This window comes from Pseudomonas sp. NPDC086581, from assembly GCF_044746165.1.
GTDB lineage: Bacteria > Pseudomonadota > Gammaproteobacteria > Pseudomonadales > Pseudomonadaceae > Pseudomonas.
This window is the reverse complement of the sequence record NZ_JBIVBR010000004.1, coordinates 110,988-166,492: the sequence shown is the minus strand read 5'-3', so window position 1 is coordinate 166,492 and position 55,505 is coordinate 110,988. Positions and strand designations below refer to the sequence as shown.

53 protein-coding genes and 1 pseudogene are annotated in these 55,505 nt (G+C 65.4%); 8 read left to right on the top strand and 46 right to left on the bottom strand.

The window, feature by feature from the left end:
- Positions 1-170: 170 nt before the first annotated feature.
- From ACIPK7_RS10510 to ACIPK7_RS10475, 8 genes are all read right to left on the bottom strand, one after another.
- Positions 171-1,607 (bottom strand): NAD(P)(+) transhydrogenase (Re/Si-specific) subunit beta, encoded by a 1,437-nt coding sequence (locus tag ACIPK7_RS10510; RefSeq protein WP_192432465.1) that lies wholly within the window; start codon positions 1,605-1,607, stop codon positions 171-173.
- Position 1,608: 1 nt separating this feature from the next.
- On the bottom strand, positions 1,609-1,923 hold the full coding sequence (locus tag ACIPK7_RS10505; protein ID WP_015474896.1) for an NAD(P) transhydrogenase subunit alpha: 315 nt from the start codon (positions 1,921-1,923) through the stop codon (positions 1,609-1,611).
- 62 nt (positions 1,924-1,985) lie between these two features.
- The gene (locus ACIPK7_RS10500; protein WP_401087565.1) at positions 1,986-3,104 is read right to left on the bottom strand and encodes a Re/Si-specific NAD(P)(+) transhydrogenase subunit alpha; all 1,119 of its coding nucleotides are present in this window, start codon (positions 3,102-3,104) and stop codon (positions 1,986-1,988) included.
- 614 nt (positions 3,105-3,718) lie between these two features.
- Positions 3,719-4,354 carry an SCO family protein gene (locus ACIPK7_RS10495; protein ID WP_401087563.1) on the bottom strand — a complete coding sequence of 212 codons (636 nt, stop codon included), beginning with the start codon at positions 4,352-4,354 and terminating at the stop codon, positions 3,719-3,721.
- An 80-nt stretch (positions 4,355-4,434) separates the two neighbouring features.
- A complete protein-coding gene (gene cyoE / locus ACIPK7_RS10490; RefSeq protein WP_081518896.1) occupies positions 4,435-5,337 on the bottom strand; it encodes a heme o synthase in 903 nt (300 codons plus the stop codon).
- 81 nt (positions 5,338-5,418) lie between these two features.
- Positions 5,419-6,492, bottom strand: a complete 1,074-nt coding sequence (locus tag ACIPK7_RS10485; RefSeq protein ID WP_192432462.1) for a heme A synthase — start codon at positions 6,490-6,492, stop codon at positions 5,419-5,421.
- Between the two features lie 42 nt (positions 6,493-6,534).
- Positions 6,535-7,098, bottom strand: a complete 564-nt coding sequence (locus tag ACIPK7_RS10480) for a hypothetical protein (protein WP_401087561.1) — start codon at positions 7,096-7,098, stop codon at positions 6,535-6,537.
- Complete coding sequence (locus tag ACIPK7_RS10475) at positions 7,076-7,855, bottom strand: SURF1 family protein (protein WP_192432460.1); 780 nt, start codon at positions 7,853-7,855, stop codon at positions 7,076-7,078. The genes ACIPK7_RS10480 and ACIPK7_RS10475 overlap by 23 nt, the downstream gene beginning before the upstream one ends.
- A 44-nt stretch (positions 7,856-7,899) precedes the next feature.
- Between ACIPK7_RS10475 and ACIPK7_RS10470 the strand changes: the two genes are divergently transcribed.
- Positions 7,900-8,109 (top strand): twin transmembrane helix small protein, encoded by a 210-nt coding sequence (locus ACIPK7_RS10470; RefSeq protein WP_015474903.1) that lies wholly within the window; start codon positions 7,900-7,902, stop codon positions 8,107-8,109.
- A 40-nt stretch (positions 8,110-8,149) separates the two neighbouring features.
- On the opposite strand, the gene ACIPK7_RS10465 is transcribed toward ACIPK7_RS10470, so the two are convergent.
- The 4 genes from ACIPK7_RS10465 to coxB form a co-directional block, all read right to left on the bottom strand.
- Positions 8,150-9,037 carry a cytochrome c oxidase subunit 3 gene (locus ACIPK7_RS10465; RefSeq protein WP_138213360.1) on the bottom strand — a complete coding sequence of 296 codons (888 nt, stop codon included), beginning with the start codon at positions 9,035-9,037 and terminating at the stop codon, positions 8,150-8,152.
- Between the two features lie 22 nt (positions 9,038-9,059).
- Positions 9,060-9,617 (bottom strand): cytochrome c oxidase assembly protein, encoded by a 558-nt coding sequence (locus ACIPK7_RS10460; protein ID WP_081518891.1) that lies wholly within the window; start codon positions 9,615-9,617, stop codon positions 9,060-9,062.
- A 104-nt stretch (positions 9,618-9,721) separates the two neighbouring features.
- Positions 9,722-11,317, bottom strand: a complete 1,596-nt coding sequence (gene ctaD / locus ACIPK7_RS10455) for a cytochrome c oxidase subunit I (RefSeq protein ID WP_081518890.1) — start codon at positions 11,315-11,317, stop codon at positions 9,722-9,724.
- A 10-nt stretch (positions 11,318-11,327) separates the two neighbouring features.
- Positions 11,328-12,452 (bottom strand): cytochrome c oxidase subunit II, encoded by a 1,125-nt coding sequence (coxB, locus tag ACIPK7_RS10450; RefSeq protein ID WP_192432458.1) that lies wholly within the window; start codon positions 12,450-12,452, stop codon positions 11,328-11,330.
- 417 nt (positions 12,453-12,869) lie between these two features.
- Here coxB and ACIPK7_RS10445 point away from each other — a divergent pair, with 417 nt between their 5' ends.
- Positions 12,870-13,514, top strand: a complete 645-nt coding sequence (locus ACIPK7_RS10445) for a hypothetical protein (RefSeq protein WP_192432457.1) — start codon at positions 12,870-12,872, stop codon at positions 13,512-13,514.
- A 3-nt stretch (positions 13,515-13,517) separates the two neighbouring features.
- Here ACIPK7_RS10445 and ACIPK7_RS10440 read toward each other — a convergent pair whose 3' ends face one another.
- The 8 genes and pseudogenes from ACIPK7_RS10440 to prlC form a co-directional block, all read right to left on the bottom strand.
- Positions 13,518-15,053 (bottom strand): SulP family inorganic anion transporter, encoded by a 1,536-nt coding sequence (locus tag ACIPK7_RS10440; RefSeq protein ID WP_192432456.1) that lies wholly within the window; start codon positions 15,051-15,053, stop codon positions 13,518-13,520.
- 194 nt (positions 15,054-15,247) lie between these two features.
- Positions 15,248-15,964 (bottom strand): carbonic anhydrase, encoded by a 717-nt coding sequence (locus ACIPK7_RS10435; RefSeq protein WP_088420494.1) that lies wholly within the window; start codon positions 15,962-15,964, stop codon positions 15,248-15,250.
- A gap of 279 nt (positions 15,965-16,243) precedes the next feature.
- Positions 16,244-17,302 carry a PA0069 family radical SAM protein gene (locus ACIPK7_RS10430; protein WP_401087557.1) on the bottom strand — a complete coding sequence of 353 codons (1,059 nt, stop codon included), beginning with the start codon at positions 17,300-17,302 and terminating at the stop codon, positions 16,244-16,246.
- A 270-nt stretch (positions 17,303-17,572) separates the two neighbouring features.
- On the bottom strand, positions 17,573-19,177 hold the full coding sequence (locus ACIPK7_RS10425; RefSeq protein ID WP_401087815.1) for an inorganic phosphate transporter: 1,605 nt from the start codon (positions 19,175-19,177) through the stop codon (positions 17,573-17,575).
- 221 nt (positions 19,178-19,398) lie between these two features.
- Positions 19,399-19,677, bottom strand: a pseudogene (locus ACIPK7_RS10420) (type II toxin-antitoxin system RelE/ParE family toxin); the annotation flags it as partial.
- Positions 19,667-19,912, bottom strand: a complete 246-nt coding sequence (locus ACIPK7_RS10415; protein WP_192432453.1) for a type II toxin-antitoxin system Phd/YefM family antitoxin — start codon at positions 19,910-19,912, stop codon at positions 19,667-19,669. The gene ACIPK7_RS10415 and the pseudogene ACIPK7_RS10420, both read right to left, overlap by 11 nt.
- 119 nt (positions 19,913-20,031) lie before the next feature.
- The gene (locus ACIPK7_RS10410) at positions 20,032-20,301 is read right to left on the bottom strand and encodes a YheV family putative zinc ribbon protein (protein ID WP_088420490.1); all 270 of its coding nucleotides are present in this window, start codon (positions 20,299-20,301) and stop codon (positions 20,032-20,034) included.
- Complete coding sequence (prlC, locus tag ACIPK7_RS10405) at positions 20,301-22,346, bottom strand: oligopeptidase A (protein ID WP_192432452.1); 2,046 nt, start codon at positions 22,344-22,346, stop codon at positions 20,301-20,303. The genes ACIPK7_RS10410 and prlC overlap by 1 nt, the downstream gene beginning before the upstream one ends.
- Positions 22,347-22,422: 76 nt before the next feature.
- Here prlC and ACIPK7_RS10400 point away from each other — a divergent pair, with 76 nt between their 5' ends.
- The 3 genes from ACIPK7_RS10400 to ACIPK7_RS10390 all read left to right on the top strand — a co-directional run bounded on the left by ACIPK7_RS10400 (position 22,423) and on the right by ACIPK7_RS10390 (position 25,082).
- Positions 22,423-22,965, top strand: a complete 543-nt coding sequence (locus ACIPK7_RS10400; protein ID WP_401087554.1) for a gamma carbonic anhydrase family protein — start codon at positions 22,423-22,425, stop codon at positions 22,963-22,965.
- Positions 22,966-23,197: 232 nt separating this feature from the next.
- The gene (locus ACIPK7_RS10395; protein WP_401087552.1) at positions 23,198-24,352 is read left to right on the top strand and encodes a hypothetical protein; all 1,155 of its coding nucleotides are present in this window, start codon (positions 23,198-23,200) and stop codon (positions 24,350-24,352) included.
- Between the two features lie 85 nt (positions 24,353-24,437).
- Positions 24,438-25,082: an HAD family hydrolase gene (locus tag ACIPK7_RS10390; RefSeq protein ID WP_192432450.1), complete on the top strand. Its 645-nt coding sequence runs from the start codon at positions 24,438-24,440 to the stop codon at positions 25,080-25,082.
- 281 nt (positions 25,083-25,363) lie between these two features.
- Here the strand turns inward: ACIPK7_RS10390 and argE are convergent, their stop codons facing one another.
- The 5 genes from argE to ACIPK7_RS10365 form a co-directional block, all read right to left on the bottom strand.
- Positions 25,364-26,515, bottom strand: coding sequence for an acetylornithine deacetylase (gene argE / locus ACIPK7_RS10385; protein ID WP_192432449.1), 1,152 nt, complete (start codon positions 26,513-26,515; stop codon positions 25,364-25,366).
- Between the two features lie 103 nt (positions 26,516-26,618).
- Entirely contained in the window at positions 26,619-27,293 is a 675-nt protein-coding gene (locus ACIPK7_RS10380) for a DUF1028 domain-containing protein (protein WP_138519939.1), read from the bottom strand.
- Between the two features lie 192 nt (positions 27,294-27,485).
- Positions 27,486-27,896, bottom strand: a complete 411-nt coding sequence (locus ACIPK7_RS10375; RefSeq protein WP_015474916.1) for a RidA family protein — start codon at positions 27,894-27,896, stop codon at positions 27,486-27,488.
- 3 nt (positions 27,897-27,899) lie between these two features.
- Entirely contained in the window at positions 27,900-29,228 is a 1,329-nt protein-coding gene (locus tag ACIPK7_RS10370) for a flavin-containing monooxygenase (RefSeq protein ID WP_401087550.1), read from the bottom strand.
- A gap of 249 nt (positions 29,229-29,477) precedes the next feature.
- Complete coding sequence (locus ACIPK7_RS10365; protein ID WP_401087548.1) at positions 29,478-30,398, bottom strand: LysR family transcriptional regulator; 921 nt, start codon at positions 30,396-30,398, stop codon at positions 29,478-29,480.
- A 137-nt stretch (positions 30,399-30,535) separates the two neighbouring features.
- On the opposite strand from ACIPK7_RS10365, the gene ACIPK7_RS10360 reads away from it, so the two are divergent.
- From ACIPK7_RS10360 to ACIPK7_RS10350, 3 genes are all read left to right on the top strand, one after another.
- On the top strand, positions 30,536-31,882 hold the full coding sequence (locus ACIPK7_RS10360; protein ID WP_401087546.1) for an aspartate aminotransferase family protein: 1,347 nt from the start codon (positions 30,536-30,538) through the stop codon (positions 31,880-31,882).
- Entirely contained in the window at positions 31,883-32,194 is a 312-nt protein-coding gene (locus ACIPK7_RS10355; RefSeq protein ID WP_401087545.1) for a cupin domain-containing protein, read from the top strand.
- 176 nt (positions 32,195-32,370) lie between these two features.
- Complete coding sequence (locus tag ACIPK7_RS10350; RefSeq protein WP_024766243.1) at positions 32,371-33,867, top strand: CoA-acylating methylmalonate-semialdehyde dehydrogenase; 1,497 nt, start codon at positions 32,371-32,373, stop codon at positions 33,865-33,867.
- 107 nt (positions 33,868-33,974) lie between these two features.
- Here ACIPK7_RS10350 and ACIPK7_RS10345 read toward each other — a convergent pair whose 3' ends face one another.
- The 21 genes from ACIPK7_RS10345 to ACIPK7_RS10245 all read right to left on the bottom strand — a co-directional run bounded on the left by ACIPK7_RS10345 (position 33,975) and on the right by ACIPK7_RS10245 (position 55,445).
- Positions 33,975-34,400, bottom strand: a complete 426-nt coding sequence (locus ACIPK7_RS10345) for a GNAT family N-acetyltransferase (RefSeq protein WP_192432444.1) — start codon at positions 34,398-34,400, stop codon at positions 33,975-33,977.
- A 105-nt stretch (positions 34,401-34,505) separates the two neighbouring features.
- Positions 34,506-34,820, bottom strand: a complete 315-nt coding sequence (locus ACIPK7_RS10340) for a DUF2845 domain-containing protein (RefSeq protein WP_192432443.1) — start codon at positions 34,818-34,820, stop codon at positions 34,506-34,508.
- A gap of 72 nt (positions 34,821-34,892) precedes the next feature.
- Positions 34,893-35,699 carry an NYN domain-containing protein gene (locus ACIPK7_RS10335; protein WP_192432442.1) on the bottom strand — a complete coding sequence of 269 codons (807 nt, stop codon included), beginning with the start codon at positions 35,697-35,699 and terminating at the stop codon, positions 34,893-34,895.
- 89 nt (positions 35,700-35,788) lie between these two features.
- Positions 35,789-36,577 (bottom strand): biofilm regulation diguanylate cyclase SiaD, encoded by a 789-nt coding sequence (siaD, locus tag ACIPK7_RS10330; RefSeq protein ID WP_225614844.1) that lies wholly within the window; start codon positions 36,575-36,577, stop codon positions 35,789-35,791.
- Between the two features lie 5 nt (positions 36,578-36,582).
- Positions 36,583-36,963, bottom strand: coding sequence for a biofilm regulation phosphoprotein SiaC (gene siaC / locus ACIPK7_RS10325; protein WP_192432441.1), 381 nt, complete (start codon positions 36,961-36,963; stop codon positions 36,583-36,585).
- A gap of 25 nt (positions 36,964-36,988) precedes the next feature.
- Entirely contained in the window at positions 36,989-37,531 is a 543-nt protein-coding gene (gene siaB / locus ACIPK7_RS10320) for a biofilm regulation protein kinase SiaB (protein ID WP_401087541.1), read from the bottom strand.
- 10 nt (positions 37,532-37,541) lie between these two features.
- Complete coding sequence (gene siaA, locus ACIPK7_RS10315) at positions 37,542-39,530, bottom strand: biofilm regulation protein phosphatase SiaA (protein ID WP_192432439.1); 1,989 nt, start codon at positions 39,528-39,530, stop codon at positions 37,542-37,544.
- Between the two features lie 189 nt (positions 39,531-39,719).
- Positions 39,720-40,775, bottom strand: coding sequence for a chemotaxis response regulator protein-glutamate methylesterase (locus tag ACIPK7_RS10310; RefSeq protein ID WP_192432438.1), 1,056 nt, complete (start codon positions 40,773-40,775; stop codon positions 39,720-39,722).
- A gap of 15 nt (positions 40,776-40,790) precedes the next feature.
- Positions 40,791-41,384 carry a chemoreceptor glutamine deamidase CheD gene (cheD, locus tag ACIPK7_RS10305; RefSeq protein WP_192432437.1) on the bottom strand — a complete coding sequence of 198 codons (594 nt, stop codon included), beginning with the start codon at positions 41,382-41,384 and terminating at the stop codon, positions 40,791-40,793.
- On the bottom strand, positions 41,384-42,226 hold the full coding sequence (locus tag ACIPK7_RS10300) for a CheR family methyltransferase (protein ID WP_192432436.1): 843 nt from the start codon (positions 42,224-42,226) through the stop codon (positions 41,384-41,386). Before ACIPK7_RS10300 ends, cheD begins: the two co-directional genes overlap by 1 nt.
- A gap of 350 nt (positions 42,227-42,576) precedes the next feature.
- Entirely contained in the window at positions 42,577-44,601 is a 2,025-nt protein-coding gene (locus ACIPK7_RS10295) for a methyl-accepting chemotaxis protein (protein ID WP_401087538.1), read from the bottom strand.
- A gap of 21 nt (positions 44,602-44,622) precedes the next feature.
- Positions 44,623-45,108 carry a chemotaxis protein CheW gene (locus ACIPK7_RS10290; RefSeq protein ID WP_401087536.1) on the bottom strand — a complete coding sequence of 162 codons (486 nt, stop codon included), beginning with the start codon at positions 45,106-45,108 and terminating at the stop codon, positions 44,623-44,625.
- A complete protein-coding gene (locus ACIPK7_RS10285) occupies positions 45,095-46,990 on the bottom strand; it encodes a chemotaxis protein CheA (protein WP_401087534.1) in 1,896 nt (631 codons plus the stop codon). Before ACIPK7_RS10285 ends, ACIPK7_RS10290 begins: the two co-directional genes overlap by 14 nt.
- Before the next feature lie 11 nt (positions 46,991-47,001).
- Positions 47,002-47,367 (bottom strand): response regulator, encoded by a 366-nt coding sequence (locus tag ACIPK7_RS10280; RefSeq protein ID WP_192432432.1) that lies wholly within the window; start codon positions 47,365-47,367, stop codon positions 47,002-47,004.
- 170 nt (positions 47,368-47,537) lie between these two features.
- Complete coding sequence (locus tag ACIPK7_RS10275) at positions 47,538-48,290, bottom strand: methyl-accepting chemotaxis protein (RefSeq protein WP_401087813.1); 753 nt, start codon at positions 48,288-48,290, stop codon at positions 47,538-47,540.
- A gap of 855 nt (positions 48,291-49,145) precedes the next feature.
- On the bottom strand, positions 49,146-50,504 hold the full coding sequence (locus ACIPK7_RS10270) for an 8-oxoguanine deaminase (protein WP_192432430.1): 1,359 nt from the start codon (positions 50,502-50,504) through the stop codon (positions 49,146-49,148).
- 152 nt (positions 50,505-50,656) lie between these two features.
- The gene (locus tag ACIPK7_RS10265; protein WP_192432429.1) at positions 50,657-51,340 is read right to left on the bottom strand and encodes an SDR family oxidoreductase; all 684 of its coding nucleotides are present in this window, start codon (positions 51,338-51,340) and stop codon (positions 50,657-50,659) included.
- 41 nt (positions 51,341-51,381) lie between these two features.
- Complete coding sequence (locus ACIPK7_RS10260) at positions 51,382-52,182, bottom strand: ABC transporter permease (protein ID WP_192432428.1); 801 nt, start codon at positions 52,180-52,182, stop codon at positions 51,382-51,384.
- Positions 52,179-52,796 carry an ATP-binding cassette domain-containing protein gene (locus ACIPK7_RS10255; RefSeq protein WP_401087531.1) on the bottom strand — a complete coding sequence of 206 codons (618 nt, stop codon included), beginning with the start codon at positions 52,794-52,796 and terminating at the stop codon, positions 52,179-52,181. Before ACIPK7_RS10255 ends, ACIPK7_RS10260 begins: the two co-directional genes overlap by 4 nt.
- Positions 52,797-52,986: 190 nt before the next feature.
- Positions 52,987-54,294 carry an MFS transporter gene (locus ACIPK7_RS10250; RefSeq protein ID WP_401087529.1) on the bottom strand — a complete coding sequence of 436 codons (1,308 nt, stop codon included), beginning with the start codon at positions 54,292-54,294 and terminating at the stop codon, positions 52,987-52,989.
- Between the two features lie 353 nt (positions 54,295-54,647).
- Positions 54,648-55,445 (bottom strand): AraC family transcriptional regulator, encoded by a 798-nt coding sequence (locus ACIPK7_RS10245; protein ID WP_401087811.1) that lies wholly within the window; start codon positions 55,443-55,445, stop codon positions 54,648-54,650.
- Positions 55,446-55,505 lie beyond the last annotated feature (60 nt).

The following is a 55,505-nucleotide window of genomic DNA, read 5'->3' as shown; positions in this document are numbered from 1 at the left end:
TCTTGTTGTAGTTCGGCGCACGCGCCATGACGGTCATAGGTGCCTGACACTTCCCCTCTCCGGAGGAGCCGGCGGCGTTATCTAACCACGTTGCATGGCTACAGGCTAATGCGTCGGCAAAAACAAGGACACCGGCGCTAGGCCGGTGTCTTGTAGGGCGACGATCGAGGTTATTCGACTGCCTTGACCATGTCTTCGATGACTTTCTTGGCGTCGCCGAAGACCATCATGGTCTTGTCCAGGTAGAACAGTTCGTTGTCCAGGCCGGCATAGCCGCTGGCCATCGAGCGCTTGTTGACGATCACGGTCTTGGCTTTGTAGGCCTCGAGGATCGGCATGCCGGCGATCGGCGACTTCGGATCGTTCTTCGCGGCCGGGTTCACCACGTCGTTGGCGCCCAGTACCAGCACCACGTCGGTCTGGCCGAACTCGGAGTTGATGTCTTCCATCTCGAACACCTGCTCGTAAGGCACTTCGGCCTCGGCCAGCAGGACGTTCATGTGGCCCGGCATACGGCCGGCAACCGGGTGGATGGCGAACTTCACGTTGACGCCGCGATGGGTCAGCTTCTCGGCCAGTTCCATCAGCGCGTGCTGAGCACGGGCCACCGCCAGGCCGTAGCCGGGAACGATGATCACGCTGTCGGCGTTGGTCAGCAGGAAGGAGGCGTCGTCGGCCGAACCGGATTTCACCGGGCGGGCTTCTTTCGCACCCGCCGCGCCGCCAGCGTCCGCTTCGGCGCCGAAGCCACCGAGGATGACGTTGAAGAACGAGCGGTTCATCGCCTTGCACATGATGTAGGAGAGGATCGCGCCCGAGGAGCCCACAAGGGAACCGGCGATGATCAGCATCGAGTTGTTCAGCGAGAAGCCGATACCTGCCGCGGCCCAGCCGGAGTAGGAGTTCAGCATCGACACCACGACCGGCATGTCCGCGCCGCCGATCGGGATGATGATCAGCACGCCGAGGATGAAGGCCAGGGCCAGCATCACGACGAAGGCGGTCAGGTTGCCGGTGAACATGAACAGCAGGCCCAGGCCCAGGGTGGTCAGGCCGAGCACCAGGTTGAGCATGTGCTGGCCGGTGAACTGCACCGGGGCGCCCTGGAACAGGCGGAACTTGTACTTGCCCGACAGCTTGCCGAAGGCGATCACCGAACCGGAGAAGGTGATGGCGCCGATGGCCGCGCCGAGGAACAGCTCCAGGCGGTTGCCAGTCGGGATGGTGTCGCCCAGGTTCTGCACGATGCCCAGCGACTGCGGCTCGACCACGGCGGCGATGGCGATGAACACGGCGGCCAGGCCGATCATGCTGTGCATGAAGGCGACCAGTTCCGGCATCTTGGTCATCTCGACGCGCTTGGCCATGATCGAACCGGCGGTGCCGCCGACCAGCAGGCCGATGATCACGTAGACGATGCCGGTGGTGGCGATCTCGCTGCTGATCTTGAACACCAGGGCGACGGTGGTCAGCGCGGCGATGGCCATGCCGATCATGCCGAACAGGTTGCCGCGGCGCGACGTGGTCGGGTGCGACAGGCCTTTCAGGGCCTGGATGAAGCAGACCGAGGCAATGAGGTAGAGGAGGGTGACGAGGTTCATGCTCATGTCAGTGCTTCTCCGCCTTCGGCGCTTTCTTTTTGAACATTTCCAGCATGCGGCGGGTGACCAGGAAGCCACCGAACACATTCACCGCAGCCAGGGCCACGGCCAGTGTGCCCATGGCCTTGCCCAGCGGGGTGACGGTCAGGGCGGCGGCCAGCATGGCGCCGACGATCACGATGGCCGAGATGGCGTTGGTCACTGCCATCAGCGGGGTGTGCAGGGCAGGGGTGACGTTCCAGACCACGTGGTAGCCGACGTAGATCGCCAGCACGAAGATGATCAGGTTGTAGATGCCGTGGGAGATCAGCATGTCTTCCATAGTTTCTCACCGGTCTTCAGGGCCGGACGCGGGGTCCGGCGCGTTCTTATATAAGAAGGGCTTCAGCCGTTCTTGCGCACGATCTGGCCGTCACGGCACATCAGGCACGCGGCGACGATGTCGTCTTCCAGGTTCACCGTGAAGCCTTCGGCGGTCAGAGTGAGCTTGAGGAAGTCGAGCAGGTTGCGTGCGTAGAGTGCGGAGGCATCCGCCGGCACCAGCGCGGCCAGGTTGCTCAGGCCGACGATGGTCACGCCGTGCTTGACCACGACCTGGTCGGCCTCGGTCAGCGGGCAGTTGCCGCCTTGCGATGCCGCGAGGTCGATGACTACCGAGCCCGGCTTCATTTCGGCGACGGTCGCCTCATGCAGCAGGGTCGGCGCCTTGCGGCCCGGAATCAGCGCGGTGGTGATGACGATGTCCGACTGCTTGGCGCGCTCGTGCACGGCCTTGGCCTGGCGCTCCATCCACGAAGCCGGCATCGGGCGGGCGTAGCCGCCAACACCTTCGGCGCACTCGCGCTCTTCATCGGTCTCGTAGGGCACGTCGACGAACTTGGCGCCCAGGGACTCGATCTGCTCCTTCACCGCCGGGCGTACGTCCGACGCTTCGATCACCGCACCCAGGCGTTTGGCCGTGGCGATGGCCTGCAGGCCGGCAACGCCGGCGCCGAGGATCAGCACGCGCGCGGCCTTAACGGTGCCGGCGGCGGTCATCAGCATGGGCATGAAGCGCGGGTAGTGGTGGGCAGCGAGCAACACGGCCTTGTAGCCGGCGATGTTGGCCTGGGACGAGAGCACGTCCAGGCTCTGCGCGCGGGAAGTACGCGGCGCGGCCTCGAGGGCGAAGGCGGTGACACCGCGTTCGGCCATGCGGGCGATGTTCTCGTTGTTGAACGGGTTGAGCATGCCGATCAGCACGGTACCCGGCTTCATCTGCGCCAACTCGCTTTCGCTGGGCGCGACAACCTTCAGCACAAGCTCCGAACCGTAGGCATCGGCGGCAGTGCCGATCTTCGCGCCAACGGCTTCATAGGCGGCATCCGGCTGGCTGGCGCTGACGCCCGCACCGCTCTGAACGACGACCTGATGGCCCTGCCCGATCAGTTTCTTGACCGTCTCCGGCGTTGCTGCGACCCGCGTCTCACCGGCTTGGGTCTCGAGGGGTACACCGATCTGCACTTGCAAATCTCCTGCGTGATCCTGGGATTGTCCGGGTTACTACGTCGGCGACCCGGGTTATCTAACTGGCAACGGTCTAGTTCTTATTTTGTGACCGGGCTGTGACCCGGTGGCCGCGGCATTGTGCAATCGAACCTGGAGGGCATCAAGAAGTTCTGGAGTGGTACGAAGCGATAACTACAAGTCACGTTTGGACTCGTGGTTTTCCGGTCGCCACCGGGGCCGCGTGAGCCCTGGCGTTTAGCCTAATTGCCTATTGTGACCGGACGGAAATGTCATCCTCGCCGTGAATGACCACCCATCAGAGGCTCCCCATGCCCACCGAAAGGCCCGGTAATCCTGCAACAGGCTCAGGCATAGGTGTTAATTAATGTTTCTAATATGGAGTATGAGTCATTCCTGATGCCTGATTTCCTGTAGCAGATTTTTTACATTGACTACGGGGTCAGGAATTCCGGTGGGAAGCTTCAAGGCCGCGTGTTACACCGCGCCAGAGCCCTGAGAAGAGGTTTAGCAGGAAGTTCGGATTTGTCCGGGGAAAGCGGGAGTGACACGGAAAAAACAACGGCCACCTTTATCGGGTGGCCGTTGGGGGTGGGACACGGTGTCGCGGGTCAGTTGCTGGCGTTGACCACGCCAGGCAGCTGGGCGACCAGCTTGTCGTTGTGCAGCGGGGCGCGGATGAAGCCGTGCTGGGTGTTGTCCGGGCCGATGATGACCAGGTTGCCGCTGTGGTCGACGGTGTAGTTGGGCTTGCTGGTGTCGGCCGGGATGTAGGGGATGCTCATGGCGTTGGCCAGCTTCTGCACGTTCTCTTCCGAGCCGGTGATGCCCTTGAAGCCGGCATTGAAGAAACCGAGGTATTCCTTGATGCGCGGCGCTGTATCGCGGTGCGGGTCGACGCTGACGAACACCACCTGCAGGTTTTTCGCCACTTCTGGCGGCAGCTTGCTCTGCAGCTCGCGCAGTTGCGCCAGTGTGGTGGGGCAGACGTCCGGGCAGAAGGTGTAACCGAAGAACAGTAGCGACCACTTGTCCTTCAGGCTGGCGGTCTGGAACGGCTGGCCGTCCTGGTCGGTGAAGGCGAGGTCAGGGACGCTGCGGGTTTGCGGCAGGATCACGATGCCGGCGTCGAGTAGCACGGTCGGATCGAGCTGGTGGCGCTGGTTGAGCACCTTCTGAACGGTAAGGCCGAGGATCAGGGCGACGATGGCGACGAGGATGAAGACGGTCTTGTTGACTCGGGACATGGGGTTCTCGTGGGTCGGGACGTCTGGGCGAGCGCCGGATTCGCGGGGCCGCTCCTTTGGAGCGAACCCGCGAACCGGCCTCAGTAGTTCAGGTGCAGCGGCAGGTAGTGGTCCACCAGCAGCGCGATGAACAGCAGGAACAGGTAGGCGATAGAGTACTTGAAGGTCTTGATCGCCGCATGGGGCCGGCTGCCGCAGTAGAGCGCCCAGGCCCAGTCGAGGAAGCGCGCGCCCAGGGCCAGCGCGGCGAGCAGGTAGACCAGCCCGGCCATGTGGATGGCGAAGGGCATCAGCGTCACGGCGAACAGCACCAGGGTGTAGAGCAGGATGTGCAGCTTGGTGTAGTGCTCGCCGTGGGTCACCGGCAGCATCGGGATGTCGGCCTTGGCGTACTCGTCCTTGCGGTGCAGGCACAGAGCCCAGAAGTGCGGCGGGGTCCAGGCGAAGATGATCAGCACCAGCAGCAGCGGTTCGGCGGAGATCTGCCCGGTCACCGCAACCCAGCCCAGCAGCGGCGGGGCGGCCCCGGCGAGGCCGCCGATGACGATGTTCTGCGGCGTGGCGCGCTTGAGGAAGCCGGTGTAGAGCGCAGCGTAGCCGAGCAGCGAAGCCAGCGTTAGCCAGGCCGTCAACTCATTGGTGAACACCAGCAGCACCGCCATCCCGGCCACCGACAGCAGCATGGCAAAGCCCAGCGCGATGGGCGGCGAGACGCGTCCTTCGGCCAGCGGGCGCTTGTGGGTGCGCGCCATGATCGAGTCGATGCGCCGGTCCACAACGTGGTTCACTGCTGCCGCGCCGCCGGCGCACAGACCGATGCCGAGGTTGCCGAAGACCAGCACCTGCCAAGGCACGCCGGCCTTGGTGGCGAGCAGCATGCCGATCAGCGAGGTGATCAGCATGAGCAGGACCACCTTGGGTTTGGTCAGTTCGAGCAGGTCGCGCCAGCTGGCTTGGCTGGAAGTGCTGATGACGCTGGCCATGGGCATTTCTCCTGACTTCTTGATGGGGACCGGCGCGTTGCCGGCCATCGTGCTCAACCGTGCAATGTCATCCCTGCCATTTCATCCCTGAGACGGATAGGCCACCGGGCGCTCCAGGGCGTCCAGGGTGATCGGGCTGCTGGCAGGCAGCTCGACGTGTTTTGCTGCGGGGGCGCGCACCCGGTAATTCACCAGTACCAGCATCAGCAGCAGGAACGCGCCGCCGCCGTTGTGCGCCACCGCTACCGACAGCGGCAGGTGCAGCAGCACGTTGCTGATGCCTAGGCCAATCTGCAGGGACAGCCCCAGCAGCATCAGTGCGGTAATGCCGATCAGGCCGTGGCGCTGGAGGTTCCAGGCCAGCAGCAGGATCACCGCGGTCACGCACAGCGCGCCCATGCGGTGGGTCATGTGGATGGCCGTGCGGGCGTCGCTGTCGAGCTGGCCGCCCAGGTAGTTCGGGCCGATGTGCTGGGTGAGGTGGAAGCCGTTGGCGAAGTCCATGTTCGGCCACCACTCGCCGTGGCACATCGGCAGGTCGATGCAGGCCACTGCCGCGTAGTTGCTGCTGACCCAGCCGCCGAGGGTGATCTGCCCGATCACCATCAGCAGCGCCAGGGCCGCCAGCGCGCGCAGCTTCGAAGGCAGCTGCAGTGGGGCGAAAGCGCCGGACAGGCGCAGGCTGAGCAGGAATAGCAGCGACAGCGTGGTGAAGCCGCCGAGAAGATGCGCGGTAACCACCTGCGGCCAGAGCTTGAGGGTGACCGTCCACATGCCGAACGCGGCCTGGGCGATCACCACTGCGAGCAGCACCAGCGGCAGGCGCATCGGTTGGCCGTCGCGGCCGCGGCGCACCAGTGCGTGCACCGCCAGCCCGAGGATCAGCAGGCCGAGGCTGCCGGCGAAGTAGCGGTGGATCATCTCGTTCCAGCCCTTCTGCGCCTCCACCGGCGAGTCGGGGAAGTGCATTTCGGCGTGGGCCAGTTGCGCCTCGTTCAGCGGCACGTGGACGAAGCCGTAGCAGCCGGGCCAGTCCGGGCAGCCGAGGCCGGCGTGGGTCAGGCGGGTATAGGCGCCCAGCAGGATGACCACGAAGGCCAGCGCCGTGGCCAGAACGGCGAGGTAGAAGGCGGGTTTGCGTCTTGCCTGGATCATGCATCGCTCCCGATCTTGTTGTTGTCGTGGGGCTCGACCGGCTTAACCGATGTTCGAAAGCTTCAGCAGCAGCTGCAGGTCCTTGAGGATCGACTTGCCGTTGGCCTTGGCGTCGTAGCGCAGCACCAGGTTGCCGTGGGGATCGACTATCCACAGTTGCGGCTGGGCGCCGGTGTGCTGGTTGGGCGTCAGGCCCAGGCGCTGCAGGCGCGGGTAGTCCTTGTCGAGCAGGCCGGTGAACTCCGCCGGCAAAGGCTTGGCGAAGGCGAGGGCGTGTTCGGCGCGGCTGGCTTCGCGACCCAGGCCGATGTTGATCTGGCGCGCCAGGTAGACCAGTTGCTGGCAATCACTGGTGCAGGTTTCCGGCGCGGTCACCAGCAGTTGCCACTGGTCGCCGGCCTTGTCGTCCTGCACGCCGAGGTCCGCTGGGGTCTGCCCGGTGGCGATCAGGTCGCCGTGGTAGCTGCGGCCTTCCGGTACCCAGAACTGCAGCTTGTACATGGCGGTGGCGAGCAGCATCGGCCCCAGCACAAAGCCGAGGATTAGCAGCAGTTGCACGCGCCCGCGGCGGCGGGCGGAGGCGTCAGGCAGAGTCATGGCGGTCATGGTCGAAGGTCTCCCGTGCGCGACGGATGCCGAGGTAGAGGTAGAGGGCGGAAAGCGCGATGGCCAGGGCGAACCACTGCACGGCATAGCCGACGTGGCGTTCCGGGGGCATGGCGACGATCGGCCAGTCGGTGTCGAAGGCGGCGTCGCCCGGCTCCAGGCGGATTTCCAGCGGGCTGCCTTCGCGGCCGAGCTGGTCCCACAGGAACGGGGCGTCCACCTGGGTAATCAGGCGCGGCCAGCTGGCGAGCGGAGCGCTCGGGCCAGCGGCTGCGGGGATGTAGGTCCAGGCGTCCAGCAGCAGGTCGTGGCTGGGCGTATCGATCTTCGGCGGCACGCGGCGGTCGGGCCAGGGCACCCAGCCGCGATTGACCAGCAGCCACTGGTGGCCGACGCGGTCGAAGAAGGGCTGCAGCACCTCGACGCCGGCCTGGCCGTTGCGGGTGCGGTTGTCGAGCAGGGCAGTGTGCTCAGCGTCGAGCTGGCCTTGCAGACGCACGCGGACATAGCTGCGCGGCGGCTGGCGTTCGAGCTCGGCGATGCTGATCGGGTCCTGCTGGCGCTGCACTTCGGCGGCGGCGAGCAGGGTGCGTTTTTCGGCGGCGCGCGACAGTTGCCAGAAGCCCAGGCCGATCAGTACCGGCAGCAGTGCGAGGACCACCAGGGTCGGCGCGATGCCGGGCCGGAAGGCGCGTGCGGCGCGGCCTTGCCGATCTGGATCGGAGCCGTGCTCAGATGCGTGCTGGCTATACTGCAAGACATCCCCCTCAACCCCAGTCCCCTGCGGACAGGAGGCCGGTAGTGCTCAAAGCTGCGATCGTTCTGTTGTTGCTGGCGACCGTCGTCAGTCTGTTCAGTGGCCTGTTCTTTCTGGTCAAGGACGAGGGCCACGGTTCGCGGGTGGTCAACGCGCTGACCGTGCGTGTCACCCTTACCGCCCTGACCGTCGCTCTCATCGCCTGGGGTTTCTTCAGCGGCCAACTCGGCAGCTCCGCCCCCTGGCACTTCTGATCTCGAAAAAGGCGCGGGCCAAGGCCCGCGCCACCGCGCTTCACAGCACGTAAACGAAGATGAACAGCCCGATCCACACCACGTCGACGAAGTGCCAGTACCAGCTGGCCGCCTCGAAGCCGAAGTGTTTGTCGGCGTCGAAGTGCCCCCGAATGATGCGAATCAGCATGATGCTCAGCATGATCGCGCCGATGGTCACGTGGGCGCCGTGGAAGCCGGTGAGCATGAAGAAGGTCGCGCCGTAGATACCCGAGCCCAGGGTCAGCCCCAGTTCGCTATAGGCCTCGTGGTACTCGTAGGCCTGCAGCACGATGAAACAGGCACCCAGCGCCACGGTCGCCGCCAGCCACATCTTCAGCGGGCCGCGATGGTTCTTCTTAAGCGCGTGGTGGGCGAAGGTCACGGTGAAGCTGGAGGTGACCAGTAGCAGGGTGTTGATCAGTGGCAGCTTCCACGGATCGATCACTTCCTTGGGCGGCGGGAACAGCTTGTTGTCCGGGTTGTTGAGCTGCGGCCAGCCGGTTTCGAACTGCGGCCAGAGCATGTGCGAGATGCCATGGTGACCTTCGCCGCCCAGCCATGGGTTGACGAAGTGGCGTACGTAGAACAGCGCGCCGAAGAAGGCGGCGAAGAACATCACCTCCGAGAAGATGAACCAGCTCATGCCCCAGCGGAACGAGCGGTCCATCTGCGGGCTGTAGAGCCCGCCACGGCTTTCCTTGATGACGTTGCCGAACCAGCCGAACAGCATGTACGCCAGGATCAGTCCGCCGGCGAAGAAGATCCACGGGCCGTGGGAGTGTTCCTTGCCGGCGCTCATGTCGTTCATCCAGGTGCCGACGCCAAACATCGTCACCAGCATGCCGATGGTGGCGATGATCGGCCACTTGCTCTGCGCGGGGACGTAATAGGGATCGTGGGTTGCCATCTCTCTTGTTCTCCTTTGCCCTTCAGCGCTCGTTACTGGCCACGGGTGGCTTGCGGGCAGTGATGTCGAACAGCGTGTAAGCAAGCGTCAGGTGACGCACATCCTTGGGCAGGTCGCGGTCGACGATGAAGCGCACCGGCATTTCGATGCGCTCGCCCGGCTGCAGGACCTGCTGGGTGAAGCAGAAGCATTCGGTCTTGTGGAAGTAGGTGGCTGCCACCGACGGCGCGATGCTCGGGATTGCCTGGGCAGTCATCGGCTTGTCGGTGGGGTTGTAGGCGACGAACAGCATCTGGTTCACCGCGCCGGGATGCACCACCAACTGCTCGGCCTCGGGGTGGAATTCCCAGACCATGTCGATGTTGTTGTTGGCGACGAACTGGATCTTCACCTCGCGCGACTGATCGACCACCTGGCCGTCGCCCTGGTAGGCGCTGCCGGAGGTCTTGCCGTTGATGCCCAGTGCCTTGCACATCACGTCGTACAGCGGCACGAGGGCGAAGCCGAAGGCGAACATGGCAACCACGGCTATGACCAGCCGGGTCACCAGCTTGCGCGTTTCGATGTTGCCGTCGCTCATGGATCGAATCCTCACTTGTAGGAGCGAGCTTGCTCGCGAACTGCCTGACGCCGGGGCTTCAGGAAAAAACGTTCGCGAGCAAGCTCGCCCCTAGAGGTAAGCCCTTACTTCACCTCGGGCGGCGTGCTGAAGGTGTGGTACGGCGCCGGTGACGGAATGGTCCACTCCAGGCCTTCCGCGCCATCCCACGGCTTCGCCGGTGCCGGCTTGCCGCCCTTGATGCACTTGATGACGATGAACAGGAACAGCAGCTGCGTGGTGCCGAACATGAAGGCGCCGATGGACGAAACCATGTTGAAGTCGGCGAACTGCAAGTTGTAGTCCGGGATCCGCCGCGGCATGCCGGCCAGCCCGACGAAGTGCATCGGGAAGAACGCCAGGTTCATGCCGATGAAGCTCATCCAGAAGTGCAGCTTGCCCAGGGTTTCGTCGTACATGTGGCCGGTCCACTTCGGCAGCCAGTAGTAGGCCGAGGCGAAGATGCCGAAGATCGCGCCGGGCACTAGCACGTAGTGGAAGTGCGCCACCACGAAGTAGGTGTCCTGGTACTGGAAGTCCGCCGGGGCGATGGCCAGCATCAGCCCGGAGAAGCCACCGATGGTGAACAGGATGACGAAGGCCACGGCGAACAGCATCGGCGTCTCGAAGGTCAGCGAGCCTTGCCACATGGTCGACGCCCAGTTGAACACCTTCACCCCGGTGGGCACGGCGATCAGCATGGTCGCGTACATGAAGAACAGCTCGCCCACCAGCGGGATGCCCACCACGAACATGTGGTGCGCCCACACGACGAAGGACAGGAAGGCGATCGAGGCGGTGGCGTAGACCATCGAGGTGTAGCCGAACAGCGGTTTGCGGCTGAAGGCCGGGATGATCGAGCTGACGGCGCCGAATGCCGGCAGGATCATGATGTACACCTCGGGGTGGCCGAAGAACCAGAACACGTGCTGGAACAGCACCGGGTCGCCCCCGCCGGCCGCGCTGAAGAAGCTGGTGCCGAAGTGGATGTCCATCAGCATCATCGTCACGCAACCCGCCAGTACCGGCATCACCGCAATCAGCAGGAAGGCGGTGATCAGCCAGGTCCAGACGAACAGCGGCATCTTCATCAGCGTCATGCCCGGGGCGCGCAGGTTGAGGATGGTGGCGATCACGTTGATCGCGCCCATGATCGAACTCATGCCCATCAGGTGGATGGCGAAGATGAAGAAGGTCACGCTGTGCGGCGCGAAGGTGGTCGACAACGGCGCGTAGAAGGTCCAGCCGAAGTTCGGGCCGCCGCCGGGCATGAACAGGGTGCTCACCAGCAGGCCGAAGGCCGCCGGCAGCAGCCAGAAGCTGAAGTTGTTCATGCGCGGCAGGGCCATGTCCGGCGCGCCGATCATCAGCGGCACCATCCAGTTGGCCAGGCCGACGAAGGCCGGCATCACTGCACCGAAGACCATCACCAGGCCGTGCATGGTGGTCATCTGGTTGAAGAACGCCGGCTCGACGATCTGCAGGCCCGGCTGGAACAGTTCGGCGCGGATCACCATGGCGAAGGAGCCGCCCAGCAGGAAGGCGCAGAAGCTGAACCACAGGTACAGCGTGCCGATGTCCTTGTGGTTGGTGGTCAGTACCCAGCGCATCAGGCCCTTGGCGGGGCCGTGGTGGTGGTCGCCGGCGTGAGAATGGTCGGGGTGATCGATCACTGTACTCATCGCGGCCTCCTTATTGTTGTTTCTGCTTGTAGGCGACCACTTCTTGCGGGGTCACCATGTCGCCGTCGTTGTTGCCCCAGGCGTTGCGCTCGAAAGTGATCACCGCGGCGATGTCGACTTCCGAGAGCTGCTTGCCGAAGGCCGCCATGGCCGTGCCTGGCACGCCGTTGAACACGGTCTCCAGGTGGTGCTCCTTGGGCCCGGTGACGATCTTCGAACCCTTGAGCGCCGGGAACATCGGCGGCATGCCCTGGCCCTCAGGCTGGTGACAGGCGGCGCAGATGGTGTGGTAGACCTTGTCGCCGCGGGCGACCAGCTCTTCCTTCGTCCATTCCTTGCTGGTCAGCTCCTTGAGCTTGACCGCCTCTTCCTTGCGCTCGGCCAGCCACTTGTCGAAGTCGGGCTTGGACTTCACGTCCACCACGATGGGCATGAAGCCGTGGTCCTTGCCGCACAGCTCGGCGCACTGGCCGCGGTAAACGCCGGGCTGGTCGACCTTGGTCCAGGCCTCGTTGACGAAGCCAGGAATGGCGTCGCGCTTGACCGCGAAGGCCGGCACCCACCAGGAGTGGATCACGTCGCTGGAGGTGACCAGGAAGCGCACCTTGACCCCGGCTGGCAGCACCAGCGGGTTGTCCACCTCGAGCAGGTAGTGCTCGTCCTTGTCGGCCTTGTTGTGGATCTGGTCCTGGGGCGTGGCGAGGTTGGAGAAGAACTCCACGTCCTGGCCCAGGTATTTGTACTGCCACTTCCACTGGTAGCCGGTGACCTGCACGTCCAGCTCGGGCTCCGAGGTGTCGTACATGTGGATCAGCGTCTTGGTGGCCGGAACGGCCATCACCACCAGGATCAGGAAGGGAATGACGGTCCAGAGGATTTCCACCGTGGTGCTCTCGTGGAAATGCGCGGGCTGCTGCCCGGTGGACCGGCGGTGGACGATCATCGACCAGAACATCGCGCCAAAGACGACGATGCCGATGACCACGCAGATCCAGAAGATCGTCATGTGAAGATCGAAAACGTTACGGCTGACTTCTGTCGCACCGGGGGTCATGTTGACCGTCCAGGCGGCGTTTGCCTGACTGAAAGCCAAGAGCAAAAGGAAGCCCATCCAGACTCGTGGATGTCGCAGCATTCGGGTTCCCCTTATCGTTGTTTTTATCCCGCCGGCATAGCGCCCTGGCTGCGATCCCCATTCCAGAGGGATCGAGCCTGAACAAGCCAACGGCCAAGGGAGTGACCGCCAAGACAACTTACTTTGACGTCGTACCTCGGCAGCACGCAGGGCAGGCCGGGTCCATCAGGTTTTCGGTGTGTCGAAGCGGAGTATAGCCACGGGTTGCGACATAACAACGCAGAGTAAAAACTCTGTTTGAAAGACCGAACTGCGATCTGAAAGCCACGGATGGCGCGGCTTTGGAGTAAGATGGTGGCCGTCTGATATGCCACGTCGGCATAAACAGTCCGTGAATATGACAATCGCGTCTTAGCTACGCCCGGGGTGCGGCTAAGGTGTTTCTTCACTTTCCAAACCCGCTGTCTTGGAGCTGTCATGAACACCGCTGCACTGCGTGAGCTGATCCGGAATGCCCACCTGCTCGAATCCCGCCATGGCCATCTCGCCCGCCTGATCCAGAGCCAACTGCAAAGCCTGCACAAGAGCATCGCCCTGACGGGAGAAGACCCCAGCGGCACGCTGACGCGCTTCGTCCACGCCTACATCGAACAGGTGCCGGATTTCCTCGACGCCGCCAACGCGGTGGCCCGCGCCGCCGGCATCGAAGACCGCATCAAGCCGGTGCTCAAGCTCGCCGAGCAGTTCTTCCTCACTCCGCCTGCGCTGCTCGACGGCCACGACGGCCTCGATGCGCTGCTCGACGAGGCCTACCTAGCCCACCGCCTGGTGGAAGAGGTGAACGATCGCTACATCGCCCACTTCAACCAGCCGCTGATCCCGCTCGACACCACGGTGGCCAACCTGGTGGCGCACCAGCTGATCGGCGAACCCTTCGCCAACCAGCTGGATGAGGCGGTGCACCACGCGGTCGACGGCATGCTCGACGACAGCACCTTCAGTTCCGAGTCCGCCGTCAGCTACCGCGCCAGCCTCAACGATCCGCAGGTGGTCATGGCCTGGCAACAGTGGCCGTGCCTGTCGCGGCAGTTTGGGGTCGAGCTGGAGCTGGGCCGCGACTGAGGCTCAGCCCGCACTCTGCTGCGCACGCACTCGGCCTTCCACGCGGCGACGCAGGCCATTGCCTTCGATGGACAGCCGGCAGCCGCTGGCCGCGGCACTGCGGCCCCAATCCTCCAGCAGTTCCATGCAGGCGTGGTCGATATAGCTCAGGTGCTGCAGCGGCACGCGCAGGTGCGTGCCGGGTTTCACCGACTGCAGGGCCCGGGACAGCGCCGGCACCTTGAGGAAGGTCGCCGCGCCGACCAGACGCAGTTCGGCGCCGTTGCCCTCGTCGTCGTAGCGCAGGTTGATCTTCAGCCGCGCGGCCTTGAGCACCAGCTTCAGTACCGTCAGCGCAAAGCCCAGCAGCACGCCGGTCAGCAGGTCGGTGGCGACAATGGCCAGCGCGGTCGCTGCATGAACCAGCACTGGCATACGCCCATAGCGGCCCAGCGAACGCAGCGCTTTCAAGTCCACCAATTTGATCCCGGTGTAGACCAGCACGCCGGCCAGGCTGGCGATGGGGATCTGCCGCAGCAGCCCGCCCAGCAGCACGACGAACCCCAGCAGCCACAGCCCATGGAATATCGCCGAGGCGCGGCTGCGCGCACCGGCCTGCACGTTGGCCGAGCTGCGCACGATCACCCCGGTCATCGGCAGCGCCCCGACCAACCCGCAGAGCATGTTGCCCACGCCCTGGGCGCTCAGCTCGCGGTCCATGTCCGAGCGCGGGCCGGTGTGCATGCGGTCCACGGCGGCGGCCGAGAGAAGCGTCTCTGCGCTGGCGATGAAGGCCACCACCACGGCGGCCAGCAATAGCGTCGGGTCTAGCAGCGCGGCGAGGTCGCTCGGGCGGACCCAATCGATGGCTTCGCCGAGGTTCTCCGGCACGCTGACTCGCAGCACGTCGAGTTGCAGGGCAATGCTCACCAGCGTTGCCAGGCTCACGCCGATCAGTGCGCCGGGCAGCATGCGCAGCCGGCCGGGTTTGAAGCGGTCCCATAGCGCCATACAGGCCATGGTGCCCAGCCCGAGCAGCGCCGCGTCGAAGCCGCTGGTCTCGGACAGCAGTGCCGCAGGGAAGGCGAGCAGGTTATCCAGCCCGGACGCCTGCGGCTTGAGGTCGAGCATCACGTGGACCTGCGACAGCACGATGAGAATGCCGATGCCCGCGAGCATGCCGTAGACCACGGCCGGTGAAGTGACGCGGAACCAGCAGCCCAGGCGCAACCTGCCCGCCAGCAATTGCAGCGCGCCGGCCAGCAGCAGGATCGGCCCGAGCATGGCCATGCCGTGGGTGCGCACCAGCTCAAAGACCAGCACCGCGAGGCCCGCCGCAGGGCCGCTGACCTGCAGCGGTGAGCCGGCGAGGAAACCGACCACCAGGCCGCCGATGATGCCGGTCAACAGGCCCTTGGCCGGTGGCATGCCCGAAGCGATGGCGATACCCATGCACAGCGGCAGGGCGACGAGAAAGACCACTACCGAAGCGAGCAGGTCGCGCGGCAGTACCTGGCGCAGTTGGGAAAACCCGGATGGAACAGAGTGGGAGGCCGACATGGCGCTGTTCTCCTTCAAGCATTTTTCGGGCGCGCGAAAGCCCACGACGCCGGTCTCGACCGCATCGACACGCGCAATTCAAGGAATGGCGAACGCGGTGGGGGCGTTCGCCTCAGGCAGGGAGCAAGTGAGGAACGGGCGCGGCGTTTGTTCTGCTGGGCCGCCGCGCCTCGGGGATTACTGCCGCTGGCAGCTTACTGGGGAGAGTAGCGCGCGCGCGGAGTAGCGCTGGGCGTCGGGCCTTCGCCATCTAGCGGGCGGAAGCGGCCTTCCTGGGCGTCGTAGGCCTTGATGGCGCTTGTCTCGATGTCATACACCCAGCCATGGATGAACAGCTGGCCGGAAGCCAGGCGCGCGGCCACGGACGGGTGGGTCTTCAGGTGGTCCAGCTGGGCCACGACGTTCTCTTCGGTGAGCACGCCCAGGTGTTCCTGGGTGGCGCAACCGCAGGTCTGCGCGACCACGGTGCGGGCCACTTCGGCATGGCGCAGCCAGGCTTTCACCGTCGGCATGCCTTCCAGAGTCTGCGGAGCCAGCACCGCTTTCATCGCGCCGCAATCGGAGTGGCCGCAGACGATGATGTGCTGCACGCCCAGGGCCATCACCGCGAACTCGATGGCGGTGGACACGCCGCCGTTCATCTGGCCGTACGGCGGCACCACGTTGCCGACGTTGCGGGTAACGAACAGGTCGCCGGGCGAGCTCTGGGTGATCAGCTCGGGGACGATGCGCGAGTCGGCACAGGTGATGAACATGGCGCGTGGGTTCTGCGCGTGGGCCAGCTTCTTGAACAGTTCTTCCTGTTGCGGGAAGACCTCATGGCGGAACTGGCGGAAGCCCTCGACGATATGGCGCAGCGCCTCGTCGGCAGATTCGTGGGCGTGTTCCTCACCGTGCGTTTTGTCGTTCATGTATCAGCCTCGAAGAATGACGAAGAATTTTCCCACGTCAGCCGACGCTCTCCCTGGGGAGAAAAGACACAGCCGAGAGGAAAAATACGTCGTGACCGGTTAGTCACTTTGTGTTCAAATCCTAGACAACGAAGATTAAACCAAAATTAAAAAACCGCTCTGGAATGAGCTTTTGCATGATGTTTCGCCGACATTCCAAGATGATATCGGCAAGCTATCATGGCAAGACAATATTGCGGTGATTCTACTGCGCTTACCGAAACTTCCGACCGATAACCGTCAGAACAGGGTCATCTGGCTGCGCGGCGGGGCGAACGCTGTGCAATCCAGGCCGAAACTGCCGCGCCGGTTCAGGCCCAGGCGGCGCAGGGCGACCTCGAAACGCTTGGCCAGCAGGTCGGCGAACGGGCCCTCGCCACGGAAGCGGTGTCCGAAACGGCTGTCGTAGATCTCCCCGCCGCGCAGCTGGCGGATCAGGCTCATCACATGGTTGGCGCGCTGCGGGTAGTGCGCCGCCAGCCATTCCTCGAACAACGGGCCGACCTCGCGCGGCAGGCGCAGCATCATGTAGCTGGCGCTCTGCGCGCCGGCGTCGTGGGCGGCTTCGAGCAGCGCTTCCAGCTCGCGGTCGTTGACCATCGGGATCATCGGCGAACACAGCACGCCCACCGGAATACCCTGTTCGCGCAGCACGCGGATTGCCCGCAGGCGCGCGGAAGGCGCGGCGGCGCGGGGTTCGAGGATGCGCTTGAGCTCATCATCCAGGGTGGTCAGGCTGATCATCACGGCGACCAGGTTCTGTTTCGCCAACTCCGCCAGCAGGTCGAGGTCGCGCAGGATCAGCGAACCCTTGGTGACGATGGTCACTGGATGGCGGAAGCGCAGCAGCACTTCGAGGATCTGCCGGGTCAGGCGCTGCTGGCGCTCGATGGGCTGGTACGGGTCGGTATTGGCGCCCAGGTTGATCGGCGCGCAGACGTAGCCCTTGAGGCTCAGTTCCTCTTCCAGCACCTGCGCGGCGTTGGTCTTGGCGATCAGTTTCGTTTCGAAATCCAGCCCCGGCGACAGGTCCCAGTAGGCGTGGCTGGGCCGGGCATAGCAGTAGATGCAGCCGTGCTCGCAGCCGCGATAGGGGTTGATCGAGCGGTCGAAGGGCAGGTCCGGCGACTGGTTGCGCGAGATCACCGACTTCGCCCGCTCAGTGCGGATTTCGGTCACCTGAGGCTTGGGCACCTCGTCGTACCAGTCGTTATCCACAGGCACCGAGGTGGTCGGCGCGAAGCGGTTGTGCGGATTGCTGGCGGTGCCCCGGCCGCGGGGTGGAAGGGAAGTAGTCATGTGGGAAAGCTCTGAAGAAACACTGTATATGAATACAGTAATCCACGGAGTTTTCCACAGCCAGCATTAACTGCTCGGCGGCGTGATTCGCCACCGTCTGTAGGAGCGAGCTTGCTCGCGAACAGTGCTAACCGGCAGCTCCCGCGCTGGGCGGTTCGCGAGCAAGCTCGCTCCTACAACAGTTCGACGTAGGGCGCATAACGCGCCAGCGTTATCCGTCGAAGGATTCTCGGTGAATAACCTGTTCCAGGTCATTCGCCCTACTACCCCTCAGAGCAGCCGGGTGAACAGCCAGTACAGCCCCGCCGCGAGCCCGATGGCCGCCGGCAGGGTCAGCACCCAGGCCAGCAGCATGTTGCGGATGGTCGGCCACTGCAGTCCGCTGCCGTTGGCCGCCATGGTGCCGGCCACGCCGGAGGAGAGCACCTGGGTCGTCGACACCGGCAGGCCGAAGCCGTCCGCCGCGCCGATGGTGAGCATGGCCACCAGCTGCGCCGAGGCGCCCTGTGCATAAGTCAGCGGTGTCTTGCCGATACCCTCGCCGACCGTGGTGACGATGCGCCGCCAGCCCACCAGCGTGCCCAGGCCTAGTGCAAGGGCCACCGCGACCTTCACCCACACCGGGATGAAGCGGATCGCCTGCTCGCCGCCCTGGCGCAACGCCTGCAGGCTGCTCCAGGTTTCCAGTTCGAAGTGCTGGTCGCTGCGGTCCAGCAGGCGGATGGTTTCCAGGCTCAGGTAGAGGTCGTTGCGCAGGTCCAGCACTTCCTCGGCCGGCACCTTGTCCAGCTGTCCATAGCGCTCCAGGCGCGCACTGACATCGCCGATCACGCTGCCCAGCGAAGGCAGAAGATCCGGCCTTACTACTTCGTCGTCCTGATAGCTGAGCAGCGCCTGGCGTGGGTCCGCCGCGGGGCTGCCTCCGGAGCGGTGCAGCTGTTCCTGGCTGGCCTGTGTGAGGACGAGCAATTGGCGGGTCTGCTCGGGCGAATGGGCGCGATCCACGGCGAACGCAAGGGGAACGGTAGCGATCAGGATAAGCATGATCAGACCGATGCCCTTTTGCCCGTCGTTGGAACCGTGGGCGAAGGACACGCCGGTACAGGTCAGGATGAGGATTGCGCGAATCCACCGGGGCGGCGGCGTGCGGCCTTCCGGCGCGTGAAACAGCGCGCGGTTGCGGATGGTCGAACTGGCCACCCGCAGCAGCACGAAGGCGGCGAAGAAACCCACCACCGGCGAGAGGAATAGCGCATAGCCGACCGTCAGCAATTGCGACCAGGCGTTGCCGGATAGGCCGAGGTGCCCGGCCATGGCGCCATGGGCCAGGCCGATGCCGACGATGGAGCCGATCAGTGTGTGCGACGAGGACACCGGCAGCCCCAGCCACCAAGTGCCGAGGTTCCACAGGATTGAGGCGATCAGCAGGGCGAAGATCATCGCCAGCCCAGCACTGCTGTCTACCTTGAGCAGCAGGTCCAGCGGCAGCAGCGAGACGATGGCGAAGGCCACCGCACCGCTGGAAAAGAGCACGCCGAGGAAATTCCACACGCCCGACCAGGCCACGGCAAAGCGCGGCGGCAGGGCGTTGGTGTAGATCACCGTGGCCACCGCATTGGCGGTGTCGTGGAAGCCGTTGATGAATTCAAAGCCCAGGGCGATCAGCAGCGCGACCACCAGCACCAGCATCGGCCAGCCCGGCTCCAAGTGAGTGCCGCTGGCGCGGATGTCATGCCCGAGCGCTGTAAAAGTGAACACCAGCGCGCCGGCCAGCAGCAGGAAGAAGGTCAGGCGACCCTTGAATCCGTGGGTCTCGCGCAGCACCGGGCTGATCGGGAACTGCGTCAGGCGCGAGGCGCGCATCACCTCGAGCATGCCAAAGCGGTCAAGCACAGGGGCGCTTCCTTCGGGTCGGTGGCGGCATCTGGCGGATTCCTTGCGGCGATGCTCTACAGACTAGCCGGCCGTGGCGATCATGGGCTGGTCGGGCGAGCGGGGCGGAGGGGCATGCTAAGTCAGCGGGCCGAGGCCTTCCTTGATATCGATTCCGGGATACGCACTTGATGCTCCAATGTCCTCGAAATCTCAGCGACGCTCCTGCGCTGCGCTGCGCTGTACGCCTCGCCGCGCTCGTGCTTGCCGATGGCAACCACGGAAACCACCACGCGTTCCTCTTCGATGCGGTAGACCAGTCGGTAGCCTGCCGAGCGCAGCTTGATCTTGTAGTGGTCCGCCAGCCCGTGCAGGGCGTCAGCCTGGACGCGAGGATTTTCCAGGCGTTCGACGAGTTTGCGTTTGAACTGCCCACACACCGTATGCCCCAGCTTGTGCCATTCCTTCAAGGCGGCAGGGAGGAATTCGAGTTCATAGGTCATCGAGCGATACCGGGACGCCTTTGTCTCCCAGTTGCGAGCGGGCAATTTCCGCCAGCTCCAGGTCTTCCAGACGCTCCAGGATCGACTCGAAAAGCTCCGCCGGCACCATGTAGCCCATCACCTTGTTGTGATTGAGCACCGCCACCGGCTCACCGCCGGATTCGGCCAGCACCGCAGAGGGATTCTTCTTGAGTTCCGAAACGCTGACGGCGGTGTTGGCCAGCAAATTCTGCATGAAATGGCTCCAAATAATGTCCTGAATTTAGGTCATTATAGAGGGCGTCGGCAAGACCGGAACGGCGGAAAAAGAAATGCCCCGGCAAGCCGGGGCATTCTCTGAGCGTCACGCGGGTGCTATTCCTGCGGCTTTTTCAGCTTCGGATTGGGGAAGAACTGCACCCCCTGCACCTTCGGGTCCTTGGGCTTTTCCAGCGCGCTGGTGTTGACGCGGGTGGACAGCTCTTTCGGCACCGACTGGCCCTGGGCGTTGAGCGTGTCGGAGTAGCCGCAGGCCACGCATTCGCGGTGTGGTACGCCGTCGACGTCCCACATGACGATCTTGTCCTGTTCGCTGCAGGCCGGGCACACGGCCCCGGCGATGAAGCGTTTCTTCACCTCGCTCATCACGCGGCCTCCTCGGACAGGCCCGAGTGGCGCAGCAGGGCGTCGATGGACGGCTCGCGGCCACGGAAGGCCACGAACAGCGCCATCGGCTCCTGGGAGCCGCCCTTGGCCAGGATCGCCTCGCGGAAGGCCGCGCCAGTCGCCGGGTTGAGCACGCCTTCTTCCTCGAAGCGGGAGAATGCGTCGGCGGACAGCACTTCGGCCCACTTGTAGCTGTAGTAACCGGCCGCGTAACCGCCGGCGAAGATATGCGCGAAGCTGTTGGCGAAGCGGTTGTAGGCCGGCGGGCGCATCACCGCGACTTCATCGCGAATCGCCTCGATCACCTCGAGCACGCTGCGGCCATCGCCGTGAGTGGCGTGCAGCTCGAAGTCGAACAGCGAGAACTCCAGCTGGCGGACCATCATCAGGCCAGACTGGAAGTTCTTCGCGGCAAGCATCTTCTCCAGCAGGTCCTGGGGCAGCGGCGCGCCGGTTTCATAGTGACCCGAGATCAGCGCCAGGCCCTCGGGCTCCCAGCACCAGTTCTCCATGAACTGGCTCGGCAGCTCGACGGCGTCCCAGGCCACGCCGTTGATGCCCGAGGCACCGGCGTGCTCGACGCGGGTCAGCAGGTGGTGCAGGCCGTGGCCGAATTCGTGGAACAGGGTGGTGACTTCATCGTGGGTCAGCAGCGCCGGCTTGCCGCCGACCGCCGGGGTGAAGTTGCACACCAGATAGGCCACCGGCGATTGCAGCTCGCCACCGGCGGTGCGGCGACGGTCGCGGGCACCATCCATCCAGGCGCCGCCACGCTTGTTGGCGCGGGCGTAGAGGTCGAAGTAGAAGCGGCCGACGTGCTGGCCGTTTTCCTCAATCTCGAACAGCCGCACGTCCGGGTGCCAGCGCTCGAAGTCGTTCAGCTCGCGAATCTGGATGCCGTAGAGCTTCTGCACGATGGCGAACAGGCCGGAGAGCACCTTGTCCACCGGGAAGTAGGCGCGCAGGGCTTCCTGGGACACGCTGTAGCGCGCTTCACGCAGCTTCTCGCCGAAGTAGCTGGCGTCCCAGCTGGAGAGGTTCGGGCAGCCCTGTTCGGCAGCGTAGGCCTTGAGCTGTTCCAGGTCCTGGGCGGCGAAGGGCTTGCTGCGCACGGCGAGGTCGCGCAGGAAGTGCAGGACCTGCTCGGGGGTCTCGGCCATCTTGGTGGCCAGGGACAGCTCGGCGAAGTTCTTGAAGCCCAGCAGGCGCGATAGCTCCTGGCGCAGGTCGAGGATTTCCTGCATCACCGGGCCGTTGTCGTTCTGCCCGGCATTCGGGCCTTGATCGGAGGCGCGGGTGCAGTACGCGGCGTAGACCTCTTCGCGCAGGGCGCGGTCTTGCGCGTAGGTCATCACCGCGTAGTAGCTGGGGAACTCCAGGCTGATCAGCCAGCCGTCCAGCTCCTTGGCCTGGGCGGCCTGCTGCATCTGCGCCTTGGCTGAGTCGGTCAGGCCGGCCAGCGCGGCTTCGTCGGTGATGTGCTTGGTCCAGGCCTGGGTGGCGTCCAGCAGCTGGTTGGAGAAGCGGCTGCCCAACTCGGACAGGCGCGTCTGGATTTCGGCGTAGCGCTGCTGCTGGTCGGCCGGCAGGTCGATACCCGACAGGCGGAAGTCGCGCAGGGCGTGTTCGAGGATGGTCTTCTGGGCGACGTCGAAGGTCTTCGACTCGGTGCTGGTGGCCAGCGATTCGTAGGCCTTGAACAGCTCGCGGTTCTGGCCCAGTTCGGTCCAGTAGGCGGACAGCAGCGGCAGGCAGCCCTCGTAGGCCTCGCGCAGCTCGGCGCTGTTGCACACCGCGTTGAGGTGGCTGACCGGGCTCCAGGCCTTGCCCAGGCGGTCATGCAGTTCGTCCATGCTCAGCACCAGGCCGGCCCAGGTCGGGGTGCCGTTCTGCTGGGCGAGGATGCGCGCGATGGCGGCGCGGTTGTCGGCGAGGATCTGCTCGATGGCCGGCTTCACGTGCTCGGGGCGAATGGAGGAGAAGGGCGGCAGGTCGTAGCTCTGCAGAAGGGGATTCGCGCTCACGGTGGCACCTTGGCTGAAGAAACACCCGGCCATCTTAAATACAATCGGCGTCAACCGCAGCTTGAGGACGACTATCGTGACGATTCGAACCTATCAGGGCAAAACACCATCCCTCGGCGAGCGCGTCTTCGTCGACGCGAGCGCCGTGGTCATCGGCGACGTGGAGATCGGCGCGGACAGCTCGGTCTGGCCGCTGGTCACCATCCGCGGTGACATGCACCGCATCCGCATCGGCGTGCGCACCAGCGTGCAGGACGGCAGCGTGCTGCACATTACCCACGCCGGCCCCTTCAATCCGGACGGCTTCCCGCTGACCATCGGCGACGAAGTGACCATCGGCCACAAGGTGCTGCTGCATGGCTGCACCATCGGCAGCCGCATCCTGGTGGGCATGGGCTCGATCGTCATGGACGGCGCGGTGATCGAGGACGAGGTGATCCTCGGCGCCGGCAGCCTGGTGCCGCCGGGCAAGACACTGGAGAGCGGCTTCCTCTATGTCGGCAGCCCGGTGAAGAAGGCCCGGCCGTTGACCGACAAGGAGCGGGCGTTCTTCAGCTATACCGCCGGGAACTACGTGAAGTTGAAGGACCAGCATATGGCCGAGGGTTACCCGGGCTGACGGCGGAGCCTCCGTAGGGCGCATAAAGCGGAACGCTTTATCCGCCGATGCCCGATGGCGGATAACGCTTGAGGCGTTATGCGCCCTACGTCGAGGCCGGCCCGCCAGACGGCCCGCCGCGCCAAGCCCCGCGCCCTATACTGAGCCGAGGTGACCGGACGCCAGCGCGTGCCCGGCCGGGTTCAGCAGCGGGCGGCCAGCCATCACGGCGCCGCCAAGCCGGCGAGCGGCCATGAACAGTCTGTGCTCCCCCAGCGCCACCGTTTCGCCCTGGCGGCGCAGCGGTGTCTTCCTCCTGCTCCTGCTGGCACTACTTCTGCTGGTTTTGCCCGGCTGCGCCCATCACCCTGCCCAGCCCGCCGCCCCGCTCACCGAAGCCACCTGGCACCAGGTCGACGCCGATATCGGCGCCGCTTCCCTGGCCGCCACGTCCCAGGCCCGCGCCTATGCCGAACAGGCCATGCAGCAGTGGATGGACCTGGTCTACCAGCGCACCGACGAGAAATTCCTCCCCTGGTTCTCCAGCTACTGGACCCAGGAATGGCTGAGCATGAAGGTCGCCTGGTACAAGATGGGCTCCCACGGCGACCTCGATCCCACCGTCGACAAACTGGCCGTCTACCTGCAGGAGCAGTACCGCAAGCAGGTGCTGATACCGGTCGCGAAACAGGTCGACCCTGACGCGGTGATGGAAAAGGCCACCCGGCATTACATCGAGCTGCTGAGCGTGGCGGTGAAGGAAATCCCCCAGCGTCGCGGCATCCCGCAGAAGGCTTTCGACGAGCACCTGATGGGCATCCCGGCGATCTCCCTCGGCACGCCCTCCAGCCGCGATGCTTCGCTGTACGACGTGGTGTACGCCAAGGACATCGGCAAGCTGCCGGCCTTCGCTGCGCTGATGCAGGACATCCGCACGGCGGCGGGCAAGGCGGGCGCCGGCACAAAGGTCAGCGGCGTCTCGCCAGTGGCCCAGCGCACCAGCGCCAAGCTGGTGAATGAGCTGCGCAATCGCAGCATCGCCGGGGTGGTGGCGAGCGCGGCGGGCAAGGTTGCCGGCTCGGTCATCTCGGTGGCCTTCACCCTGTTCAGCATGGCCGGCAACGACCACGAACGGCCCGAAGTGGAGACTCAGTTGCGCAAGGAAATCAACGCCGCCTTCGACGAACAGTGGCTGGCGCTGATGCGCGATCCGGACGGCGGGGTGATGTCCGGTGTCGATCATCTCGGTGCCCGCGTGCAGCAGAGCCTGACCGGTCGGCTGGCGCAGCCGCAGGATGTACCTGAAGACGACTCCACCGCCCGGACCTACGGTGCCGGCGAGGCCGAGCCGGTGGGCGTCAGCGGCGGTTTCCGCGTGCTCAAACAGGGGCAGGGCGCGGCGCCCTGAGGTGTCGTTCGGCGATCCGCGCTTCGCGCGGGCGGCCCTGCGCAGTATCCTTCCCGCCCGACTTTCGCGGCCGGACGCTGATCCCATGCATTACCAGAACATCCTTTTCGACCTCGACGGCACCCTCACCGACCCGCGCGAGGGCATCACCCGCTCGATCCAGTACGCCCTCGCCCAACTGGGCATCGACGAGCCCGACCTGCGCCAGCTCGAACACTTCATCGGCCCGCCGCTGCTGCAGTGCTTCATGAGCACCTACGACTTCGACGAGGCGCGCGCCTGGGAAGCGGTGAACCACTACCGCGTGCGCTTCAAGGACACCGGGCTGTACGAGAACAAGGTGTTCGACGGCGTCGCCGAGCTGCTGCACATGCTCGGCGGCCAGGGCCGCACGCTGTTCATCTGCACCAGCAAACCGACGGTGTTCGCCGCGGAAATTGCCCGCCACTTCGACTTCGCCAGGCACTTCAAGGTGATCTACGGCAGCGAGCTGGACGGCACCCGCACCAACAAGGTCGAGCTGATCGAGCACCTGCTGGGCATCGAGCAACTGGACCTGAAACAGACGCTGATGATCGGCGACCGCAAGCACGACCTCATCGGCGCGCACCGCAATGGCCTGTCCGCTGCGGGCGTCGGCTATGGCTTCGGCAGCCGCGAGGAGCTGATGGCGGAAAGCCCGGCGCATTACTTCGCGAGCCTGGATGAGCTGCGGGCGGCGTTTGCCTGAGGTTCCTCGACCGGGGGTGGTTCGCGAGCAAGCTCGCTCCTACAGGGTGCATGCGCTCTTCGTAGGCGAGCCTGATCTGAAAGCACATGCCCTCATCCCGGGATCGTAGGGCGGATAACGCGCCAGCGTTATCCGCCGCGAGGGATTCGGCGGATAACCCGTTCCGGGTTATGCGCCCTACGAGCGGATTCATCCGCGATCGATTTCCGGCCGCTCCGAGCGAGCCGGATGCATCGCGGACAACGTCCGCTCCTGCGCAGCGGGGTAAGCCGCGCTGTGAATCAGCCGCGCAACCACTCCGTCAGCCGCCCCATCATTTCATCGCACTTCGCCAACTGCTCCAGGCTGACGAACTCGTCCGGCTTGTGGCCCTGATCCATGCTGCCCGGCCCGCAGACCACGGTGGGGATGCCGGCCTGGTGGAACAGCCCGCCCTCGGTGCCATAGGCGACAGTGGTGAAATCGCGTGAGCCAGTCAGCTGCGCAATCAGCTCGGCAGCCTGGGCCTGCTGGTCGGTGACCAGCGCCGGGTAGGCGGAAATTTCGCTGAAGCGGATGTCCGTCTCGGCCTTCACCGCACGCATCTTCGGCAGCAGCTCGGCTTCGGCGAAGGCGCGCAGGTCGTCGGCGACCTGTTGCGGATCGTCGCTGGGCAGCGCGCGCACCTCGAAATCGAACTGGCATTCGGCAGGCACGATGTTCAGCGCGCGGCCGCCGCTGATCACGCCGGTCTGCACGGTGGAGTAAGGTGGATCGAAGCGCGGGTCATGGCGCTCGGGTGCAGCCAGGCGGGTACCGATCTCGCCGAGGCGGCCGATCAGTTTCGCCGCGTACTCGATGGCGTTCACACCCTGCGGTGCATAGGCCGAGTGGCACGGCGCGCCATGCACCTGGCAGCGCATGGCGAGCTTGCCCTTGTGGCCGAGCACCGGCTTGAGTTCGGTGGGTTCGCCGATGATGCACAGCATCGGCTTGTGTTCGCGATGCTCGAGCGCGGCGAGCAGCGAGCGCACGCCGAGGCAGCCGACTTCCTCGTCGTAGGAGAAGGCCAGGTGCACCGGCAGGCGCAGCGGTTGGGCGAGGAACGCGGGCACCGCCGCCAGCACGCAGGCGATGTAGCCCTTCATGTCCGCGGTACCGCGCCCGTAGAGGCGGCCATCGCGTTCGGTCAGCTCGAACGGCGGGACCGTCCACGGCTGGCCATCGGTGGGCACCACATCGGTGTGGCCGGACAGGCACACGCCGCCGCGATCCTGCGGACCCAGCGTGGCGTAGAGGTTGGCCTTGCCGCCTTCGGCATCGTGGAACAGCTCGCAGGCGATGCCGAAGCCTGCGAGGTAGTCGCGGATATAGTGGATCAGCGCCAGGTTGGAGTTGCGGCTGACGGTGTCGAAGGCGATCAGGTCGGCGAGGATTTCACGGCTGGAAGGCATGGTCGGGTCCTGCTTCAAAGCTCTCTGGTAGGAGCGGATTCATCCGCGATCCCGGCGTGGCCGGACACCATCGCGGACGGCGTCCGCTCCCACGGGTATGACGTTACTCGTCGCCCGGCACACCGTAGCTCGGCGCCTTGGTCGGGTCGAGGGCGCGCACCAGGTAGTCCTCCAGCTGCGGCTTGTAGGCCACCCAGAGTTTTTCCAGTTCATCGATGGGCGCTTCGTCCGCCCAGTCCACGCGCAGGTCGACGATCGGCCAGACCAGGTCGCCGACGACTTTCAGGGCGGCCGAATGCACCGGGCCCGCTTCGCCACCGGCGGCCATCGCCGCCTGCATTGCGGCCAGCAGGCGCTCTGCCAGGCAGCCGTTGGCGCTTTCGAAGGCCTGGGTCATGGCTTCGATCACCGCGGGGGACGACAGCAGGTTACCTGCCGCCACGCAGTTTTCCCCGGCCACGGCGTTGTACACGCCCAGCGCTTCGCTGCCGGTGAACAACGCGACCTTGCCGTGCTGGTCGATCACCGTCACCTGGCGGTACTGGCTGTAGCCGTTGCTGGAGAGCGCCTTGTCCAGCGCCGCGCCCGGTTCCAGACCGGCTTCGAGCTGGTCGAGGATCTGCGGGCCGAGGGCCGGCAGGGTGATGTTCTGCGTGGCCACCGCGCCGACGCCGGCGCGTACCCAGGGGCAGCGGGCGCCCACGGCGATGCTCGAGGAGCTGATGGCGATACCTAGTTGTCCGGTTTCGGCGCAGCGGCCGACGATGGAGAAGGTCATGGTGGCTCCTTGCTTGTTCTGGTAGCTAAAACGACAAAGGGCGATGCGGAAAATCCGCATCGCCTGCACGCTTGAAAGCGTTACGAGCGACGGCCAGGCAAGGCGAGGTTGGGCGAGAAAAGCGGAGTTTGCTGTAGCAAATGAGCATTTTCTCGACCGGCCCCAACGCAGCATGGCCTAGCGCAGTAGCTTTCAGTCCGGAATGACCGCGATGACGTCGATTTCCATCAGCCACTGCGGCTGGCCGAGGGCCGAGACCACCAGGCCGGTGGAGATCGGGAACACGCCCTTCAGCCACTTGCCGACTTCCTGGTACACCGGCTCGCGGTAGCGCGGGTCGATCAGGTAGGTGGTGGTCTTGACGATGTGCGACAGGTCGCTGCCGGCTTCTTCCAGCAACTGCTTGACGTTCTTCATCGCCTGCTCGGCCTGGGCGCGCGGGTCGCCCAGCCCCACCAGGTTGCCCTCGAAGTCAGTCCCGACCTGGCCGCGCACGTACACGGTGTTGCCGGCGCGCACGGCCTGGCAGAGGTCGTTGTCCAGGGTCTGGTTCGGGTAGGTGTCCTTGGTGTTGAACATGCGGATGCGAGTATGGGTAGGCATCTCTTACTCCCAGGATGCGGCTTTTTGTACGGAGGCTTCGCGCTGCGAAGCGTCCTGGTATTCGACGTAACGGCGTTGCGTGGCGATGTGGCCGGCCACGTGCTTGGCGTCATGCCATACGCCCCAGATGAACGAGGAGCCACGGCGCGACAGCCACGGCAGGCCGACGAAGTACACGCCCGGCTCGCGGGACACGCCGCGCTGGTGCTTGGGCTTGCCCTTGTCGTCGAAGGCGTCCACCTGCAGCCAGTTGAAGTCCACGGCGTAGCCGGTGGCCCAGATGATCGCGGTGATGCCGGCGTCGGCCAGGTTCAGCTCGGCGATCGGGTTGCGGATGCACGCGGCGTCCGGGTAGACCTTGCGGGCCTCCGGCTCCAGCGGCAGGTCCAGGCCGTTGCGCTCGATATACGCATCGGCGGCGTCCAGCAGGCCCAGGTAGTTGTCGTCGCCGGCCTTGAGGTTGGCCACCAGGTCGTCGCGGAAGGTCACCTTGCCGCCGTCGAAGGACTGGGTCAGGCCGGTCAGGACGATGCCCTCGTTGGCCAGGCGGCGGAAGTCGATGGTCTCGCCGCCACGGGCACCGCTCACGGCGATGGTCACGTGCTCGCGGCCCGGCTGCACTTCCTCGGCGTCCCACAGGCCGAGCACGCCCAGCCACCAGACGAAGTCGCGGTTGCGGTAGGAGCGCGGCGGACGGTCATGGGCGCCCACGGAAAGGTAGGTTTTCTTGCCGGCGCGGTTCAGCTCGTCGGCGATCTGCACGCCGGAGGAGCCTGCGCCGATCACCAACACAGCGCCTTCGGGCAGCTGCTGCGGGTTGAAGTACTTGGCCGAGTGGATCTGGTACAGGCCTTCGTCCTTCGGCGCGATGGCCGGGATCACCGGGCGCTGGAACGGGCCGGTGGCGGAGACGATGCGCAGGGCCTGGAGTGTGCCCTCGGAGGTTTCCACGCTGAAGCCGGGGCGGCCTGCGTTGCGGGTGACCTTCTTCACTTCCACGCCGGTGCGGATCGGCGCGTTGAACTGCTTGGCGTAGGCGACGAAGTAGTCGGCGACCTGCTCCTTGGCCGGGAAATCATCCGGGCCGACGGAGAATTCCATGTTCGGGAAGCGGTCATGCCAGGCCGGGCCGTTGGCGACCAGCGAGTCCCAGCGACCGGTGCGCCAGGCTTCGGCGATACGGCTCTTTTCCAGCACGATGTGCGGCACGCCCTGCTGGGTCAGGTGCTCGCTCATGGCCACGCCGGCTTGGCCGGCGCCAACGACCAGCGTGTCGATTTCCAGGTTATCAAGCGACTTCTTGCCGAAGGCGCCTGGATTCAGGTCGGTCATGGCTTGCTTCCTCAGACTCTGATCACGTTTGTTCTTGTTGCGGCTGCGGTGAGCTGTTGGCCGCATTCTGTTCAGAGGCTGTGAATAGCGAAATTATGTTTTTTGTAGTCGCAGGCTAGGGAAAAGCTGCACCCACGCAAACCCCGCGGCCCGCGGGCTGCAGGGGAAGGGGTATAGGATTTTTGGTGGCTGGGGCGACAAATTGGATAGGTTGAAATTGCCTTGCGCGGGTTTTCCTACAGGTGCCTATCAGCGGCTTTCCGCCACCGCCTCGATGAATCGCTCCAGCACAAGGTTCGGCCGGCGGCCCTTGCGGGTCACCACGGTCAGCGGGATGTCGTAGTGGAAGCGCTCCGGCCGCAGCGCGCGCAGGCGGCCCTGGGCGACCCAGTCGGCGGCGTAGTGGTCGGGCAGGTAGCCGATGTAGCTGCCGGTGAGAATAAGGAAGGCCATGCCCTCGCGGTCCGAGGCGCTGGCGCTGCCGCGCAGCTCCTGGTGGCGCTCCTGCGCTTCGGCGGGGATACGGTAGCTGGGCGCCACCGCGTCGCAGGCGTGGATTTCCTCCACCGTGATGCTCGCGTCGTCGCGCTCGAACAGCGGGTGCTCCTGGCTGCAGAACAGCAGCGAGCGCTCCTCATAAAGGGCGGAATACTCCAGCCCCGACAGCGGGCTGATGAGCGGTACCACGCCCACATGCAACCGTCCGTCGAGAACTCCCAGCTCGATCTCGTTGGGCGTGGTCATCCCGATATTGATCCGCACGCCCGGCCCGCTGGCCTTAAGCGCGCGCAGGGCGTGGGTGATGCGCATCTGCGGCAGGGTCACCAGGTTGTTGATGATGCCGATGTTCAGCTCGCCGCGCAGGTGCTGGTGCAACTCGTTGACCTCCGCGCGGAAGCCCTCCAGAGCCGCCAGCAGCGACTGCGTTGCGCGGTAAACCTCGCGGCCCTCGTCGGTCAGCGCGAAGCCTGCCCGGCCGCGCTGGCACAGGCGCATCCCCAGGCGCTTCTCCAGGTCGCCCATGTGCAGGCTGATGGCCGAGCGGCTGATGCCCAGCGTGCTTTCCGCAGCCGAGAAGCTGCCGCACTCGACTATGGTTTTGAAGATGCGCAGCAGGCGGATCTCGAAGTCGCTGACCTGGCCCAGGGAAGGCGCTCGTTGTTTCGCCATCTTAGTTTTACCAATCCGAAACTGAACGTAAGAAGAATAAGCTTTAACTCACGTTAAGTCAGGCCCAATCTACGAGCATCGCACCAGGCCCGACGCGGCCTGCGCGCCCAACAAGACTGTCGTCGAGGACATGCTCCATGAACCAGCAAGTGAACGTCACCCCGTCGGTGGCCAGCGAACTGAACCTGAAGGCCCACTGGATGCCCTTCAGCGCCAACCGCAACTTCCATAAAGACCCGCGCATCATCGTCGCCGCCGAAGGCAGCTGGCTGGTGGACGACCAGGGCCGCAAGATCTACGACAGCCTGTCGGGCTTGTGGACCTGTGGCGCCGGTCACTCGCGCAAGGAAATCGCCGACGCGGTCGCCAAACAGCTGACCACCCTCGACTACTCCCCGGCCTTCCAGTACGGCCACCCGCTGTCCTTCAAGCTGGCCGAGAAGATCACCCAGCTGACCCCGGCCGGTCTCGACCACGTGTTCTTCACCGGTTCCGGCTCCGAGTGCGCCGACACCTCGATCAAGATGGCCCGCGCCTACTGGCGCCTGAAAGGCCAGGCACAGAAGACCAAGCTGATCGGCCGCGCCCGTGGCTACCACGGCGTGAACGTCGCCGGCACCGCCCTGGGCGGCATCGGTGGCAATCGCAAGATGTTCGGCCAACTGATGGACGTCGACCACCTGCCGCATACCCTGCAACCGGGCATGGCCTTCACCAAGGGCATGGCCGAAACCGGCGGCGTCGAGCTGGCCAACGAACTGCTGAAGCTGATCGAGCTGCATGACGCGTCGAACATCGCTGCGGTCATCGTCGAGCCGATGTCCGGTTCCGCCGGCGTGCTGGTGCCGCCGAAGGGCTACCTGCAGCGCCTGCGCGAAATCTGCGACCAGCACAACATCCTGCTGATCTTCGACGAAGTGATCACCGCCTTCGGTCGTATGGGCAAGGCCACCGGCGCCGAGTTCTTCGGCGTGAAGCCGGACATCATGAACGTCGCCAAGCAGGTCACTAACGGTGCCATTCCCATGGGCGCGGTGATCGCCAGCAGTGAAATCTACGACACCTTCATGGGCCAGAACCTGCCGGAATACGCTGTCGAGTTCGGTCATGGCTACACCTACTCCGCGCATCCGGTCGCTTGCGCCGCCGGTATCGCCGCGCTGGACCTGCTGGAAAAAGAGAACCTGATTCAGCAATCGCTGGAGCTGGCTCCGTACTTCGAGAAGGCTCTGCACGGCCTGAAGGGCGCGAAGAACGTCATCGACATCCGCAACTGCGGCCTGGCCGGCGCGATTCAGATTGGCGCCCGTGACGGCGATGCCATCGTGCGTCCGTTCGAAGCCAGCATGAAGCTGTGGAAAGAAGGCTTCTACGTGCGCTTCGGCGGCGACACCCTGCAGTTCGGCCCGACCTTCAACGCCAAGTCCGAGGACCTGGACCGCCTGTTCAGCGCCGTGGGCGATGCCCTCAACGGGGTCGCGTAAGTGGGTGAGCGTCCGAAGGCCGTCCCGACGGTACAGATCGATAACGACAAGGTCCTGGTCACCGAGTGGCGCTTCGCCCCCGGCGCCGAGACTGGCTGGCACCGCCACGGCATGGAATACGTCGTGGTCCCGGTGACCAACGGCGAACTGCTGCTGGAAACCCCCGAGGGCGAGCGGCGCGCGCCGCTGGTCCTGGGTGCGAGCTACACCCGTCAGATCGGTACCGAGCACAACGTGATCAATCCCTGCGATCACGAAGTGGCGTTCATCGAGATCGAGCTCAAGAGCGACGACCACCCGCACAGCCACTGAGTGCGCGGGCACGCGAGAAGGCGTAGCCGGGAAACTCCTTTTAAAGTGCAGTTCCCGGCGAGCCACGCGGCTTTGTCCACACTCCGAACAAGCCCCCTCTCCCCTTAGGGAGAGGGTTGGGGAGAGGGGCTCTTGAAGCCCTTCACCCGAACCACTCAAGCGAGAAGAGACTTCCCATGACCACCGTCAAGCACCTGATCGGCGGCGAGATGATCGCCGACACTGGCCGTACCGCCGACGTCTTCAACCCGTCCACCGGCGAAGCCATCCGCAAGGTCCCGCTGGCCAGCCGCGAAACCGTCCAGCAGGCCATCGACGCCGCCAAGGCCGCCTTCCCGGCCTGGCGCAACACCCCCCCGGCCAAGCGCGCCCAGGTGTTGTTCCGCTTCAAGCAACTGCTCGAAGCCAACGAAGCACGCATCAGCCAGCTGATCAGCGAAGAACACGGCAAGACCCTGGAAGACGCTGCCGGTGAGCTCAAGCGCGGCATCGAGAACGTCGAATACGCCAGCGCTGCCCCGGAAATCCTGAAAGGCGAATACAGCCGCAATGTCGGCCCGAACATCGACGCCTGGAGCGACTTCCAGCCGATCGGCGTGGTCGCCGGCATCACCCCGTTCAACTTCCCGGCCATGGTGCCGCTGTGGATGTACCCGCTGGCCATCGCCTGCGGCAACACCTTCATCCTCAAGCCGTCCGAGCGTGACCCGAGCTCCACCCTGCTGATCGCCGAACTCTTCGAAGAAGCCGGCCTGCCCAAAGGTGTGCTGAACGTGGTGCACGGCGATAAGACCGCCGTGGACGCGCTGATCGAAGCACCGGAAGTGAAGGCGCTGAGCTTCGTTGGCTCGACTCCGATCGCTGAATACATCTATTCCGAAGGCACCAAGCGCGGCAAGCGCGTACAGGCCCTGGGCGGCGCCAAAAACCACGCCGTTCTGATGCCCGACTGCGACCTGGACAACGCCGTCAGCGCCCTGATGGGTGCGGCCTATGGCTCCTGCGGCGAGCGCTGCATGGCCATCTCCGTGGCCGTTTGCGTGGGCGACCAGATCGGCGACGCGCTGGTCGAGAAGATCGTTCCGCAGATCAAGGCCCTGAAGATCGGCGCCGGCACTTCCTGCGGCCTGGACATGGGCCCGCTGGTTACCGGCGCAGCCCAGCAGAAAGTCACCGGCTACATCGACGCCGGCGTCGAGCAGGGTGCCCAGCTGCTGGTCGACGGCCGCAACTACAAGGTGGCCGGGCACGAGAACGGCTTCTTCGTCGGCGGTACCCTGTTCGACAAGGTCACCCCGGACATGACCATCTACCAGGAAGAAATCTTCGGCCCGGTGCTCTGCATCGTGCGCGTGAACAGCCTGGAAGAAGCCATGCAGCTGATCAACGACCACGAATACGGCAACGGCACCTGCATCTTCACCCGTGACGGTGAAGCGGCCCGCCTGTTCTGCGACGAGATCGAAGTCGGCATGGTCGGCGTCAACGTACCGCTGCCAGTACCGGTGGCCTACCACAGCTTCGGCGGCTGGAAGCGCTCGCTGTTCGGCGACCTGCACGCCTACGGCCCGGATGGTGTGCGCTTCTACACCAAGCGCAAAGCCATCACCCAGCGCTGGCCGCAGCGCAAGTCGCACGAAGCGGCGCAGTTCGCCTTCCCCAGCAATGGCTGATGGTGAATAAGCGATAAGAAAAAGGCCGGTCTGATGACCGGCCTTTTTCATTTCAGGGGAACGAAGGCGCGGTGCAAGAACAGCCTCGCCTGCGCAAAGCCTGGTAATCAGCCCAGGTGCTTCTTCAGGTAGATACGCTGATGCCCCGGCGGGCAGTCTTCCAGCACGCCCATGCGCTCGAAGCCCTGTTTCTCGTAGAAGCCGGGAGCCTGGAAGCTGTAGGTGTAGAGGAACAGGCCAACGCAGCCGCGGCGGCGGGCTTCGTCTTCGGCGAGGGCGATGAGCTGGCTGCCCAGGCCGCTGCCGCGCTGGTCGTCCTGCAGCCAGAGGTAGTCGATGTAGAGCCAGCCCATGCCGGATTGGCCGAACATGCCGCCGACCACTTCGCCGTCTTCGCTGCGGGCGTAGAGTTCGAAGTCGTCGTAGGTGTTGCTGCGGCCCATCTGGCCCAGGTTATAGGCGAGCAGCCCCTTGACCACGACGTCGCGTGCCTGTGGGTCGATGCCAAGGGTGAAATCGAATTGGCTTTGCATGGTGCCCTCCGGATTGGCGAAGGCGACCAGTCTAGGGAGATGCCGCCACGATGGGTAGGCACCTTTGGTAGCGGCGGGCGTACAGGTACGAATAGCGCGGCGCGCTCAGAGCAGTTCCTTGCGCGTGGTGTTGATCAATTGCAGTTGCGTGTCGCGGAAGAAAAGGTAGCGATAGGCACCGTTGTTCGGGCCGTACATCCAGGTTTCCAGCTGCGGCTGGCCGGGGATGAATTTGCCGTCCGGTCCGCGCCTTGGCTTTGTGGGCGGTGTGACGACACGCTTGTCCGGCTGCCCGCACTTGGCGAGCACTTCGTCCATCGGGTCGCCTTCGTTGATCAGGCTGGTGCCGCAGCGCAGCGTGCCGGCGTGGGCAGCACCGGCAGCGAGGGTCAGGAGCAGGGCTATCAGCCAGGGACGCATGGGCGGCTCCGTTGCAGGTTCAAGGTCAACCCTAACGACTGGGAAGTGACGCTGCATTGAGCTGACGCAGGCTTAACGCACCGGGCCGGCATTGCGCACGTACAAGTCCTTGCCGCCGGTGTTGCCGATGCCCCGCGCCTGCAGTTCGAAGCGCTTGGGGTGGCCCTTGATCAGGTCGCTGAGCTTCTTGAAGCCGTACAGGCGCGGATCGAACGCCGGCTGCAGCTTGCTGATGTTCTGTCCCAGGGCGCCCAGTTGCACCCAGTCATCATCGTCGCCGTCGATGTCGTCGAGCACCTTGGCGATAAAGTCCAGCGGGACTTTCTGCGACTTGGGTTTGCTGGCGGACCTGGGCGCTTCGGCGGTGCTCGGGGCGACGGCCTTGTCGGTGCTCGGTGCGGGTTCGGCGACGTGCTCTGGCGCTGCGCGCAGGATCTCGGTGTAGATGAATTTGTCGCAGGCGGAGACGAAGGGCTTGGGCGTCTTTTCCTCGCCGAAGCCGTAGACGGTCAGGCCCTCCTCGCGCAGGCGCGCGGCCAGGCGGGTGAAGTCGCTGTCGCTGGAAACCAGGCAGAAGCCGTCGAAGCGGCGGGTGTAGAGCAGGTCCATGGCGTCGATGATCAACGCGCTGTCGGTGGCATTCTTGCCGCTGGTGTAGGCGAACTGCTGCATGGGCTGGATGGAGTGGTCCAGCAGCACCTGCTTCCATTTGCCCAGGTTGGGCTTGGTCCAGTCGCCGTAGATGCGTTTGACGCTGGCGACGCCGTACTTGGCGATCTCCTCGAACAGGCCTTCGACGATGGCGGCGGGGGCGTTGTCGGCGTCGATCAGGACGGCGAGATGGGTCTGCTGGCGAGGGGAGGGAGACTTGTTGGCCATGCTGCATCCTTTCCATGCGGTCCATGGACCTTAATCGGCTTCGCCGCGGGATGCTAGCCGTGGGGATGTCGCGGTGCCCGCGCGAGGGCTTATGCCGTGGCGAACTCGCACTTGTCGCGCCCGCTGCGCTTGGCGTCCAGCAGGGCGGCGTCGGCGCGGCTGAGGGTCTGGGAATAGCTTTCGCCCGGCTGGTGCTCGGCTACGCCGAAGCTGGCGGTGACGGACAGGGCGTTGGTGCCCACGCGTACAGCCAGGCAGCGGATGTCGTTGCGTACGCGCTCGATGATGGCGGCGGCGTCCGCCAGGCGGGTATCGGGGAGGATCAGCAGGAATTCCTCGCCACCCCAGCGACCGCAGAGGTCGTACTGGCGCAGGGCGGATTCCATGGCGCGGCCGATTTCCACTAGCACGCGGTCACCCACTTCGTGGCCCCAGGTGTCGTTGACCTGCTTGAAGCGGTCGACGTCGAGCATGGCCAGCACGTAGGACTCGCCGTGGCGCTGGGCGCGTTCGCTTTCTTCGCGCAGGCGTTCCATCAGCAGGCGGCGATTGGCGATGCCGGTGAGGGTGTCGTGGGTCGAGGCTTCCTTCAGCGCGATGTTCAGATCGCGCATCATGTCCTGGTAGCGGTCGGAGATGCGGGCGACCTTTTCCAGCTGGCGCAGCTGTTTGTGGTAGCGCTCGGACAGCGTGCTGTTCTGCGCCCGGGCCATGGACTGGAAACCGTCGGAAATCCGCGCGATGCGCTCCAGGCGCGCGAGCTGGTCGAGGGATTGCTGGTGCTTCTGGTACAGGGCCTCGCGCAGGGGGTGGCCTTCGTACTGGGGGTCGGCCAGCAGCTCTTCGATCAGCAGGTCCAGCTCGCGCTCGCTAGTCATGGCTCTTACTCGTCGTAGGCTTGGATGACGAACGGGAAGGTACAGTCCTCGCGGAATTCCTCGGCCAGTTCGGCGACGCGCTCGTTGCGTCGGTCGTAGTGCCACGCCACGCGGGTGACACGGCCCTGGCCGTGGGCTTCTTCGAGCAGGTCGAAGATGTCCATCATGGCCTTGATCGAGCTGGTGTTGAGGTACAGCAGGCGCAGGTCGAGTTCCAGCGGGCGCTGTTCCTGGGTGAGGAAGCGTTCGACCCACTCGATGACCTGGCCGAACAGCTCGAAGGAGTTCTCCGGGTAGGAGTCGCCTTGCATCGCGAGGATGCCGGCCTGCCAGTCGCCGTGGATCTGTGGGGTGGATTGGGTTCCGGTGACGTTGAGATCGCTCATGTCGGGTCTTCCTGAATTTCGCGGTTCAGATCACGGCGCGCAGGCTGAAGAAGGCGCGGCCGTCGGGTTGTTCGGTGAGGGAGGTCTTGAGCGGTGCGCTGGACTTGCGGGCGATGTCCAGCAGGCCGAGACCTGCGCCGGTGGAGGCTTCGGCGTCGCGCGGGCGGCGCAGCTGCTCCTTGTAGGCCGCCTTGAGCTGGGCCTTGTCGAGCCCGGCGATGCCTTCGATGCTGCGCACCAGGCCCTGCCCGTCAGCCAGTTCCACCAGGTTGCCTGCGGAGACCACATAGTGGCCTTCGTCATTGCGGGCAATCGCCACGGTGGCCGAGGCCTCCTGCTCGTTGTAGCCGCGCTGGGTGGCGTAGTGGCGTATGTTCTGGGTCATCTCGATGTAGACGGCGAACACGTCCATCGCTTCGCTGGGGTGCGCCTGCTCGGCCTGCAGGTAGTTGCGCAGCGCGTGGCCGATTTCCTCGATCAGGCTGCGCGAGATGGGCCCGTTGAAGCAGAGCAAGATACGTTGCCGGGTGAAACTCTCGCGCATGGCCAACAGATCTAGCGATTCCATGGATTAACCCCTAGTCGAAGCGGAAAGAGAGAATGGTGATGTCGTCGCGCTGCGGCTGCTCACCCTGGTAATGGGCGAGGGTAGCGGCGAACACATCGGCCTGCTCGGCCAATGGTCGGCGCGCGTGGTTGAGCAACAGATCGGCGAAGCGGCTGTTGCCGAAGCCGAAGCCGTGCTCGCCGCCTGCCTGGTCGAGGAAGCCGTCCGTGCACAGGTAATAGGTCCAGCCGGCTTCCATCGGGATTTCCACGTCCTGATAGTCGCCCTGGCGCTTGTCGCCGATGGCGCGGCGCGCGCCCTTGTACTCGCGCACGTCTTTGCCGTCGCTGGCGAACAGGGAAATCTTCGCCCCGGAGAAGTGCAGCAGCTTGCGCTGGTGGTCGACGCGCACCAGGCCGGCGTCCATGTTGGTCGCCAGCGAGTGGGTGAATTCTTCCTGGCCGAGCATGCCGCGCATCACGTGGTCGGTCTCGCGCAGGATGGCCGCCGGGTCGTGGCTCTTCACACTGTCGATGGCGTGGTCGATGGCAGCCAGGGCGAGCATGGTCATCAGCGCGCCGGGCACGCCGTGGCCGGCGCAGTCGACCACGCCGATCAGGCTGTCTCGCGGGCCTTCGCGATAGATGTAGAAGTCGCCGCCGACCACGTCGCGCGGTTTCCACAGGACGAAATGGTGTTCGCCCAGAGAGGCCTGCAACTGGCGGTCGGGAAGGATGGCGCGCTGGATCAGGCTGGCGTAGTCGATGGAGTCGCCGATCTTTTTCTGCGCGGCGGCCATCTCGCGGTTGGCCGCCTCCAGCGCCTGGGTGCGCTGCTGGACCTTGTCTTCCAACTCCTCGGTGTGCCGGCGGACCTGGTCGGCCATGCTGGCGAAGGCGCTGGACAGCTCGCCGATCTCGTCCAGGCGGGTGCGCGGCAGCGGGCTGTCGTACTGCCCGGCGGCGATGGCCTTGGCCGACTGCTTGAGGCCGCGCAGCGGGCGCAGCACCAGCAGATCGACGGTGTAGGCGAAGCCGATCAGCAGGATCGCCAGCAGCCCGGCGAGGGTGCCCACCAGCGGCCAGATCCAGCGGCTGTCGAGCACCTGCGCGGCATGCAGGTCGATGGCGCTGAGTACGTGCCAGCGCAACTGCGGAATGTAGGCGGTGGCGATCAGCTGTTCCTTGCCGTCTATGGTGCCCCACATGGTTTCGACTTCGCCGGGGTTGGTCTCTGCCTGGCGCAGGGTCTGGCGCAGCGCGGTGCGTTCCTGGTCATTGGCCAGCAGGTCGTAGACGTGATGCTTGGCCTGACCGCTGGAGCCGGAGTTGTAGGCGATCAGGCGGGTGTCCGGGTGCGCTTGGATGGCGCCCTCGGGATCGACGATCATCGGTGTCACCCCGGCCTCACGGCGCGAGATGAACTGGTCGAGGAACTCGGTGAGATCGAGGCCGCCGCCGGCCAGGCCGACTTTCTCGTTGCCGGCGCGCACCACCATGTTGAACCAGACCTTGGTGACCTTCAGTTTCTCGTTGTAGTCGACGTTGATGTTGTACGGCTCATCGCGCGCGAGGGTGTCGAAATACCAGGAGTCCTTGGGGTCGTCCCGGCTCAGGGTGTAGCGCGGGGAATTGGAGAGCGGGGAATTGGAGTCGTTGAAGTAGTAGTGGTGCGAGGAGTCCACCACGACGAAGTAGGAGTAGTTGTGCTGGTCCGCGCGGAAGCCTTCGGCTTCACGGAAGAACAGCGCACGGCGTGCCGGGTCGTTCTCGGACAGCAGCCAGTCCTGCGTTACCACTGACTCTGCCAGGCGCCGCGAGAGCGCCAGCTCGCGAATAACCGGAGCGATGATCTTCTGCTGGTTGAGCAGCGTGAAGTTTCTCGCGAAGGCGAGGCCGAAATGCGTGCGGATATCCTCCATGGCCTTCCAGCCCAGCATGACTGCCGGTACCAGCGCCAGGAGACAGGCGATGAGCAATGCCACCACCGATTTGCCGCGCAACCCCCATCTTGCCGCCATGGCTATCTCAATTCCCCGTACGCCCGCCGTGTGCCGGTCTTTTGGCGAAAGCTCAATTGTGCATTTTGTATACGGGCACAATCAAACCAAATTGATATCGAATCGCCATATTATTGGCGCCAGTCGATTGGCCGGAGTCTAGACGCTGTGGGAAAAGGCGCTCAGCGTATGGAGATGATTCCTGCAGAACTAGACTCTGTTCCCACTTCCGCTCTGGCGCGCCTGCTGTAGGAGCGAGCCTGCTATGCGTTCCAGCGGCAGGACTTCCTTCGCCGCGCCCAGCTCTACTGCCTCGCGGGGCATGCCGTAGACCACGCAGGTGGCCTCGTCCTGGGCGACGGTGTGGCCGCCGGCCTGGCGGATCGCTTGCAAGCCGCGGGCCCCATCCTTGCCCATGCCGGTGAGCAAGGCGGCGATGAGGTTGCGCCCGGCGCAGCGGGCGAGGGAGTTGAACATCACGTCCACCGCCGGCCTGTGTCCATTTACCGCAGCCTCGCGGTGCAGGCGCACGACGTAGTTGGCGCCGCTGCGCTGCACTTCCATGTGGAAGTCGCCGGGGGCGAGCAGCACGTGGCCGGGTAGGATGCGGTCGCCGTCGCGGGCTTCGCGCACTGAAAGGCGCGTCTGACGGTCCAGTCTGTCCGCGTAGGACTTGGTGAAACCCGGCGGCATGTGCAGCGTGATCACGGTGCCGGGGCAGTCCGGCGGCAGGCCCAGCAGGACTTCCTTGATCGCCTCGGTGCCGCCGGTAGAAGCGCCGATGGCGAAGATTTTCTCGGTGCTCAGCAGTGGCGCACTGCTCGTTGCCGGTGCGTCGGACGACACGATGGGACGGGCGCGGGGCAGGCGCGCGCGGGCGGCGGCCTTGAGCTTGGCGCAGATTTCCTCGGCGTAGGCTTGCATGCCCTCGGCGATGCCCAGGCGCGGCTTGGCGATGAAGTCGATGGCGCCCAACTCCAGCGCGCGCAGGGTGGCTTCGGAGCCCTTCTCGGTGAGCGAGGAGATCATCAGCACCGGCGTCGGCCGGCCCTTCATCAGCCTGTCGAGAAAGGTCAGGCCGTCCATGCGCGGCATTTCCACGTCGAGGGTGATGACATCCGGCGAGTGCTGCTTGATCAGGTCGCGGGCGACGAAGGCGTCAGGTGCGGCGCCCACCAGTTGCAGTTCCGGATCGTTCTGAATGATGTCCTTGAGCAGGCTGCGAATCAGCGCCGAGTCGTCGACGATCAGGACCTTGACGGCCATCGCTTGTCCCTCCGTTCAGAACAGGTCGATGCTCCCGCCGCGCTCCCGACGGGACAGTTGCTGGCAATACTGCCGCTCGCGCTGCAGCACCGTGTCGTTGGCCAGGGTGCGCAGCTTGCGCACCAGCACCCGGCCGCTGCCGGGGAAGAAGTAGACCTTGCGCGGGTGCACGTCGAGCAGGTCGTGGGCGGTCAGCGGGATGCCCTCGTCCTCCAGGTACTGCAGGACGAACTCGACGTTGCGCTGGCCGACGTCGGCGCTGAGGTTCTTCAGCACCGAGCCGCCGCCGAACACCTTGGCCTCGAAGTACCGGCGCTGGCCCCCGCGCCGCATCAGGCCGCTGATCAGCAGGTCCATGGCGTGTACGCCATAGCGCCCGGAATTGGACAGCAGGCCCTGCACACCGGTGTCGCCGGGCAGCATGAAATGGTTCATGCCGCCCAGACCGCTGTTGCGGTCGCGCAGGCAGACCGAGACACAGGAACCGAGCACCGTGACCAGCATCACCGGCTCTGCGGTGACGTAGCACTCGCCGGGCAGCAGCTTCACCGCCTCCATGCCGAAGCGCGGGTCGTAGTAGCGGTTGGGTTGGTCCAGGGCCGCGCCCATCACTGGCTCCCTACCGCCTGGTAGGTGGTGCGCCCCACCGAGCGCACCAGGTGGCTGGCATGGACGAAGTTTTCCGAGTGCCCGGCGAAGAACAGCCCGCCGGGGCGCAGCAGGCGCACCATGCGTTCGAGCAGGCGGGTCTGGGTCGGCTTGTCGAAATAGATCATCACGTTGCGGCAGAAGATCGCGTCCAGGCCTCCGGCAATGCCCCAGTCGCGGTCGAGCAGGTTGATCTGCCGGTAGTCGATCATCTGCCGGAGCTCGCGCACCACCCGCGCCTTGCCGGCGTTGCCGCCGGTGCCACGAAGGAAGAAGCGCTTCTTCTGCGCGGGGCTCAGCGCCTCGATGCGCTCCAGCGGGTAGATGCCCTGGCGCGCCTGGCCGAGCACGCCGGTGTCGATGTCCGAGGCGATCAGCTCGATGGGCGGGGCGAAGCTGCCCAGCGCGTCCACCAGGGTCATGGCCATGGAGTAGGGCTCCTCGCCGGTGCTCGAGGCGGTGGACCAGAAGCGCAGCGGCTGGTGGTCCTGCAACTGATCGGCGGCGAAGCGGCCCAGGTGCTCGAAGTGGTGCTTCTCGCGGAAGAAGGCGGTGAGATTGGTGGTCAGCGCGTTGACGAACTGCTGCCACTCTTCCTCGTGGCTCTCCAGGTAGGCGAAGTACTCGGCAAAGCTGCCCAGGCGCAGGCTGCGCAGGCGCCGCGAGAGGCGGCTGTAGACCAGCTGCTGCTTGTTCTCCGAGAGGCTGATGCCGGCGTGCCGGTAGAGGCGCTCGCGCACCTGCTGGAAGTCCCGGCGGGTGTAGTGGAACTCGTGCTCGGGGGCGGGCAGGTTGATCGACATCGGGTGGTCTCGGTGGTGAGCAGGTTGCGTAGGGCGCATAACCCGGCACAGGTTATCCGCCGTGATGGCGGATAACGCCTGTGGCGTTATGCGGCCTCGTGGTATCGGGAAAGATCTGCGCGGGCACTACCCTCACCCCAGCCCTCTCCCGGAGGGAGAGGGGGCTGTACGTGCCGGCTGATGCCATGATGTCCTCCTGCGCCGATCAGTCCCCTCTCCCTCTGGGAGAGGGTTAGGGTGAGGGGCTCTTGGCACCTACATCAACGGTCATCGCCTGACCATCCCTGGTCCGCGCGCGGCGGCCGACCCTCCCATTGCTCCGGCCGCCGCCATCCCTCAGCCCCGCCCGATCAGAACTCTTCCCAGTCGTCCTCTTTACCCTTGGCGCGCACCGCCTTGGCCACGCCGCGGGCGGCGCGCGAGGTGTGCGCGGTCGGCTCGGCGCGGGCCGGGCGGGCGGAAGCCAGCGGCACCACGGTGGCGGCGATGGACTCGAGCTTGAACACCCCGACCTGCTGGTTGAGCATGCCGGCCTGCTCCTGCAGGGCCTCGGCCGAGGCGGCGGCTTCTTCCACCAGCGCGGCGTTCTGCTGGGTCATCTCGTCCATCTGCGACACGGCGCCGTTCACTTCCTCGATGCCGCTGCTCTGCTCCGCGGACGCGGCGGCGATCTCGGCCATGATGTCGGTGACGCGCTTGATCGCCACCACGATGTCACTCATGGTCTGGCCGGCCTGGGCGACCAGGCTGTTGCCGCTCTCGACCTTGTCCACCGAGTCGTTGATCAGCGTCTTGATCTCCTTGGCGGCGGCGGCGGAGCGCTGCGCCAGGGTGCGCACCTCACCGGCCACCACCGCGAAGCCGCGGCCCTGCTCCCCGGCGCGCGCCGCTTCCACCGCGGCGTTGAGCGCGAGGATGTTGGTCTGGAAGGCGATGCCGTCGATCACCCCGATGATGTCGGCGATCTTGCGCGCCGAGTCGTTGATGGCCGACATGGTGCCCACCACCTTCTGCACCACGCTGCCGCCTTCGGTGGCGACTTCGGAGGCGTTCACCGCCAGCGAGTTGGCCTGGCGGGCGTTCTCGGCGTTGAGCTTCACGGTGCTGGTCAGCTCTTCCATGCTCGATGCGGTTTCTTCCAGGCTGGAGGCCTGCTGCTCGGTGCGGGTTGAGAGCTCGGCGTTGCCGCTGGCGATCTCGCTGGCGGCGGTGTGGATGGTGTCGGCTGCTTCGCGAATCTGTCCGAGCATCCGCGACAGGCTCTGCGCAGTTTCGTTGGCGTAGTCCTTGAGCTCGCCGAAGGTGCCCTGGTAGTCGGCATCGATGCGCTGGGTCAGGTCGCCCTGGGCCAGCGCGCCGAGCACGCGGGTGACGTCGCGCAGGCCCTTGTCGGCGGTGTCCACCAGGTTGTTCAGGCCGGTGGCGATCTTCAGGAAGAAGCCTTCCTTGTTCGAGGCCTCGATGCGCTTGGTAAAGTCACCGGCGACGGCGGCGTCCACCAGTTGCGAGACTTCCTGCTCGGCGCGGAATTCCTCGGTGCGGTCGGTCCACTGCACGGCCGAGCCCAGGCGCTCGCCGGCGTCGTTGAACACCGGCACCACGTCCAGGGCGAAGCGGCGTCCGCCCAGGCTCAGCTCGGCCTTATGCCGCGCGGTGAGGTGCGCGAGCATGCCACGCTGATGCGCCGGGTTCTTGTGGAACATGTCGATGTTGGCGCCCATCAGGCGGCTGGCGTTGAAGTTCGGCAGCTGCTTGCGGATGTCGGCCTCGGCGTTGCCGAGCATCTCGGTCACCGTGCGGTTCATGTAGATGATCTCGAGGTCGTTGTTGGCGATCATCACGTTGGCCGAGACGTTATCCAGCGCGCTCTTGATCCGCGCGTTGTACTCGGCGGCATCCGCGTTGGCCTTGAGGCTGTCGCGCACGCCATCGATGGCTTCGGTGATGATGGCCTTCTTGCCGGGCAGGCGGTCCATGTCCACCGAGTAGTCGCCCTTGCCGTAGGCGGTGACGGTGGCGACGACGCGCATCTTCACCGCAATGTGCGCGGCGACCAGGTCGTTGATGCCCTTGGCGATGCGCGCCGGGCGGCCGGCGAACTTGTCCACCGGGATCACCTCGTCGATCCAGCCCAGCTCGTGCTGGCGGGTCATCTCCACCAGGCCGGCTTCCAGGGCTTCCACCTGGGCCTGCTCGGCGCGCTGCTCGCGCAGGTTGCGCTGGACGCTGCGCAGTCCGTCGTAGAGGCGCTCATAACCAGCGGCCGGGGCTTCGCCGATGGCGATGTCGAGGTTGCCGTCCACCAGGCTGTGGAGGATGGCGGTGATGCGGTCGGCGCGTTGCTGCGCCACGGCGTGTGCGTTGAACAGACCCATGTTGATTATCCTCGGTCGCGATCAGGCGGCGGTTTCGTCGACCAGCGCCATTTCACGGCTGGTCATGAGTTTTTCGATGTCCACCAGGATGAGCATCCGCTCACCGGCGGTGGCCAGGCCCAGCAGGTACTCGGTGTCGAAGCTGGCGGCGAATTCCGGGCGCGGCTTGATCTCCTCGCCGGCCAGGGCGATCACGTCGGAGACCGAGTCCACCACCGCACCGACGATGCGCCGGCCGACGTTGAGGATGATCACCACGGTGAACTGGTCATAGCTGATGTCGGCCAGGTTGAACTTGATACGCAGGTCGACGATGGGAACGATGGCCCCGCGCAGGTTGATCACGCCCTTGATGAAGGCGGGGGCGTTGGCGATCGCCGTGACCTGGTCGTAGCCACGGATCTCCTGCACCCGCAGGATGTCGATGGCATATTCCTCGCGGCCCAGGGTGAAGGTCAGGTACTCCTGCACCGGGCTGGTCGCCGCGTGGGCTTCAGCTGCGCTCATGAGTGGATTCTCCTTGTGCTGCCAGACGCGGCAGGGCATCGACATCGAGGATCAGGGCGACGCTGCCGTCGCCCATGATGGTGGCGCCGGCGATCCCGTCGATCCGGCGGAAGTTCTGTTCCAGGCTCTTGATCACCACCTGCTGCTGGCCGACCAGCTCGTCCACTTGCAGGGCGAAGCTCTTGCCCTCGGATTCGAGGATCACCACGATCCCCTGCTCCGGCGGCACTGGCGCCGCGCCGATGCGCAGTAGCTGGTTGAGAGAGAACAGCGGCAGGTATTCGCCGCGCACGCGGATCACCGTCGACTCCTCGCCAGCCAGGCCGCGCACGTCGTCGGCGCGGGCCTGCAGCGACTCGACGATGTAGGTCAGCGGCACCACGTAGTTGACCTTCTCCACGGCGACGATCAGGCCGTCGAGGATGGCCAGGGTCAGCGGCAGGCGGATGCACATGCGCGTGCCCATGCCCGGCGCGGAATCGATGTCGATCCGCCCGCCCATGGCCTGGATGTTGCGCCGCACCACGTCCATGCCCACGCCCCGGCCGGACAGCTCGGTGACCGCTTCGGCGGTGGAGAAGCCGGGCATGAAGATCAGTTGCCAGACGTCAGCGTCGGTCATCCCGTCGTGCACGGCCAAGCCCTTTTCACGGGCCTTGGCGAGGATGCGCTCGCGGGACAGGCCGCGGCCGTCATCGGAGATTTCCACCACCACGCTGCCGCCCTGGTGGCTGGCGGCGAGCTTCACCGAGCCCTGGGCCGGCTTACCGGCGGCCAGGCGTTCGGCGGGCGTCTCGATACCGTGGTCGATGCTGTTGCGGACGATGTGGGTGAGCGGGTCGCTAAGCTTCTCGATGACGCTCTTGTCCAGCTCGGTGTGCTCGCCCTGGAGGATCAGTTCGACCTGCTTGCCCAGGCGCGCGGAGGTGTCGTGCACCAGGCGCGGGAAGCGGCTGAAGATGAAGCTGATCGGCAGCATGCGGATCGACATCACCGATTCCTGCAGGTCGCGGGTGTTGTGCTCCAGCTGCGCCAGGGCCTGCTGCAGGCGCTCGAAGTGGGTGGGATCGAGATCCTCGCTGAGCTGGCTGAGCATGGCCTGGGTGATCACCAGCTCCCCCACCAGGTTGATCAGGCTGTCGATCTTCTCGACGCTGACGCGGATGGAGCTGGATTCGCTATCGGTGCGGGCAGCGGGCTTGGCAGCAACGGCGGGCGCGGCCTTGGGTTGCTCGCTTGGTGCTGTAACCACTGCGGCGGCCGCGGGGGCGCCGGGTGCCTTGTCGAAAATGCCGTAGGGCTCGACGGGTTTGACGTCCGGCGCGCCGGGGGCGTCGTCGAAGAAACCGAAGTCCTCGCTGCTGGCAGCGGTTTCAGGCATGCCGGGCGCATCGTCGAAGAAGCCGAACGTATCGTCGTCGCTGGCGCAGTTTTCAGCCGCTGCGGGGGCGCCGTCGAACAGGCCGAAGCCGTCATCGGCGGCGACTACGACAGGCTCTGCCAGCCAGGCGCGCAGGCGGTCCACGGTGGCCGATACCGGGACGTCCGGGTCGGGCACCTGGCTGCGGTGTGCGTCGAGCAGGCGCTGCAGGACGTCGCGGGCTTCCAGGAACACGCCGATCATGTCCGCGTGCAGGGCGGTCTGCCCGCAGCGGATGCGGTCGAGCAGGGTTTCCAGCTCGTGGGTCACCGCGGTCAGGTCGTCGAAACCGAACATGCCGCTGGAGCCCTTGATCGAGTGGGCCGCGCGGAAAATTCCATTGAGCGTCTCGGCGTCCGGCTGATCGAGGTCGAGCCCGATGAGCAGGAGTTCGAGGGTCGCCAGGTGCTCGTCGGTTTCCTCGAAGAACACCTGGAGGAACTGCTCCATTCCAGTGGCCATCGGCGATACCCCTAGGGCAGGACCTTGCGGGTGACTTCCAGCAGCTTCGGCGGGTCGAACGGCTTGACCAGCCAGCCGGTGGCGCCCGCACTCTTGCCCTGCTGCTTCATGGCGTCGCTGGATTCGGTGGTCAGCATGAGGATCGGCGTGACGCGGTAGCCGGCCATGTCGCGCAGGCTGCGGATCAGCGTCAGGCCGTCCATGTTCGGCATGTTCTGGTCGGTGAAGACCAGGTTGTAGGCCTTGCGCTGGGCCTTGCCCAGGCCGTCCTTGCCGTCCACGGCCTCGTCCACCTCGTAGCCGGCGGATTTGAGCGTGAAGCTCAGCATCTGCCGGATCGAGGCCGAGTCATCGACGATCAGAATCTGCTTTCCCATTGCGTTGGTTCTCCTCGGATTGCAATGCGTTTGCGTGTCGCCAGGCGCACAAGTGCTCGCGCCATCCCGGCGCGTGGAAATGGTGGGGTGGGCTCAGCCGATCAGAGCGAGGTTGGCCAAGTATTCGAAGACGGACTGCAGCATGTCGGGGCTCCTGCGTTGCCTTCAGGTCAGAACAGTTCCACCTCGCCAGCGCTCAGGCTGGTCTGGGCGACCGGGTTGCTCAGGGGGCGGCCGAGCTCGGAGACTTCGCCGCGCAGGCGTTCGCTCCACTCGCCGGGCGGGCGGCCTTCCAGCGCTCCCAGGCCGACGGCGAGCGCGCCAAGGCGGGCGCTGTGCTTGCCGATCTGGCCGAGCAGCTGGCTGCTCATGTCCTGGAACTGCAGGGCGGTGACAGCGGCGTTGACGCCGTCGCCAACTTCCAGAGAAATGCGGTCCAGCTCCTGCACCACCTTCACGGTGTGCTGGTTCATGGTGTCGAGCTCGTCAAGCATGCGCTGGATCTTCTGGCGCGAATCCAGGGCGAAGGTCATGTCCTTGTCGGCCAGCTGGCTGATCGCGCCTTCGGCGTCCTTGATCTCGCGATAGACCACGTCGACGTGCTCGCGGATGGCCTGGGAGAAGTGCGTGGAGCGGGTCGACAGCGCGCGCACCTCGTCGGCCACCACGGCGAATCCACGCCCGCTTTCACCGGCGCGGGCGGCCTCGATGGCGGCGTTGAGTGCCAGCAGGTTGGTCTGCTTGGCGATGGCGTCCATGTCCTGGGTGGACTGCAGGATCTCGGCGATCTTGTGCGTCACGCGGTCCATGCGCTCCACCAGTTGCTGCGAGGTGCGGCTGGTCTCCAGGGTGGCTTCTACGAACAGCCCGAGGGTTTCCTGGGTGGCGTGGATGAAGCGCTGGAAGTCGATATCGCCGTCCATGTGGCCGCGCCCGTCGTAGCGCTCGATCAGCGAGTGGGACAGGCCGCGCTGGATGTCGATGCGCTCGGCGAGAGCGTGAAAGCTGTCGGTGAGCTGGCGGATAGCCTGGTGCAGGAGGTTGTCGATCTGGTGAGTGTGGCCGTTGAGCGAGGCCAGGTGGCCTTCCACGGCTTCCTGCAGGGGGAGCCAGTGCGGCAGCTCGTCGTTCTGCAGGGTGGTGGCCTGGGCGTCGACGGCGGTCTTGCTGGCGCCGCAGAGCAGGCTGCACAGCACCAGGCTGGAGACCCAGCCGATCGGCAGCATCCACCAGAACGGCACGCCGACCGCGCAGAGCCCGGCCACGACCGCCCAGGGCAAGGTCTGGATGACGAGGCGCCGCGGCCAATCCTGGCCGTTCTCTTGAACCGCCTGGGGGTTCAACTGTGAATCGCGCATTGAAGTGCACTCCATTGCCGGGCGCCGGTAACCGGGCCAAACGGCTGCTGACTACGTCTTGAGCAGGAATTCGGCCCGGCGATTTAAAACTAGAGGGCCTCTCTGTGATGTCAAATTGACGGCATTTTCCTGCCAACTGACAGCGGACCTTGATTTAGAGAGGTTTTTGCCGGAATGACGGTCCGTCATGACTGTCTGGCGGGCGACGGGCGGTAGGGCGCAGGCCTTGTGTGACGCGGGTTGTAGCGATTTTTCGATGGCAAAACGTGCCGGCTGGATTGGCATCCTGAGCCACGGTGAAGAGGTGAGACAGAGGTGGGTCGCAACCGCCTCCCGCTGAATCTCTTCCCCGCCCTCTCCCTGAAGGGAGAGGGCGGGGGAGAGGGGAGGCCCGAGCGCAGGATGCTCCCGGTCGGGGGCTTACAGCGTACCGAGCAGCTTGCGCGCCGCCTGGGTGTGGTCGGCGATCAGGCGCTTGAGGTCGAGGCCTTCGACTTCGCCGTCGATGACCCGCCAGGCGCCGCCGATCATGATCCGGTCGGCCTTGTCGGCACCGCACAGCAGCAGGGCCGAGAGCGGGTCGTGGCTGCCGGAGAAGCGCAGTTCGTCGAGCTTGAACAGGGCCAGGTCCGCCTGCTTGCCCACGGCCAGCTCGCCGATGTCGCTGCGGCCGATGAGCTTCGCTGAACCCTTCGTGGCCCAGCCCAGCGCGCGTTCCGGGGTGATCTGCTCGGCGCCGTAGCGCAGGCGTTGGATGTACAGCGCCTGGCGCGCTTCGAGGATCATGTTGGAGGCGTCGTTGGAGGCCGAACCATCCACGCCGATGCCCACCGGCGCGCCGGCGGCTTCCAGCGCCACGGTCGGGCAGATGCCCGAGGCGAGCCGCATGTTCGAGCTCGGGCAGTGGCAGACGCCGGTGCCGGCTTCGCCCAGGCGGCGGATTTCCTCGTCGTTGAAGTGGATGCCATGGGCCAGCCAGGTGCGCGGGCCGAGCCAGCCGACGCTGTCCAGGTAGTCCACGGTGCGCTGGCCGAAGCGCTGCAGGCAGAAGTCTTCCTCGTCGAGGGTTTCGGCGAGGTGGGTGTGCAGGCGCACGTCCTCGCGCTCGGCCAGTTCGGCGCTGGCGCGCATGATTTCTGGGGTGACCGAGAACGGTGAGCAGGGCGCCAGGGCGATCTGAACCTGGGCGCCTTCGCCGCGCTGGTGGTATTCGCGGATCAGGCGCTGGCTGTCTTCGAGGATGTCCTCGGCGCTCTGTACGGTCTGTTGCGGCGGCAGGCCGCCGTCGGCTTCGCCCAGGCTCATGGAGCCACGGGTGAGCATGGCGCGCATGCCCAGTTCCTGGACCACGCCGGCCTGCACGTCGATGGCCTGCTCCAGGCCGTCGGGGAACAGGTAGTGGTGGTCGGCGGCGGTGGTGCAGCCCGACAGCAGCAGTTCTGCCAGGGCGACCTTGGTGGCCACCCCGAGCTGCTCGGGAGTCAGGCGCGCCCACACCGGGTAGAGGGTCTTCAGCCAGGGGAACAACGGCTGGTTCACCACCGGCGCCCAGGCGCGTGTGAGGGTCTGGTAGAAGTGGTGATGGGTGTTGATCAGGCCGGGCGTCAGCACGTGCTGGCTGGCATCGAAGGTCTGCTGAACGGGAGCCGAGGGTTGCTGGCCGGCAGCGACCAGTTCGACGATGCGACCGTCTTGGACGACGATGCCGCCACGGGCGTCGAGGTCGTTGGCGGTGAAGATGGCCAGCGGGTTGCGCAGCCAGAGACGCGGGGAAGACATGGGTGAGTTCTCCAAACGGACGGAGCCGTTCGTAGCGAGCCGGCTCCATGGGGTCATGGGAAGCCAGCTCAGTGTTCACCCTGTCTGCTGATCCAGGTCCGCTGACCCGAGAGTCAGACGTGGGCGCATGGTAACGCCCACGGCGCGAGCCGTCACCAGACGATCGTCGTTCCCTGGTAGTCCAGGTAGAACTGCCCGCCGCGACCGGCGTGGCCTTCGACCTGATCGGCGAGGCCTTGCGCGCTGGTCTGCACGTCCAGCGGCGCGGACTCGCCGCCCATGTCGGTGCGCACCCAGCCCGGATGGAGGTTGAGCACGGTGATGCCGGTTCCGTCCAGTCCGGCGACGAAGCTGCGGGTCAGCGAATTGAGCGCCGCCTTACTCGCGCGATACAGCGCCATGCCGCCGGATTGGTTGCCGGCGACGCTGCCCAGCTCGGAAGTCATGAAGGCCAGTACGCCGTTGTCGGCATTCAGGCGCGGAAGCAGGCGCTCAGCCAGGCGCAGGGGGGCGACGGCGTTGATCATGAACAACTGGCCGACATCGCCGAGGCTGGCGTCGATGGTCGACTGGTGCGGCGGGCCGTAGATGCCGGCGTTGATGAAGACGAGGTCGAAGCTGGCGCCGGCCAAGGCTTCGGCGAGGCGGTCCTGGGACTGCGCATCGTCGAGCAGCAGGGACTCGACGCGCACCGGCAGAGCGGCCAGCTCACCGGCGTTGGCAGCATCGCGCACGGTGGCGGTGACGTCCCAGCCGCGCGCCAGCATTTCACGCACCAGGCCCAGGCCGAGGCCGCGCGAGGCGCCGATGATCAGGGCGGATTTGGCAGTGCTCATGGCGTTCTCCGGTGCCGTTGAAAAGTCCTCAGCATACGCGCTCAGTTCTCCGCGCGCAGGCGGTCCAGGCGCAAGCGATCACGCTCGTCGGTGAGCCGCCAGGCTGACAGCCAGACCGCACCGAGGGCCGTGGCGAAGCCGGCGCCTGCGAGCAGGAACATCAGCAGAATCTGGTAGCGCGCGGCGTCCAGCGGGTCCATGCCGGCAAGTATCTGGCCGGTCATGATCCCCGGCAGGGTGATGATCCCGGCGGCGGCCATCTGGTTCAGCGTCGGGATCATCCCGGTGTACAGCGCGTGGCGCAGCACACCGCCCAGCGCCGTGTAACGGTCGGCGCCCAGCGCCAGGCGCGCTTCGATGGCGGCGCGCTCGCGGGTGACGCTGGCAAAGACCTGGTTGAGCGCCAGGCTCGCGGCGTTCATCGCGGTGCCGAGGATGATGCCCACCAGCGGTATGGCATGGCGTGCGTCGTACCAGGGTTGCGGACGCAGGCTGCTGGCCAGGGCGAACAGGGCGATACCTAGGGTGGCGACGCCCACCGTGCCGCCGCCGATGCCCAGATGCCAGAAGCCGGCGAGGCGCCGCCGCTGCCGCGAGCCGACCTCGAAGGTGGCAGCGGTGAGCATGCCCGCCACGACCAGGGCGGTCAGCCAGGGCGAGGACAGGGCGAACACCTGGCGCAGGAACAATCCCACCAGCACAAGCTGCACCACCAGGCGCACGGCAGAGACCAGCAGCGTGCGTTGCAGGCCCAGGCGCAGCGCCCAGGACAGCGCGGCGGCGACGACGATCAGCAGGGCGGCGACGGCCAGTTCAGGAAGACTCAGCTGGATCGGCGTCATTGGGCGACCTCGCGTAGGCCCTGGCTGTCCAGCTGTAGCCGCGCATCCGCCAGGCGCCGAGCCTGTTCCGAATCGTGGCTCACCAGCAAAAGACCCGTGCCTTGCGCCTGCAAGCGCTTGAGCAGTTGTTCGACGCCGTCGCGGCTGGCTGGATCGAGCGCCGCCGTCGGTTCGTCCAGGAGCAGAAAGCGAGGGTTCTGTACGACTGCCCGGAGCAATGCCAGGCGCTGGCGTTCGCCGGTGGAGAGTTGCAGGACCTGGGCCTGCAGAAGCGCCGGGTCGAGGTTCACCTGTGGCAGCAACGGGCGCACGGCATCGAGGTCGGTGAAGTGCGCGGCGACGTCGTCCTCCCACCAGCCGGACTCGGCTGCCAGGTAGGTCACCAGGCGCCGCCAGCTGGAGGCTGGCACGCTTTCGCGGCTGATCCCGGCAAGGCTGACGCGGCCCTGGTTCGGGTCGAGGTCGGCGAGCATGCGCAGCAGAAGGCTCTTGCCGATGCCCGAGGGCCCGCTGAGCACTGTGCAGCAGCCGGGAGGCAGGTCGAGATCGAAGGGGCCGCTGTGAGCGCCGCGCAGCTCGCGGGCCTGTAGCGGGCCTTGAGGAATCTGCTTCATGGACAGGTTTCAACGCAGAAGATGATGGCGAGCATAACGTAGGCGCACAACCGTTCGCGGTTATACGCCGACACTTCTCTGCCTGGTGGCGAACCGTCTATCGCCTGAAGCGACAAGGCCCGGCAGATGCCGGGCCTTGTGGATAAAAAGCCCCGCAGAGTGTGCGGCGGGGCCTGGGCAAGCAGCCCAATCAGTCGGTGGTGATCTTCGAGTGTTTCTGGGTGTCCTTCATGGTCACGTACACCAGCAGCGAGCAGGCGATGCACGCGGTGACGTACCAGTAGAAGCCGCTCTCCATGCCGATGCTCTTGAACCACAGCGCCACGTACTCGGCGGTGCCGCCGAAGATGGACACGGTCAGCGCGTACGGCAGGCCCACGCCCAGGGCGCGGATCTCGGTGGGGAACAGCTCGGCCTTCACCACGGCGTTGATCGAGGTGTAGCCGCTGACGATGATCAGCGCGGCCATGATCAGGAAGAACGCGCCCCACCAGGTATCGATGGTGTGCAGGGTGCTGAGGATCGGGTAGGTGAAGATCGTGCCCAGCACGCCGAAGGCGATCAGGATCGGGCGACGGCCGATCTTGTCCGACAGCGCGCCGACCAGGGGTTGCAGCAGCATGAACAGGAACAGCGTGGCCGCTGAAATCATGGTGGAGTCGTTCTTGCTCATCCCCACCGTGTTCACCAGGTACTTCTGCATGTAGGTGGTGTAGGTGTAGAAGGCCAGTGTGCCGCCCATGGTCAGGCCGACCACGGTCAGGACTTCCTTGGGATGGCGCATCAGCGAGCGCATCAGGCTTTCCTTGGGCTCTTCCTTCTTGGTGGTGAAGGACTCGGTCTCTTCCATGCCGCGACGCAGGAACATGGCGACGACCGCGCACAGCGCGCCAATGAAGAACGGCACACGCCAGCCCCAGCTTTCCAGCTGCTCGGTGGTCAGGGTCTGCTGCAGCACGATCAGCACCGCCAGGGCGATGAGCTGGCCGGAGATCAGGGTCACGTACTGGAAGCTGGAGAAGAAGCCGCGTTGCTCCTTGTTGGCCATCTCACTCAGGTAGGTAGCGGAAGTGCCGTATTCGCCGCCGACCGACAGGCCCTGCAGCAGGCGCGCGAGCACCAGCAGGATGGGGGCGCCGACGCCGATGGTTTCATAGCTGGGGGTCAGGGCGATGATCAGTGAGCCGAAGCACATCAGCAGGACCGAGGCCAGCAGCGCCGCCTTGCGGCCCTTGCGGTCGGCATAGATACCCATCAGCCAGCCGCCGATCGGGCGCATCAGGAAGCCCACGGCGAAGATTGCGGCGGTGTTCAGCAACTGGGCGGTCATGTCGCCCTGGGGGAAGAACGCCTTGGCGAAGTACAGCGAGAAGGCGGCGTAGACGTACCAGTCGTACCACTCGACCAGGTTGCCGACCGAACCACTGAAGATCGATTTGATGCGCTGGGAAGTCGTGCGGGGTGCGGCAGAAGCGGAGACGGCGCTTGCGCTATCCATGGGTATTCCTCTTGTCGTTGTTGTCGTCAGGCGTGCGGACTACTTGAAACGTCACGCCGGCGCGCCGCGAGGGCGGCGCAGTGTCGAGGGCGATAGCAGGCAGCGTGCCAAGGCGCGAAAGCCGCGTGGCAGAAGGGTTTCAGCCATTTTGAGAGAGACGCCGGCAGGCGAAGCGGCGCCGATTGTGGTGGGTGTTGAGCGGAAATCCGCCGATTGCTGGGCTGCCTGTAGGAACGAGGGGGGCGCCTAGCTCTTGCTCGCGAACGAATTTCCCGGCTGCACCGGCGTTGGGCGGTTCGCGAGCAAGCTCGCTCCTACAAAAGGCGCCTCGGCGTGGCTTGTGCCCGCACGGTCTACCGCTGGCGGAACAGATCTCCCGGCGTAAACCCGAACAACCCCTTGAACGACGCGATGTACGCCGAGGTCGAGTCATACCCGCAATCCAGCGCTGCCGCCGTCACGCTGTCGCCGGCCTCGAGCGAACCGAGGGAGGCGAGCAGGCGCTGGCGCTGGCGCCACAGGCGGAAGGTCATGCCGGTTTCGCGCTGGAACAGCCGCGACAAGGTCTTCTCCGAGGTGCCGATGCGCTGCGCCCAGTCGCCCAGGGTATGGCTGTCGGTAGGGTGGTCGATCAGTGTCTGGCACAACTGCAGCAGCCGGCCCTCCTGCGGCATCGGCAGGGAGAAGGCGACCTCCGGCAGATCGCGCAGTTGGTCCAGCAGCACTTCCACCAGCCGTGATTCGGCGCTGTCGCCCTGTGGATAATCCACCGGCAGCTCGCAGAAGCTCTTGATCAGCTCGCGCGCCAGCGGCGTCACCTCCAGTACCCGGCAGCGGTCGGGCGCCCATCGGCAGGCGTCGTCGCGGATGTACAGGCTGCGCATTTCCGCCTGAGTCGAGGTCACCACTTCATGGTCGAGGAAGGCTGGAATCCAGATCGCCCGCTGCGGTGGTGCGAAGAAGCTGCCTTCGGCCGTGTGTACACCCAGCACCCCGGTGATGGCGTAGGACAGCTGCACCCAGGCGTGATGGTGCTTGCTGGTCCACGAACCCGCGCGCAACCGCTCGGCGCGCGCATAGACCGGTCGCGGCAGGCGATCGAGCACCGGGATAAGGCGTTGCAGTTCGGGAGCTTGTCCTTTCATCGCTATAACTTTGGAAAGTATCGCTGGAGAATCAGAGTCTGGCAGGCTGCTCCGTCTGCCTCAAGC

Excerpts from the sequence above, each read along its gene's own strand:
- ACIPK7_RS10510 (WP_192432465.1), bottom strand. The coding sequence starts at position 1,607 with ATGAGCATGAACCTCGTCACCCTCCTCTACCTCATTGCCTCGGTCTGC.
- ACIPK7_RS10505 (WP_015474896.1), bottom strand. The coding sequence starts at position 1,923 with ATGGAAGACATGCTGATCTCCCACGGCATCTACAACCTGATCATCTTC.
- ACIPK7_RS10495 (WP_401087563.1), bottom strand. The coding sequence starts at position 4,354 with ATGTCCCGAGTCAACAAGACCGTCTTCATCCTCGTCGCCATCGTCGCC.
- cyoE (WP_081518896.1), bottom strand. The coding sequence starts at position 5,337 with ATGGCCAGCGTCATCAGCACTTCCAGCCAAGCCAGCTGGCGCGACCTG.
- ACIPK7_RS10485 (WP_192432462.1), bottom strand. The coding sequence starts at position 6,492 with ATGATCCAGGCAAGACGCAAACCCGCCTTCTACCTCGCCGTTCTGGCC.
- ACIPK7_RS10480 (WP_401087561.1), bottom strand. The coding sequence starts at position 7,098 with ATGACCGCCATGACTCTGCCTGACGCCTCCGCCCGCCGCCGCGGGCGC.
- ACIPK7_RS10465 (WP_138213360.1), bottom strand. The coding sequence starts at position 9,037 with ATGGCAACCCACGATCCCTATTACGTCCCCGCGCAGAGCAAGTGGCCG.
- ACIPK7_RS10460 (WP_081518891.1), bottom strand. The coding sequence starts at position 9,617 with ATGAGCGACGGCAACATCGAAACGCGCAAGCTGGTGACCCGGCTGGTC.
- ctaD (WP_081518890.1), bottom strand. The coding sequence starts at position 11,317 with ATGAGTACAGTGATCGATCACCCCGACCATTCTCACGCCGGCGACCAC.
- coxB (WP_192432458.1), bottom strand. The coding sequence starts at position 12,452 with ATGCTGCGACATCCACGAGTCTGGATGGGCTTCCTTTTGCTCTTGGCT.
- ACIPK7_RS10445 (WP_192432457.1), top strand. The coding sequence starts at position 12,870 with ATGAACACCGCTGCACTGCGTGAGCTGATCCGGAATGCCCACCTGCTC.
- ACIPK7_RS10440 (WP_192432456.1), bottom strand. The coding sequence starts at position 15,053 with ATGTCGGCCTCCCACTCTGTTCCATCCGGGTTTTCCCAACTGCGCCAG.
- ACIPK7_RS10435 (WP_088420494.1), bottom strand. The coding sequence starts at position 15,964 with ATGAACGACAAAACGCACGGTGAGGAACACGCCCACGAATCTGCCGAC.
- ACIPK7_RS10430 (WP_401087557.1), bottom strand. The coding sequence starts at position 17,302 with ATGACTACTTCCCTTCCACCCCGCGGCCGGGGCACCGCCAGCAATCCG.
- ACIPK7_RS10425 (WP_401087815.1), bottom strand. The coding sequence starts at position 19,177 with ATGCTCGAGGTGATGCGCGCCTCGCGCCTGACGCAGTTCCCGATCAGC.
- ACIPK7_RS10415 (WP_192432453.1), bottom strand. The coding sequence starts at position 19,912 with ATGCAGAATTTGCTGGCCAACACCGCCGTCAGCGTTTCGGAACTCAAG.
- ACIPK7_RS10410 (WP_088420490.1), bottom strand. The coding sequence starts at position 20,301 with ATGAGCGAGGTGAAGAAACGCTTCATCGCCGGGGCCGTGTGCCCGGCC.
- ACIPK7_RS10395 (WP_401087552.1), top strand. The coding sequence starts at position 23,198 with ATGAACAGTCTGTGCTCCCCCAGCGCCACCGTTTCGCCCTGGCGGCGC.
- ACIPK7_RS10390 (WP_192432450.1), top strand. The coding sequence starts at position 24,438 with ATGCATTACCAGAACATCCTTTTCGACCTCGACGGCACCCTCACCGAC.
- argE (WP_192432449.1), bottom strand. The coding sequence starts at position 26,515 with ATGCCTTCCAGCCGTGAAATCCTCGCCGACCTGATCGCCTTCGACACC.
- ACIPK7_RS10380 (WP_138519939.1), bottom strand. The coding sequence starts at position 27,293 with ATGACCTTCTCCATCGTCGGCCGCTGCGCCGAAACCGGACAACTAGGT.
- ACIPK7_RS10375 (WP_015474916.1), bottom strand. The coding sequence starts at position 27,896 with ATGCCTACCCATACTCGCATCCGCATGTTCAACACCAAGGACACCTAC.
- ACIPK7_RS10370 (WP_401087550.1), bottom strand. The coding sequence starts at position 29,228 with ATGACCGACCTGAATCCAGGCGCCTTCGGCAAGAAGTCGCTTGATAAC.
- ACIPK7_RS10365 (WP_401087548.1), bottom strand. The coding sequence starts at position 30,398 with ATGGCGAAACAACGAGCGCCTTCCCTGGGCCAGGTCAGCGACTTCGAG.
- ACIPK7_RS10360 (WP_401087546.1), top strand. The coding sequence starts at position 30,536 with ATGAACCAGCAAGTGAACGTCACCCCGTCGGTGGCCAGCGAACTGAAC.
- ACIPK7_RS10350 (WP_024766243.1), top strand. The coding sequence starts at position 32,371 with ATGACCACCGTCAAGCACCTGATCGGCGGCGAGATGATCGCCGACACT.
- ACIPK7_RS10345 (WP_192432444.1), bottom strand. The coding sequence starts at position 34,400 with ATGCAAAGCCAATTCGATTTCACCCTTGGCATCGACCCACAGGCACGC.
- ACIPK7_RS10340 (WP_192432443.1), bottom strand. The coding sequence starts at position 34,820 with ATGCGTCCCTGGCTGATAGCCCTGCTCCTGACCCTCGCTGCCGGTGCT.
- ACIPK7_RS10335 (WP_192432442.1), bottom strand. The coding sequence starts at position 35,699 with ATGGCCAACAAGTCTCCCTCCCCTCGCCAGCAGACCCATCTCGCCGTC.
- siaD (WP_225614844.1), bottom strand. The coding sequence starts at position 36,577 with ATGACTAGCGAGCGCGAGCTGGACCTGCTGATCGAAGAGCTGCTGGCC.
- siaC (WP_192432441.1), bottom strand. The coding sequence starts at position 36,963 with ATGAGCGATCTCAACGTCACCGGAACCCAATCCACCCCACAGATCCAC.
- siaB (WP_401087541.1), bottom strand. The coding sequence starts at position 37,531 with ATGGAATCGCTAGATCTGTTGGCCATGCGCGAGAGTTTCACCCGGCAA.
- siaA (WP_192432439.1), bottom strand. The coding sequence starts at position 39,530 with ATGGCGGCAAGATGGGGGTTGCGCGGCAAATCGGTGGTGGCATTGCTC.
- ACIPK7_RS10310 (WP_192432438.1), bottom strand. The coding sequence starts at position 40,775 with ATGGCCGTCAAGGTCCTGATCGTCGACGACTCGGCGCTGATTCGCAGC.
- cheD (WP_192432437.1), bottom strand. The coding sequence starts at position 41,384 with ATGGGCGCGGCCCTGGACCAACCCAACCGCTACTACGACCCGCGCTTC.
- ACIPK7_RS10300 (WP_192432436.1), bottom strand. The coding sequence starts at position 42,226 with ATGTCGATCAACCTGCCCGCCCCCGAGCACGAGTTCCACTACACCCGC.
- ACIPK7_RS10295 (WP_401087538.1), bottom strand. The coding sequence starts at position 44,601 with ATGGGTCTGTTCAACGCACACGCCGTGGCGCAGCAACGCGCCGACCGC.
- ACIPK7_RS10290 (WP_401087536.1), bottom strand. The coding sequence starts at position 45,108 with ATGAGCGCAGCTGAAGCCCACGCGGCGACCAGCCCGGTGCAGGAGTAC.
- ACIPK7_RS10285 (WP_401087534.1), bottom strand. The coding sequence starts at position 46,990 with ATGGCCACTGGAATGGAGCAGTTCCTCCAGGTGTTCTTCGAGGAAACC.
- ACIPK7_RS10280 (WP_192432432.1), bottom strand. The coding sequence starts at position 47,367 with ATGGGAAAGCAGATTCTGATCGTCGATGACTCGGCCTCGATCCGGCAG.
- ACIPK7_RS10275 (WP_401087813.1), bottom strand. The coding sequence starts at position 48,290 with ATGGACGGCGATATCGACTTCCAGCGCTTCATCCACGCCACCCAGGAA.
- ACIPK7_RS10270 (WP_192432430.1), bottom strand. The coding sequence starts at position 50,504 with ATGTCTTCCCCGCGTCTCTGGCTGCGCAACCCGCTGGCCATCTTCACC.
- ACIPK7_RS10265 (WP_192432429.1), bottom strand. The coding sequence starts at position 51,340 with ATGAGCACTGCCAAATCCGCCCTGATCATCGGCGCCTCGCGCGGCCTC.
- ACIPK7_RS10260 (WP_192432428.1), bottom strand. The coding sequence starts at position 52,182 with ATGACGCCGATCCAGCTGAGTCTTCCTGAACTGGCCGTCGCCGCCCTG.
- ACIPK7_RS10255 (WP_401087531.1), bottom strand. The coding sequence starts at position 52,796 with ATGAAGCAGATTCCTCAAGGCCCGCTACAGGCCCGCGAGCTGCGCGGC.
- ACIPK7_RS10250 (WP_401087529.1), bottom strand. The coding sequence starts at position 54,294 with ATGGATAGCGCAAGCGCCGTCTCCGCTTCTGCCGCACCCCGCACGACT.